Here is a 57,671-nt window from a genome sequence, read left to right on the forward strand (position 1 = left end):
TACTCGTATCTCTTGGCATCAGCGCGGCTTATGGTTATTCCATGTTGGCCCTGTTTGGTCTGCTGGGAGAGAACGTGGCAGTTTTTTTTGAAACCAGTGTCATGCTGATCCTTTTTATCCGTTTTGGTAAGTGGCTTGAATCCCGGGCCAAAGGACGGGCCGGCAACGCCCTGAAAAAACTTCTGCAACTGCAGGCCAAATCGGCCATCCTGCTGGTCAACGGCAAGGAAAAAAACATCCCGGTTGAGCATGTCAGGCCGGGAGATCTGCTGCTGGTGCGGCCGGGAGATACTATCCCGGTGGATGGAGAGGTGGTGGAAGGGACGGCTGCGGTCGATGAGTCGATGATCACCGGTGAATCGCTGCCGGTCCACAAGGAACCTGGGGCGAAGGTCGTCGGTGCCACCATGAATCGCAGCGGTCTGTTGCAGATCCGGGCGACCCATGTCGGTGAAGAAGCGGTGCTGGCGCGTATCATCCGCCTGGTTGAGGATGCCCAGGCCGACAAGGCACCGATTCAACGCTTTGCCGACCGGGTTTCAGGCTTTTTTGTCCCGGTAGTTGTCGCCTTGTCGCTGCTGACCTTTGTCGGCTGGTATCTGGTGGTCAGTGCCCCGTTTCTTACCGGCTTTCAGATGGCCATCGCTGTGGTTGTCATTGCCTGCCCTTGTGCTCTGGGGTTGGCCACCCCGACCGCGATCATGGTTGGTAGTGCGGTCGGCCTGGAGCGCGGGATCCTCTATAAAAAGGCATCGGCCCTTGAAACGATTTCCAAACTTGATGTGATGCTTCTAGACAAAACCGGTACCCTTACCAGTGGTGGCTTTGCAGTGGATCAGATTGTCACTTGTGGTGACAAGACAATTGACGAAATTCTTGCTCTGGCAGCAGCACTTGAGCAGGGGAGTAATCATCCCCTCGCCCAGGCAGTGGTTGCCGAGGCACGTAGTCGTCCCTCGATTATTTCAGCAAACCCACAACAGCTTGAAGAAATTGGCGGCCAGGGTGTTCGTGGGCGGGTTGGCAACCAGTTCGTTGTCTGTGGTAATCACGCCTTGATGGAAAGCGCAGGAATATCGATTGAACCGCTACACCAGCAGCTGAAAGATGATGAGCTGTTGAACAAATCCCTCATTTTCGTGGCAGTTGATGATAGACTACAAGGGGTTATCGCCTTATCCGATCAGATCCGTCCGGCTGCTGCCGCTGTGATCAAGCGTCTGCACCAACTTGGCATCCAGACGGTGGTGGTCAGTGGGGATCGTCGTGATGTCGTTGAACAGGTCGCGACCCGGTTGGGGATTAACCAGGCGGTTGCTGAAGTGACCCCTGATCAGAAACTTGTATTGGTTAAGGAATATCAGCTGCAGGGGCATCGGGTTGGTATGGTTGGTGACGGCATTAATGATGCTCCGGCCCTGGCTCAGGCCGATGTCGGGATCGCTATCGGTACCGGAACCGATGTCGCCCGCGAAACCGGCGATCTGGTATTGATCGGTGCTGATCTGTTCGACCTTGTCCGGGCCGTGGAATTGGGGCGACAAACCCTAAAAAAAATCAAACAGAACCTGTTCTGGGCCTTTTTCTACAACCTGTCTTTTATTCCATTAGCGGCCGGTCTTTTTTATTCCTCCTACGGACTCTACCTGAAACCCGAGTACGCCGGGCTCGCCATGGCGTTGTCCAGCGTCTGCGTTGTCTTGAACAGCTTGACCCTTAAAGGCTTCGCCCGCCGTTTGCAGGAGATCGGTTAATGGCAGTGCAGCGCCTGATAATTGGCGTAATTGGTGCGGGAGATGCCAGTCCCAGTGGTCTTGAAAAGGCCTATCAGGTTGGTCGCCTGATCGCCCTAAGGGGCGCAGTTCTCGTCTGCGGAGGGCTGGGTGGCATCATGGAAGCGGCTTCGCGCGGCTGTTTTGAAGCTGGTGGCGAGGTCATCGGGATTCTGCCTGGTGACAAGGCCGCCAGTGCGAACCCCTTTATCACCCATCCGATTGTTACCGCTATGGGGCACGCCCGTAATGTTATTCTGGTGCAAACGGCTGCGGCCTTGATTGCAATCGAGGGTGGTTATGGTACTCTCTCGGAAATTGCCATCGCCCGCAAGCTTGACAAACCCCTCGTTCTACTTGACAGTTGGCCGGACATTGATAATACATTGACCACCGACGCTCCACAGCAGGCGGTAATTACCATTTTTTCTCTTCTTGGCAGGAATCTTCAACCATGACTTCCAACGAAAAAACAGGGCAGGCTGATCGGATTGATTGTCCGCTTCAACTTCCTGGTGTTGATTTGGTCGATCAAGTGATCGAATGGGTTCGAGGACGCGGCAAGGTTGTCATCGTAACCCATGACAATCCTGATCCTGATTCTATCGCTGCCGCCGTTGCCCTGCGCCATTTGCTGATTGTGAAAACCGGTCAGAACGCTGTGCTCACTTATGGCGGGGTCATTGGTCGTAGTGAAAATCGCAACATGGTTGAACAACTTGAGATTCCGATGATCCCCATCAGCGAGCTGGAACTAAAACAGTTTCAGGTCGTTTGCATGGTCGACACGCAACCCAACACCGGCAACAATTCATGGCCTGCCGCTCTTCCTGTCCATTTTATTATTGATCATCATCGGCCAAAATCTGACCTGTCCAAGGTGTGCTGGGTTGATATTCGCGAAAGCTACGGTGCGTCGGCAACGATTCTATATGAGTATCTGGTTGCCCAGGGGGTTGCCATCAATACCCGTCTTGCCACCTGCCTGTATTATGCGATTAAATCCGAAACCCAGGATCTTGGCCGCGAATGGTCCAAGGCTGACCGTGATGCGTATTTAAAGCTGTTGCCTCTTGCCAATAATCGAATTTTATTCAAGATCATTCATCCACAGGTGTCTTCCGCCTATTTTTGTGCTTTTCGTCAGGCGATCGATAGTGCCCGTATCTATGACAGCGCCCTGGTTTTTAATCTTTGCCGAATTGACAATCCCGACCTGGTAGCAGAACTGGCAGATTTTTTGTTGCGCCATAAGGGGATTAATTACGTTTTAGGGATGGGATGGTTTGATGACACTCAGATTTTGTCCATGCGTTCCCTTGACCCCGATGCCAAACTGGGACTGGTCATTCAGGAGATGGTCGCAGGTTTGGGAACCGCAGGTGGTCATGGCATGGTGGCCGGGGGGCAGATCAGGACGATGAATAATCAAGCAAAAGCGCAACAAGAACTCGAGGAAATCTTGACCCGGCGCATGTTGAAAGCCCTGAATATGCCCGAGCAACCAGGCAAACCACTGGTACCTTCTTGTGATTGACAGTGGTCAGCAGTTAAGCTATAACCGAGCGCTTTGACGGAGTTGCTATGCGTTTAATCCTGCTTTGTTGCTGTTTTCTACTCATCAGCTCGCCAGTCGGTGCGGCAGTTGAAATTGCTCTGCGTGGTCAACCTGCAATAATTATTGAGGATGTGTATCGTCAGCAGGGCGTCTCCTACGTTGCCATCGAAGATCTGCTTGATCTTGCCGGTTTAGCCGGGCACTGGGATTCTGTCGCCCATACCTATCGTATCCGTACCAGCCGTGGTTGGGTCGTTCTGACCCCTGCCAGTGGCTATATGCAGGTTGGAGATAACTTTTATCCTTTACAGGAAAAACCGGTTTTTATCGATGGGCGCTTGCGGGTCTCTGAAAATTTTATCCAAGCGCAGTTAGCCCAACTTGCCGGCCGGGCGGTATTTTTCCGCCATCTTAATCCCCAGGTGCCGGTTGTTGAGGAAGCAGAACGTGACGGAATAGACGAACTCTTCAGTCGTTTTTTCCGGCGGGCCGAGCGCAGTAGCAGCAGTGGGCCAACCATCCGGGCGATTGCCATTGATCCTGCTCATGGCGGCCTGGATACCGGGGTCATTGCGCCTGACGGATACAATGAGAAACTGGTGACCTTTGAGGTTGCTGACCGGCTTGCCAGGCTGCTGCGCATGCGTCTGGGGGTACCGGTCTATGTCAGTCGTTCGGGTGATTACGACGTGACCCTCGATCAGCGTCTGGAAGCGGCCTTACGTGACGATGTCGACCTCTGGATTCTGGTCCATGCCCAGGCCTCTTTCTCATCTGATGTGCGGGGAATTGACCTGTTGGTGCGTGCTCAGGAGGAATCATCAGGCTCATCCCATGGTAGCCTGGTGCTGGCTCAGCAGCTGTCACAATCGATGCTTGCCTCAGATCTTGCAGTGCGGGGGATTTTCCCTTCCTCGCGCTTGTCGTTGGGTCGCGGCAATCTGCCGACGGTTCAGCTTGAAATTGGTTATCTTAGTAACCCTGATGAGTTACGCTTGCTGCGGCAAGCAGACTATCAGACTCGTCTGGTACAGTCTGTTTTCGAAGGTATCCAGAACTACATCTCTTTGTCCGGGGAAACACGCTAATGCTACATACAATTCAGGATCGACCTGATCGCCGCCAACCTGACCAATTAAGGCCCATCAGTTTCCAGCGCAGCTTTACCCGTTACGCTGAAGGGTCGGTGTTGGTGAGTTTCGGTGAAACCAGGGTGCTGTGCAATGCGTCGGTTGAACAACGTGTGCCTCCTTTTATGCGGGGCCAAGGGCGTGGCTGGGTCACTGCTGAATACAGCATGCTGCCACGTGCTACCCATACCCGTTCCATGCGCGAAGCGAGCAGTGGTAAAGTTTCCGGCCGCACCCAGGAAATTCAGCGTTTGATAGGCCGCTCCTTGCGTGCGGTTACCGACCTTGGATCCATGGGGGAGATCACCGTACAGCTTGATTGCGATGTGTTACAGGCTGATGGTGGAACTCGCACCGCGTCCATTTCCGGCGCATATGTCGCCCTCCATGACGCTTTGTCGGGTCTGGTCAAAAAAGGGCAGCTGAAAAAAATGCCGCTACTCGATAGTGTCTCAGCGATCAGCGTCGGCATCGTCAAAGGATATCCGGTTCTTGATCTTAACTACGAAGAAGATTCCATCGCCGAGGTTGACATGAATTTTGTCATTACCGGTTCCGGGCGGTTTGTCGAGGTACAGGGTACCGCTGAAGAAATTCCCTTCAGCGCCGCTGAGCTCGATGTCATGCGCGATTTGGCTCTGGTTGGCTGTGCAAATTTAAAGCAATTGCAACAAGTTGCGTTGGCCGATTAAATGATGAAACTACTGGTGGCGACAGGTAATGAGGGCAAGTTGCGTGAATTGGTACAACTGTTGGCCCCCCTCGACCTTGATGTGATGGGTCTTGATCAGCTCGACAACCCGCCGGTAGTAGCAGAAGACGGGGCGACTTTTGCTGACAATGCCAGGAAGAAAGCCCTGACTCTGGCCCGCTTTTCTGGTTGCCTGACCCTGGCTGACGATAGTGGTTTGTGTGTGGATGTCATGGATGGAGCGCCTGGAGTCTTTTCTGCCCGTTATGCCGGGGAACAGGGCGACGACAAGGCTAACAACGCCAGACTGGTACGAGAATTGGGGGATATACCACTGAATCAGCGCAAGGCCCATTTTCATTGTTGTATCGCCCTGGCCTGGCCTGATGGTCGCTGTGAAACCGTAGAAGGGCGGGTTGATGGGTTGATTATCGACCAGCAGCGTGGTAGCCACGGTTTTGGCTATGATCCGCTGTTTCTGGTGCCGGAGTATGGCAAAACCATGGCGGAGCTGCCGGCCGACATCAAAAACCGGATCAGTCACCGAGGGCGGGCTTTGCAAAAAATAGTGCCTTTGCTGAAAACAATTGTTCAAGATTGATTACCTGTATTTGTTCAGCACCGGGCCTTTGAACCCTGTGTCAAGGGACGCTTTTCGTCATCCATGACCGCTTTTTTGTTGCCGTCCATGGCGACAAAAACCCTTGCCACAGGATCCAAAGGCCCTGCGCGAAGGACTGCAGCGCAATATTTACGAATACCTTAACCGGTACTGCGAAAACGCATGCCACTATCCAGGAGGAACGAAGAATGGAAAGAACATTTGCCATTATTAAACCCGATGCTTTTGCCGCCGGTCATGCCGGGCAGATTCTCTCTCGTATTTATTCCGAGGGGTTCAAGATTGTTGGTCTGAAAAAACTCTATCTGAGTAAGGTTGAGGCAGAAGGCTTTTACGCTGTTCATAGTGCCCGTCCTTTCTTCGGTGAATTGACCGATTTTATGAGCAGTGGTCCCTGTGTCGTCATGGCGTTGGAAGCAGAGAATGCTATCTCCAAGTGGCGCGATCTGATGGGCGCAACCAATCCGGCTGATGCAGCTGAAGGGACATTGCGCAAGGAATTTGGTACTTCTATCGGTGAGAATGCTACCCATGGCTCTGATGCCCCCGAAACCGCCGCTTTTGAGCTGGGATATTTCTTTAACGGCCTTGAGCTGCTTTAATCGGTCCCTGACATAACTGCTTGTGTATCTTCAAGCCCTTCGGTAAACTGCCGAAGGGCTTGAATTTTATGAATTCCGTTTCTCTTAAATGTACAGCTGAGACTGATTGCTCCGGTGTCAGGTTTTTATTTGCAGGTAAAGTGTGGACGACAAAATTGATCTGAAAAATATGACTCACGCAGATCTGGTAGCTTATCTCGATAGCCTGGGTCAGCCCGCTTTTCGGGCGCGCCAGCTGTTTAAATGGATTTATCAGCAGCGCGTAAGCGATTTTGCTGCCATGACCAATGTCAGCAAGGCCCTGCGCGAGGACCTGTCAGCTCGCTGTCGGATATCCACACTGACCCCCCTGACTGTCCAGGATAGTCAGGATGGTACGCGCAAATATTTATTTAGTCTTGAAGACGGCGCGACCATCGAGGCCGTAAGAATTCCGATGGAAACCGACAAGGCGACGCTGTGTATCTCAACCCAGGCCGGTTGTGCCATGGGCTGTGCCTTTTGTATGACAGCAACTTCCGGTCTGTCCCGCAATTTACGTGCGGGTGAAATTGTTAATCAGGTTTGTGCCGCCCTGGAAGACGGTCCGCTGGGAAATATTGTCATGATGGGGATGGGAGAGCCATTACATAACCTTGACAATGTTATTGATGCCCTGAATATTCTTTATCTCGATGACGGCCTGGGCTTTGGCGCGCGGCGGGTCACCCTGTCAACCTGTGGCCTGGTACCTGAAATGCTGGAACTGAAAAAACGCATCAAGGTCAATCTGGCCGTTTCTCTTAATGCCGCCGATGATGAACTCCGCTCTCGCCTGATGCCGATCAATCACCGCTATCCTCTGGCTGAACTGATCGCGGCCTGTGAGAAATACAGCCGTGAGACCAAACAACGGGTGACCTTTGAGTATATCCTGATCAAAGGGGTCAACGACTCGTTGGTGATGGCAAAAAAACTGGTAAAGCTGTTGCATCCGGTGCGCTGCAAGATCAACCTGATCTGTTTTAACCAACATCCGGGCAGCGACTTCAAATCACCAGATGAGAACACTATCAGAGCATTTCAGAAATATCTGCTTGACCATGGTATGGTAGCAACTTTGCGAGCAGGTAAGGGGCGTGATATTGACGCAGCCTGTGGGCAATTAAAGGGACGAATGGATTCAAAAACTCATTGCACAGCTACAAGATGATGATGCTGGGAGAATAACAAATGAATACACCGGTGGTCGGAGTAATTGGAGGTAGTGGACTGTACGAGATTGAAGGGCTCACGGAGGTTAAAGAGGTTGTCCTTGAAACCCCCTTTGGTGCCCCTTCTGATGTCTTTATAACCGGCACCCTGTACGGGATAACAATGGTTTTTCTGCCACGTCACGGCCGCGGACATCGCTTTCTCCCTTCCGAAGTCAATTATCGCGCCAATATTTACGGCATGAAAAAACTGGGAGTGACCCGGATTATTTCGGTCTCGGCGGTTGGCAGTATGAAGGAGCACATTGTTCCGGGACATATTGTCATCCCTGACCAGTTCTTTGATCGTACCCAGGGACGACGTGCATCGACCTTTTTTGGGGAGGGGATCGTCGGACATGTCCAGTTTGCCGACCCGGTCTGTGCTGATCTGGCCTCAATCCTCGAAAAATCGGCTCGTGAGGTGGGCGCTACGGTACATGCCGGTGGAACCTATATCTGCATTGAGGGCCCCAACTTTTCTACCCGCGCCGAATCACAGATTTATCGCAGCTGGGGAGTCGATATTATCGGTATGACCAATATCCCTGAGGCACGACTGGCGCGAGAAGCAGAAATCTGCTACGCCACGGTCGCCCTGGCAACCGATTATGACTGCTGGCACGAGGGTCATGATGATGTCTCGGTAGAGGCGGTTCTGAATATCATCCGTCAGAATGTAGCAACCGCTCGTGCCATCATCAAAAACGCTGTTGGCCAAATGGGGCAACAGCAGCTGACCTGTCGCTGTGATAAAGCCCTCGAGTTTGCGATTATGACCGATAAGACTCTGATTCCGTCGCAGACACAACAGGCATTGGCGCCTATTATCGGCAAATATCTTGATCAGAATGGATGATTTCCTGTGATTATTCCACCTTCTCGATCCCGGCGCCGCGATTATTACCTCACGTTCCGGCCATGACGCCGTACGCACATTTTAACGAGTTATAAAGGACTTATTACATGAGCATTCTGGTTGTCGGCAGTGTAGCCCTTGATTCTATCGCCACCCCCTTTGGTACGGTTGAAGATGTTCTTGGCGGTTCGGCCTCATATTTTTCCACCTCAGCCAGTTTTTTTACTGATGTTAATTTGCTGGCTGTTATCGGTGAAGACTTTCCCCAGGAGCATGTCGATTTTTTACGCTCGCGCAATATCAATCTTGATGGTTTGATGCGGGCACCTGGCAAAACCTTTCGCTGGCGCGGTCGTTATGAATATGATCTCAATGAAGCCCATACCCTGGATACCCAGCTCAATGTCTTTGAAACCTTCAAACCGCAATTACCGGAACATTACCGCCAGGCGGAGTATGTTTTTCTGGCCAATATCGATCCCGATATTCAACGTGAGGCCTTAAGTCAAGTTGCTGCCCCTGAACTGGTGGCCTGTGATACGATGAATTTCTGGATCGATGGAAAAAAAGAGGCGCTGTTGCGTACCCTGGAGTTGGTTGATATCCTCATTATCAATGAGGCCGAAGTGAGGCAACTGGCACAGGAGCCAAACCTGGTCAAGGCCGCAGCCATTGTTCGCAGTTACGGCCCCAGGACTCTGGTCGTCAAGCGTGGAGAATATGGTGTATTGATGTTTGGCGAAGGATCTATTTTCTCCGCGCCGGCCTATCCGTTAGAGGAGGTGTTTGATCCCACCGGAGCAGGGGACACCTTTGCCGGAGGCTTTTTTGGTTATCTGGCCGCTACACGTAATCTTAGTGAAACAAACCTGCGCAAGGCGATTATCTTTGGTACCATAATGGCGTCATTTACGGTAGAAAAGTTCAGTCTGGAGCGCCTTAAGCAGATAAGTCATGAGGATATTTCTGATCGTTTCAAAAGAATCAAATTATTGACCGACTTTGCCGATCTGGATTAGTTCCTGTGTCTTGAGGTCTGCCATTTTTTCTGGTGATATTGATCGCCACCTCGCCTGGGGCGCTTATGTTTATACAGCATAAACAGTTGACCTTTCTTTCCGCTCCTGCCACCAAGGTCATCTCTCTGCAATCGTCGCCGTCTGCGATCCAGCTGGCCTTCAGTGGTTTTTCGCCTCAGCCCTGTCGTGCCTATCTGTTGCAATTAGCTGGTGGCGGTAAAGCTCTGGTCATCGTTGCATTTTATTTACTGGAGTCGCGCAGAACCATCTTTTTTGTACCGGAAAAAGGCGAGGTTCCCCAGACCCAGGTCAGTAAGATTTACGAAGATGGTAACGAGTTTATTGAGTCAATGGGATTCATTCTGATGGAATCTGATTTTCATCTGCTGCCCCCTGTAGATAAACAGAAATACTGGGAAAAATTGCCCATTACGCAGCCACCCGAGGCGTCAGTCAGCAAGCCTCGGAGCGTTCTGCCCAATAAAAATGAAGAGGACCTGCAGCTGCTGCGAGAAAAAAGTCTGGCCAGCCTTGGCCGTTATCTGGCCTCATTGTAAGTTATCTGGAGTATCTATTTATGGCTAAATTTCTGACCGGTTTTTTCTTTCTTGGCCTGATTATATTGGGCGGATGTGCCGGTACAACCGCTAACATTGACAAAGATCGTCACCAGGCTGATGTTCATCACAAACTGGCAGAAGCTCATTTGCAGGGGAACAACCCAAGTGCCGCATTGCGCGAACTGCTTAAGGCGGTAGAACTTGATTCTGATAATGCCGCTATTCGCGCATCACTGGCCCAGGCCTATCAGGAACGCCGCGCTTATAAAGAGGCTGAACACCATTATTTAGAAGCGATCAGGCTTTCAAAAGGTGACCCACGATATGAAAACAATCTGGCGAATCTTTACCTGGTAACGGAAGAGTGGAACAAGGCCATCAATTATTTTGATCGTGCGGCAAAAAATCTTCTGTTTGACAGTACTCACATTGCCATGACCGGCAAGGGGTATGCTTTTTTACAACAAGGTGATTATGCCTCGGCCCTGCAGGCGTTTCGCGAGGCGGTTCTGATGATGGCCAACTTTGCGCCCGCCCATTATTATCAGGCAGAAGTTTACCGATTGACAGAAGAGGTCCTGTTGGAAAAAGCTGCCTTGCGCCGCACGATTGAATTGGCACCGGAACTGGTGCAAGCACGCTATCGTCTGGCTGTGTTACTGCTTCGGGATGGTAACTATTCCGGGGCACGGCAGCAACTGGAAATTATCATTAACTTTGTTCCTGATTCAGAAGAAGGAACAATGGCGGCAGAACTCATCAAAACCCTGCCAAAGGAGTAACAAGACGTTCCGGATAGTTTTATTCCTTTGGATGATTTTAAAAAAACGAATATATCTGTTCAGCACCGGGTCGGGAAGCCTATGTCAAGGGTCGCCTTTCGTCATCCATGACCTCTTGTTGTCGCTGTCCATGGCGACACAACCCTTGTCACAGGATCCAAAGACCCTGCGCGAAGGGCAGCAGCTGAATAATTACAAATGAATATGTGCCGCAAATGGTAATTTATGAAAATTCAATGTCCCAAATGTGAAGCAAAATATCTCACGCAGTTGGCAATCGATTCCTCATCATCCGTGGTTGTAACCTGTCCTAAATGTCGTCATCGATTTACGGTTGACCCCCTAAAGGACGGAAAACCATCCCCGAAAATACTGATTGTTGATGATGCCCGGTTTTTTCGTGAATTAATCATGGACCTGCTGGTGGATCAAAATGTTGAGCTGACAACGGCTCATTGTGGAGAGGAAGCCTGGAAATTGCTGCAATCGGTCTCCTTTGATCTGCTGATTGCAGATATTAACCTGCCTGATATCAGTGGCTCTGACCTGATCAAGAGAGTACGCAATGACCCGCATTGTGCCTCTTTGCCGATACTTTGTATCAGCGGGGTTTACCGTCAGGATGATGATGCCCGCCAGGCCTTCATCGCCGGGGCCAATGATTTTATGACCAAGTCGTTCCATCCCGAAGATTTTACTGCGCGCATTGATAAACTGTTGGCACGATGATTGTTTTTGATGACATCAGTATTGCGGTGAACCAACTGCGAAGTGCGTTGGGTTCCTTTCACCCTTGATCTAGCAGTTGTTCTTGGTTCAGGTTTTGCCGGCGTCCCTGCCGGAATGGTCGTTGAACTTACCGTGTCCCTGGCAACGTTTTCCGGAGTCCGGGGTGTCCGGACACCCGCTGGCGCCTTGGCGCTCATTGCCAACCCTGCTGCCGGGCGTGGTAATAAATCTCTTGATCATCAGGCTGGGTTGGCGGTTGGCTCAAACAGTCTTGTGCGCTTTCATCGTATTCTGGCCGAAATTCTCAAGCTATGGTGTTGAAACCCAACAAACTCGTGTGATTTCAGCAGATTTCTCAATCAAAGCAGCTTGTCCTTTCTTGACAGGCAGGCTATTGATGCTACACTCTCACTATTAGAGAACTTGCCTAATCTTTATGTGAGGAGGTTATCATGAAAGATTTTACCACCATCCTGGTCGCCATTGATTTCTCAGAAAGTTCCAACAATGCTTTTGCACTGGCTTTGAATATGTCCAAGAAATATTCAGCTCGGTTGGTGTTAGTGCACGTTATTAATGAGCCGGTTGATCTGAGAGGTTTTTATGTGCCTCATATCTCATTTGAAAAGCTGGAGGAAGAGATTGAGCAGGGTGCCGGCAAGCTGATGGAAAGCTTTTGTCGTCAACACCTGGAAGGTTATGAAAATTACGAAACCTTCATTGTGCCGGGGCTACCATACGAAAAGATTATCCAACAGGCCCAGGAGCTTTCAGCTGACCTGATTGTATTGGGAACCCACGGTCGTACCGGTCTCGATCATGTGTTGTTTGGCAGTACGGCCGAAAAGGTCGTACGCAAGTCTCCATTGCCGGTTCTGACTGTGCGCTTGCAGAATGATTGATGGCGTTGCAAAAACGCACCAACTGCTGCGCCGGGACAAGAACAGTCGCCATTGTTTCACTGCTTCGACGAACGTAGGTACGCCTCATTGATCAACCATGACGCGCCTTACATCCGCCGCTTTTTGCTTATCCATCTAACGTGATACTTTTGCCAAAGCATCATGATTGACAGATCAGCTTTCCCCCTCTATAAATAACGTTCGACCGAGCAGCCGCAAGGCTGCTCTTTTTTTGAATGAACAGATCGATATCCAGGACAACCATGGCTTTGCGGATTCGGGATCTATCCCTCAAGCTCGATGAAGAAGAGGCGCAGCTTGGCGACAAGATTGCTGCTGTTCTCGGCTGTCAATCTGATCAAATACAGCACTGGAAAATCCTTCGAAAAGGCATTGATGCTCGAAAAAAGAACAATATATTAAGAGTTTATACTGTTAAGTTTAATGTTGAAGATGAGGTAAAATTTTTAGCTCAATTTGGTTCTCACTCAACGCTTGATCGGGCGCCAGAAGATATCGGACTGATCATTGATAAGGTGTCGCAACCGCTGCATGTGGTCGTGACTGGGATGGGTCCCGCCGGTCTTTTTTGTGCACTGACTCTGGCGGAAAGCGGTTGTCAGGTCACCCTGCTGGAGCGCGGCAAACCGGTTGAACAACGTTTACCTGATGTGCGTCATTTCTGGGACCAGGGCGTTCTGGATGAAAACAGCAACGTACAATTTGGTGAGGGCGGGGCCGGCACATTTTCTGATGGTAAACTGACCACCAGACTGAATCATCCCGGTATCGGCTACATCCTCTCCAGGCTCGTCGCCATGGGAGCCCCGAGAGAAATTCAATATCAGGCAAAACCGCATATTGGTAGTGATCGCTTACGGCAAGTGCTTATCCGTTTTCGGCGGCACCTGATGGAGTTGGGCGTTAATATCCGCTTTTCAAGCATGTTCAGTGGCTTTGCGATGAAGTCCGGCCAGGTTGCGGCAGTAACCATCAATCATCAAGAACACCTTCCGTGTGACCGGCTGGTCATCGCACCGGGACACAGCGCGCGCGATACCTATCAGTTGTTGGCACAGGCCGGGGTCAAACTTGAAGCCAAAGCCTTTGCCATGGGTGTACGGGTGGAACATCCGCGAGAATTGATTAACCAGATCCAGTATGGTTTACCTGATCATCCGCAGTTGCCGGCAGCAGACTATCGTTTGACCTGGAACGACCCTGACAGCGGTCGGGGTATCTATTCGTTTTGCATGTGCCCCGGTGGCGAGGTTATTAACGCTGCCTCTGAAGCTGGTGGTATAGTGGTTAATGGTATGAGTGATTTTCGCCGCGCTGCTGCGCTATCGAACAGTGCGCTGGTGGTTACCGTTTCTCCGGCCGATTTTGCCCACCGCGGTGCGCTGGCCGGGGTGGAATTTCAGCGCAGATGGGAACGTGCCGCCTGGCGGGCTGGAGAACCGGGCTGGCGGGCTCCGGCCCAACCGTTGCTTGAATTTCTTCATGGACGGGGAGGGCGATTACATTCAAGCTGTCGTCCCGATGTTGTTCATGCCTGTCTTGATGATTGTTTGCCTGACTACGTTGCCAATGGCTTACGTCGTGCGCTACCATACTTTAATCGTAAGATGCGTGGTTTTGTCAGTGAAGAGGCGACCCTGATCGGCGTGGAGACACGCACCTCTGCTCCCTTACGGATCCTGCGTAACAGTGCCGGTGAATCGGTCAGTCATCGAGGGCTTTTCCCGGCCGGGGAAGGTGCCGGCTATGCGGGTGGCATCATGAGCGCTGCCCTTGATGGCCTGAACACGGCAATTCATATCCTACGCACAACCCAGATACAATTGAGGTCGAAGTGAAAGAAATTTACGTTAATCAAATAAAGGAACGCGATCGGGTCAGCAGCATTTTTCTAGTGCGCGACAAAATCACTGCCATGGCAAAAAATGGCAAGCCCTATATGACTCTCAAGCTGATGGACAGTACCGGGGAGGTGGAAGCGAAGGTCTGGGATCGCATTGATGAACTGTCAAGCCATTTTGATGCTGACGATTTTATCCGGATTGAAGCTAAAGCTAGCGTTTATATGGGAAAGATGCAGCTGATTGTTCAGCAGTTGGATAAAGTTGCCGATGACGCGGTTGATATTGGTGACTTTCTGCCGGTCAGTAGTCGCTCTGCCGAGGAGATGCGAAACGAGCTGGACCAATTGCTTGATTCGCTGGAAAATCCCTATATCCGTGATTTGTTGCGATCTTTTTTCGATGACCCTCGATTTTATCGTCTTTATTCACGGGCCCCGGCGGCAAAGTCAATGCATCACACCTACATTGGTGGTCTGCTGGAACATTCCCTGGCAGTGGCGGCTCTCGCCCTTGATGTTGCCAAGCGCTACCCTCAGGTTGATCGGGATCTGCTGATCAGTGGTGCGATGCTTCATGATGTAGGAAAAGTGCAGGAGTTATCTTTTGATCGCTCCTTTGGCTATACCGATGAGGGGAAGCTGTTGGGACACATTGTTATGGGTGTGCAGATGATTGAAGACCATGTACGGGCTATCCCCGGGTTTCCAGTGGAACTTTCAATGATGATCAAGCATCTGCTCCTATCTCACCACGGACAGTATGATTTTGGTTCACCCAAAAGACCAAAATTTTTAGAAGCGGTTATCCTGAATTTTATCGATGATCTCGATTCCAAGATCAACGCGGTACAATTGCATGTTGAAAAAGAACAGCAGGATCACGGATGGACATCTTATCATCGGCTCTTCGATCGTTATTTCTACATGGGGCAACAAAATAAGCCGGAGCGGCAACAGCCCCCTGGCGATCCGAAGGTTGTTCCCCCCGCTGCAACGCCAGCATCCCGGCAACCCTCCGACCGTCAGCGTGACAGCCGGTATGAACGCCCCTTGGGTGCAACCTTGGGCGAGCAGCTGAAAAGTCGGAACCTCGATCTCTTTACCCAGATCAATGACAAAGGAGAGCCATCATGATCATGACCAGCTTGCCGACTGGCCCTTTAGAAGTGAATTGTTATCTCGTGGGCTGTGAAGATACCCGCAAAGCTGCAGTGATTGATCCCGGTGGCAATGTCAGCACTATTCTCGAGCTTTTGCGGCAGCATGATTTGACCCTTGCCATGGTGATCAATACCCACGGCCATTTTGATCATATCGGTGCCAATCGGTCATTGCTTGAAAAAACCGGTTGCGACCTGTTGGTCCATCAGGATGATGCCCCTTTGTTACAGCGTGCTGCCGAGCATGCGGCCTTGTTTGGGTTGTCCACCAGCCGTTCGCCGGAACCGACCCGTTTGCTAAAGGATGGGGATGTCATCGAGCTTGGAAATTTGTCATTCAAGGTTATTCATACTCCCGGGCATTCACCGGGAGGTATTTGCCTGCAAGTTGAAGACTGTCTGTTTGTTGGCGACACCCTGTTCAGTGGATCAATTGGCCGAACTGATCTTCCTGGTGGCAATCATCAACAACTGATCAACAATATTAAGAACAAGCTGTTGTGCCTGGCCGCTGAAACCAGAGTCTATCCCGGCCATGGCCCGGCGACAACTATTGGTCTGGAAAAACACAACAACCCTTTTCTGGCAGGCTGATGAGGTTGGCAGATGCTTAAAGGTAAAACCATTATCCTCGGCGTCAGTGGCGGCATTGCGGTCTACAAAGCGGTCGAACTGTTACGCTTGCTGACCAAAGCCGGGGTCAAGGTTCATGTGGTGATGACTCGATCGGCCTGTGAATTTGTTACACCCTTAACATTTCAGACCCTTTCCGGGCAGCCGGTGCATACCGAACTGTTCAACCTTTATCAGGAACAGGAAATTGGTCATATTTCTCTGGCCGACCGGGCTGATTTGTTCATCCTTGCGCCGGCAACAGCCAACCTTATCGGCAGGATCGCTCAAGGACTGGCCGATGATCTGTTGACAACTACGGTGCTGGCTACCAAGGCCCCAGTGTTGATTGTGCCGGCAATGAACACCAATATGTATGAAAATCCACTCTATCAACGCAACGAACAACGGTTGCGTGAGGTTGGTTATCACCTGCTTGAACCGGTGTATGGAGAGCTGGCCTGTGGTTGGACAGGCCAGGGAAAAATGCCTGATCCGCAGGATATCGTTGATGCTGCCGAGGACGTCCTGACCGGCAAAGATCTGGCCGGTTGCCGTATCTTGGTCAGTGCGGGTCCGACCCGCGAAGAAATCGATCCGGTGCGCTATCTGTCCAACCGCTCCTCCGGTCGCATGGGGTTTGCCATCGCCGCTGCAGCTCGTCGCCGTGGTGCCATAGTGACTCTGGTCGCCGGCCCGGTTCAGCTGATGCCACCGGCAGGGGTGGAGGTTGTTTCTGTTGTTTCTGCCCGGCAGATGCATGAGGTCATGCTTGGCCGTTTTGCTGCTGCTGATGTTGTGATCAAAGCGGCCGCAGTCGCCGATTATCGTCCAATGATCCGTCAGCAGCAAAAAATGAAGAAAAAGTCGGAAGAGTTCATTCTTGATCTGGAAAAAACCCCGGATATTCTAGCTGAATTGGGGCAACGTAAAGCGCATCAGATCCTCGTCGGTTTTGCCGCTGAAACAGAGGATTTATTAGAGCATGCCAGGAAAAAACTGGTTAGTAAGAATCTTGACATGATCGTTGCCAACGATGTGTCGATCCCGGGCGCAGGCTTCGATGTAGATACTAATATTGTTCGTTTTATTTATCGTAATGGTGAAATGGAAAACCTGGAGTTAATGAGCAAAACTGACGTGGCCAACCACTTGCTTGATCGTATTTGCCCGCTTTGGAAGAAAACCTGTTAGTTTCTGTAGGGCGGGCAAGCAGTTCACTCCCACATTAAAATACAGGTGTGTTCGGTCCGGAAACCTCAAACGACAGTAAAAAGGGGCAATATCTCATCCGGATTGGTGATTCCGAGGCGGAACCGCTTGCGCAGCTCTTGCAGAATCAGATCAGCGTCTTCCTGCTCCAGTTTGCCGTCAAGCCATAGCAGTTTCATGTTTTTACGAATCAGGTTGGAAGCGGTCAAGGCCCGGTCGCCGGTTGGATCGGCGTTCCAGTAGGGGCTTTGCTCATCACTGAGAATGCTGAAGACCGCTTCCAGGCCAAGAGCCATATATTCATCGTGTTCTGCGCGATCAAAGGGCCAACGGGAATGAGTGGCAATCGTTTTAACCATTTTCTGCCAACGATTTAAGCGGCTGATCAGCATCATCGAATTAAAGATCTGCTTATTGGTACCAAAAGAAAAAATGGTATCAGAGATGGATCCGCTAAGGACCTTGTCGAGCTGACGATTATTGCGTTTGGCCAGTTGCTGGGCAATCTGCCAGGTTTCCTTTTTAACGCCGATATCGGCCCGAATTTCCCAATAGGCGTGGTTGTGAAAGGTGGTGTTGAAGGTCATGGCCAGCTTATAGGGGACAAAATAGTTATGTGCGACCGTATCAGCGGCCAGGTGGGATAAGTAGCCGTAAGCGCAAGCTTCAGCCTCTGGTCCGGCTTTTTTGCCGCGCTCAAGGATTTTACGACCGATCCGCCAGTTATGGCAATGTTCAAGGTGATGAGTGTGTTTTTTCCCCAGGGTGATGTCGGCAGCTATGCAGCCGTAGAGGTAGTCGAGGGGGTAGGCCGCAAGCAGCGCCTGCAGTGCTTGGGGCAAGACCGTCGGCGCCGCCAGAACGCGCAGACAGGTTCCCAGATGGACACCGGCACCCCATGCATAAACAGGCTCCGGCAGTAAAACAAACAACAGCGTCAAGATCAGAAAAGGGAACATATCCAGCCCTTTGTGGTCATTTTTATTACAATAGAAGAGATCTGAGCCATAAGTTCATGACAGATAAATTATACCACGAATGCTACACTCTTGTCTGTCAAGCCCGCCGTCTTCTAGAGGAATTAGAGGAATTAGGTTTTAACCCTCCAGCACCTCTAGACACCAGGCAAAACAGGCTGATTGACACGGTCGCTCCCGCTGTTATGCCACCGTCAGTAGTGGGAGAAACGTTGTCGGATCTGCGCTCGGAGGTTGAGCTGTGTTGTGCCTGTCCTCTGCATGAAACACGCAAAACTGTCGTTTTTGGACGGGGCAATCCGGCGGCCAATCTGGTGTTTGTCGGTGAAGCCCCCGGTCATGAGGAAGATCAACAGGGCGAGCCCTTCGTCGGCGAGGCGGGGCGGTTGCTTGAGCGCATTCTGTTTGCCATGGGATTGTCAGCAGACGACGTCTATATCTGTAATCTGATCAAGTGTCGTCCACCGGCAAACCGGGATCCCCACGCCAACGAGGTAGTGGCGTGTGAACCCTATCTTAAGCGCCAACTGGCGCTGCTTAAACCTACAATCATCGTAACTTTGGGCCGTTTTGCCGCACAAACCCTGCTGGGAGTTCAGACTCCGGTCAGTCGCCTGCGCGGACAATGGCACAGCTATGAGGGTGTTGCTCTCATGCCGACCTTTCATCCAGCCTATCTGCTGCGTTCACCGCAGGAAAAAAAACAGGTATGGGAGGATATGACTAAGGTAAAACAACGGCTGGGACTCGTAAGCGTTACGCCAACAGATTAACAAAACTGCCTGGCGAGGGCAGGTCGTTGAGGTTCTGTCCATAGCGTTCGATGAGTTGCTGGTTGCGTTCGCTAATACCGTATTTTGCGGTATATGAGTGGACCGGGGTATCTTCTTCGAGGATCATATTGCGCCACTGGTTCTGTTGTGCAGGGGGACGCCGAATGGGGTTGTAAAGATCAACATATTCAGCGTCGATGATCGGTTGGGAGGTAGACCGGTAGCGATCCGTAGCAGACGCAACTGTTGCCTGGCGGTTTTTCGGGGTGACCGGGGGAGCGGCATGGCCCTGCTGGGTTGTTATTGCCCGCGCCGCCAGTCCCGCAGTCATGTCAGATCCACTAATATTCACAGCCCGGCTCTTGCTCTGCTGGAGTTAAGGTCGTCGCAAATGGTGTTCTTCTACTACCTTCTGGGATCCTCTGGCAGGATGCGAACCAGCCGCCATCCCTTAGCTTCCATGCAGACGCGGTAGAGTCTGCTAAGTTCTTCCTGATAACGCATTTGGGCAAAATGATCGCGCCAGATCCAGTCATCAACATAGTACCTGTCATGATAATAGAAGGGGCGGTAGAAAGGGAAGAGGGAATCACCATAGGGATAGTAAGGGTAGCGCGCCTCGCGCTGAGCTATTTGGCGACATTCTTTTTGTGCCTGTTGTAATTCCAAATCGCCAAGCCCCTCATTGTGCTCCCATACCAATGCTGGGCGACCGGCACATCCGGTTAAAAGTATGAGCAGGAACAGCATGATTATTTTCATGGGTGCCTCCGACTTGTAGAATTTTCTCTTTATTATACCTTGAGAAGTAACTATTCACCACTGTCCGTGCGCAGGGTCGGGGTTTCTGTGGCAAATTTGGTTCTTGATTCTTTCACCGCTGGGGTTATAATCAGGTTTCAGACGTTGCTTTAATGAAAGGAGAAACAAATGCCGGTTGTTACTGTACGTACAGTTGAGGGAATCAGCGCAGAAAAAAAAGAAGAGCTCATGGAGCGGATTACCACTGCACTAAAAGAGGTTCTTGGCAAAAACCCCGAAGCTACTCATGTCGTTATTGAAGAGATTCCGCCCGAGAACTGGGGAATTCGTGGTAAAACCGTAGCGGCAATCCGTTCCGGAAAATAGAACATTTTGTAGTTTTCATAAAAAACGGTTGTCCTGTCGGACAACCGTTTTTGTTTCAGGGAGTGGTGCTGGTTATTTTGTCGCGGTTACATGTTGTAGCAGGGCAGTAACAATCCGGATCGCTTCCGGTGATGTGACCTGGTAATAAACCTCGACCCCTTCGCGTCGACCGATGATAATGTTTTTATTTTTCAGTAAAGCCAGATGCTGGGATACGGTCGCCTGAGGCAGACCCAGGCATTCCCAGATTTTTTTGACATTGCAGGCCTGGGAAATCAACCCGACAACAATCTTCAGCCGTATCGGGTGACCGAGAACTTTTAGTATTTCAGACTCACGATCATAATCAATTCCACTTTCAAAAGGCGTATCCGATCCTGTTTGCGCCATATTTATTCTCCTGTTGTAACTATTCAGCTCTATCCTCGCGCAGGGTCTTTGGATCCTGTGGCCAGTTTTTTTGTCGCAATGGACGGCGACAAAAGCGGTCATGGATGACGAAAAGCGACCCTTGACATAGGATTTTCGACCCGGTGCAGAACAGATACCTCCTGTTTGGCTTTCGTCCGGAAGCGAATCATTGATACCATCGTGGCATCAATCTGTCGCCTTGCTTGTACGGTTTACATGTATACTCTAGAGGATTAAGGTCTTGATTTTTTCGACCCGAATCCAGCATTCGATTGCCGAAGTGATCGCTGTATGGTATTCATCCTGAGTTTACGGATGGACACTATTTATTTTTGAATATATATTCATATATTAGTTTACAGTTTTACTGCAGGTCAACAGCTGAATGCGATATACGTATGAGTTATTCTTTGTCTACTTCCCTGGTTTTTTCGTTATGCTAATTTCTATCAAGAGAGCTTTCACTGATGCCGAATAACTCCGTTATTTATGTCGTCGGTCACCGCAATCCCGACACTGACTCTATCTGCAGCGCTCTGGCATATGCCCAACTACGACGTAATCAAGGGCTCTCAGACGTACAGGCGGCGCGCGCCGGTAACATTAACCAGCAGACCCAGTTCGTCCTCGATGAACTGGGTGTTGAGGTGCCGGTTCTATTGTCCGATGTACATCCCCGCATCAAGGACGTGGTAACGGAAAAAGCCATTAGTATCCATCAGGACGAGCCGATGGCTCGGGCGATAGAGCTGTATCATCAACATCATATCCGGATGTTGCCGGTAGTTGATGATGCCGGCAGGGCACAAGGGTTGCTGCTTCTCAAACGGGCTACAGAATTTTTTCTGGTGCCGACCGATCCGGACAAGATGCGACGGATTAAGGCCTCCTTGTGCTCTATTCAGATGTGTCTGAATGCCAATGCCGTGAATCTGGTTGCTGCTGACAAGGTTGAAGATCTCAACCTTTATGTAGGTGCCAGGCGCGAGGCCAGTTTTGATAGCTGGATTAAGAAGATGGATCTGTCGCGAGCAGTATTGATCACCGGTGATCGTCCGGGTATTCAACGTCGCGCTGTTGAGGCCGGGGTGCGCTTACTGATTATCAGTGGTGGAGGTGCCGTTGATGATAAATTGCTGGATCTGGCTAGAAAGAATCAGGTATCGATTCTGGTAAGCGACTACGACACGGCAAATTCAGTCTGGTTAACCCGTATGGCTACGCCGGTAAGGGAATTGGCCGATACCGATTTTATTACGGTAAGGCCCAATGATCTGCTTGACGATTTACGTATTAAGCTGATGCATAGTAAGCAGTCCGGTGCCATTGTCTGTACCGGTGAAAAAGAGGTTGTCGGGGTCGCCACCAAGAGTAACCTGATCAAAAGCTCAGCCGTCAAATTAATTCTGGTCGACCATAATGAATTAGCACAAGCGGTTCCCGGCGCGGACAAGGTAGAAATTCTCGAAGTGATTGATCACCATCGTCTCGGTAATTTCCATACAGATCAGCCGATCCGTTTTATCAATCAACCTCTTGGCAGTACCTGTTCCCTGGTAGCAACTCTCTATCAGCAGGCCGGTATCAAGCCCGATGCATCAGTATCAGGGCTGCTACTGGCTGGTCTATTATCTGATACTCTGGTATTGAAATCACCGACGACTACTGAAGTTGATCGTCAACTCGTGCCCTGGCTCGAAGAGTTGTCCGGACTGGAACATGCAGAGTTTGGCGCCAGATTATTTGCCGCCGGCAGCTTGATGGCCAGTGGTGCACCGGCCCGTAAACTCATTTTTACCGATTTCAAGGAATACACTGCAGGGACCTATCAGCTTGGTCTGGGACAGGTAGAGGTTGTTAATTTCCATACATTTTATGCCCGCCAGCAGGAACTAGCTAGTGAGCTGACAGCTATTCGTGCTGAGAAAGGCTATGATCTGGTAGCATTGCTTATCACTGATATTGTTATGGAAACCAGCTATCTGCTGACCGCCGGTCCCAGTGAGTTGCCGTACGTCATTGGCTATCCACAAGAGGCTGATAACCTTTATCGTCTCAAGGGAGTCATGTCACGGAAAAAACAATTGGTGCCGCATTTGATGAAGGTATTTAAGGGCTTGTAGTAGGCAAAAAAATGCCCCGCGCCAGGAGGGAGAACGCGAGGCTAAGCTGTATAAGTTGTTGTCTAACATTACAATGGGCAAATAATTAAAGTCAACCAAAAAATAAAGTTAATTTAATAAATTTTTTTTCAATCTGTACTTCACCGTCAGATTGTCAATCAAAGGGATTCAGTGGTTGGTCGCGCTGGTGAGATTCTGTTACACTCCGCCAACCTCGTCGGAAATGCGGATATTAAGTCATGATGTCATTGGATCAATCATCAGTTGCAGTTGACGGTACAGCTTTACGGCGGATCCGTGAAGAAAAGCGTTTGACCCAATTGTACGTTTCAAAGGTGGTCGGCGTGACCACCGACACCGTTTCACGCTGGGAAAACAATCGCTATCCAACCATCAGGCGTGAAAACGCGATAAGACTTGCTGAAGCCCTTGAGGTTGAACTGGCGGATATCATCAAAAAAGATATCCAGATTCAACCGGTGGAGAAAAAACAGGAATCCAGGTATTTTGACAAACGATTCTGGCTGGTTATCGCCGTCTGTCTTATGGTTGTGTTTCTCGCCTGGTTTTTTATTTCGCAACGCAGGGTCCCGTTTGATGCTCAATTGCAGGCCCGGCGGTTGCTGCCACTTCATGTGGCCCCTGGACATGAACTGCTGGTACAACTTGTCATTTCAACAGAAATCCCTCTAAAGGGGATGATTCTTAAAGAGGAGTTTCCACCGGGATGGCAATTCATTTCTTCTGACCCTGAAGCAGCCAGTGTTGATGTGGCAACCGGGGTCGCCAGATGGATTTTTCGTAACCCGCAAACCCTTTTTACTGTCTATTATCGCCTTGCTGTACCCGATGATGTTCCCATGGACAACGTCATTGCCGTCAGTGGTGAATTGATTGCCAATCCCGAGGGACAACAATTTGTCTTGCCTGTCTCTGCCGATCAACGGGTCAGTATCAGGCCGTTTCACTGGGCCGATACCAATGCCAATTATGTTATTGATGATATGGAAATTCTTGTTTTCTCCGAGTTGACAGAAAACACCTCAGAGCTTGATGATGAATGGTACCTGGTAGAACAAATCTGGCATTCAGGTTCTTATCGTTGGGATGATGATAGCTATCGTTTTGTTCCAACCTCCGAAGAAGCTCCAGCACTGATAGGACCAGATATCAATTGAATTTGACATTGGGTGGGGCCCTTTTTAGAATGCCGCATGTGGTGCAATCACTTATTTGTACCTTTTGTCATGACTTGCAGTCGGGAAAGAAAAAAACATGGATGCAGTTGTTGCCCTGATAAAAGATGAGATGCAGGCGGTTGAAGAGCAGATCAAAAACCATCTGTCATCTGAAGTGGAATTGATCGGCCAGGTCGGGCAGTACGTTCTGTCCAGTGGTGGCAAACGCTTACGCCCGATGCTGCTGATTCTAAGTTCTCGTTTGTGCGGCTATCAGGGTGATAAACACATCGACCTGGCTGGTGTCGTTGAGTTCATCCACACCGCCACCTTGCTTCACGATGACGTCGTTGATAGCGCGAGTTTACGGCGTGGCAACCGTTCAGCAAATTCCGTATGGGGAAACCAGGCCTCCGTCCTGGTCGGAGATTTTCTGTTTGCCAAGTCTTTTTCTGTCATGGTTGGTTCGAACAGCTTGCGCATTCTTAAGCTGCTGGCAGATACGACAACTCAGCTGGCTGAAGGGGAAATCCTGCAATTACTTAATACGTGCGACCTGGAAGTTGATGAGAGCCGCTATCTTCAGGTTGTACGGGACAAAACCGCTATCCTGATTGCCGCCGCCTGTCAGGTAGGGGCTGTTCTGGCTGGCGCCGAGGCTGAACAAGAAGTCGCCCTGCGTGAATTTGGCCTGGAAATAGGAACAGCTTTTCAGTTGATGGACGATGCGTTGGATTATGTTGCCAATCAGAAAGAATTTGGCAAAGAACGAGGCCATGATCTATTTGAAGGTAAGATGACCCTGCCATTAATCCATACATACCACAGCGCATCAGCACGGGAGTGTGCGGAAATCTCCCGAATCGTCGAAGCGGAAGACCTGGTTGCTGAAGATCTTGATTATGTCTGTCGCCTGATCGAAGAAAAGGGGGGTATTACCTACACCCGCGATAAGGCGCTGGAGAGGATTGCACGAGCAAAAAGGGTGTTGGACGTATTTCCTGATTCACCGACCCGCCAGGCATTGTTCCAGCTGGCCGATTACGTCGTTTCTCGCAATAAATAATCATGCTCACATCACCAAACTTAACCACCCAGCAGCCATTCGGGTAAAGGTTATCTGTTTCTTATGATTTGCGTGAACAATGCCGATTGTGCGGCCCAAGGACTTTGGTTTATGCTCTCACCATGCTGCGGATAAAGCTTCATACCAAGGTTCTCGGGGCCCTGCTGTTGTTGGCCCTGGTCCCGTTGATATTGCTCTTGTTCAGTTCGCATCACAGTTTGCGGCTGGTTGAAGATCTATTACGTCAGCGCACCACCGAAACCCTTGACTTCCAGGCAACCAGAGCGTTGGAAAAAAGAACCCAGATGGTTGCCGATCAGATTTCCGCCTTTCTTCAACAAATTGAAGAAAACCTTCTTGACCTGGCCCTACTGGAACCTCATCAGGAAAATTATCAGAAATTCGGCGATAATCACCAGCGTCAGATCTGGTATCGACGTGGCAGCAACCTTAATCCAACGGAAATTCGTGAAGCCGTTCCGCTTTACAGCGAGTTGGCATTTATCGATACGACAGGTATCGAACAGGTCAGGATTGTCAATGGCCAACCCTGTGAACAATTAAGGGATATTACCAACCCCTATCTAACAACGTACCCGGCGGAAGATTATTTTAAGCAGGCAGCGCGACTGTCTCCAGGGGATATCTGGGTCACTCGTCTTACCGGTTGGCACATCTCTCGTGATGAACAATTGCAAGGTGCTGCTACTCCCCTCGAGGCGATTGAAGGGAAAAAATACTCCGGGGTCATCCGTTTTGCCACTCCAGTCTACCATCAGGGTAAATGGCAAGGGGTTGCAGTCCTGTCCCTGGATCATCGACACCTGATGACCTTTACTCAGCACATATCACCGATTGACGATCAGGATACGGTTTTCCCCTCCTATGAAAGTGGTAACTATGCCTTCATGTTTGACGATGAAGGATGGATGATTACCCATCCTAAATTCTGGAATATCAGGGGCTTTGATGCCGACGGAGAGTTGGTTCCAGCCTATACCGTTGATACGCCCCAGGAGGTTGTCGATGCCGGAAGAATCCCTTTTAATTTATTAACCGCAGGTTTTGTCCATCCTAACTATCCACAGGTTGCCAATCTGGTCCGACGCGGCGTGTCGGGTGCTCTGTCAACAGTCAACGTTGGTGGTTCAAACAAGATTATGGCCTATGCGCCAATCCCCTACCACAAGGGTATTTATCAACAATCCGGAGTGTTTGGCGGAGTTACCATCGGCGCTGAAATTGATCTGTTTCATTTGCCTGCTACATCAACGGCACTACTGATTCAAAATGAAATCAATAACTACCTGATGCAATCCTGGCTGGTCATTTCCATCACCGTACTGCTTGTTGCCTTTGTCGCCTATCTGCTGTCGAACAGCATTGTGCGGCCGATTCATATGCTGACCGAGGGGACCCGCAAGATGACCAGCGGTCATCAATTGCGGGTCAAGGTTGACGTAACGTCTAACGATGAGGTCGGGGTCCTGGCAGGAGCCTTCAATCAGATGGTAGAGGAGCTGACTCGACGGCGCGAACGTTTGCTTCGCACCATGTTGGCCTTACGACAGTCTCGCAAGGAGATTATCTCTGAACGAAACTTCAAAAACACCCTGTTTGAAAATATTGAAACCGGCTTGATTACCTTCGACTCCCAGGGGCGTGTCACCTCTGCCAATGGGCCGGCTTGTCGTATCCTTCAGATGTCGCGTCCTACTGATAACCCCGCTTGGCAACAACTGTTAAACGATTGGCCGGAATTAAAAATAACCCTCGACAACTGGTTCAATACTAGTAATTGTGAGCGGAAGAACTCACATCCTGTCTATGTTCCGATTGAACGCAAGGGCCGCAAATTAACCTACCGTACAGCGTTGTTTCCTTTGAGCTTTCGACAACAGGATGGTTGGCTGTTAACCATCGAGGATTTAACTGAACGGGTCAATATGCGCCAGCAGATGGCGCGCATGGATCGGCTGGCGTCTTTAGGCCGGATGTCGGCGGGAATTGCCCATGAAGTACGGAATCCATTGACTGGTGTCAGCCTGCTGTTGGACGAACTCCATGACCGCCTGCTTGGTCAACAGACTGACCAATTACTGATCCGCAGAGCCCTGGAAGAAATTGAACGTCTGGAAACACTGGTCACCCAGATGTTGCGCTTTTCTGCCGCTAAAGCGCCCAGGTTGAATGATGGACGAATCGGCGAGGTACTGAGTGATTCCATTTTTTTGCTGCGCAATCAATGTCAGCGGCAGCAGGTTAGACTGATTGAACAGATCGCTAGCGATCTGCCGGTCCTGTTGCTGGATGCTGACCGGATCAAGCAGGTTGTTCTCAACCTGCTTAACAACGCCCTTGATGCCATGCCGAAGGGTGGTGATCTAACGATCCGTGCTGAGCAGGTAGACAATAACATCCTGATCACCATTGCTGATACCGGTGAAGGAATCAATCCTGATCAACTGCCTTTGGTATTTGAACCGTTTTTTACCACCAAAGGGCAGGGGACCGGATTGGGGCTGTCTATTTGTCACAATATTATTACCGACCATGGTGGTGATATCCAGATTGATAGCACGTTGCAGCAGGGCACGCGGGTTCAAATTATCCTTCCTTTAACAGTGGACCAGCCCGTTTCAGTCAATGAGTCTTTCTGACTCGTTCTTTCCTTTAGCTGGCGAAAATTCACCATTTTGTTTTGGACAGACGTATAAAATAGCGATACTCTGGCGCCACAATACGTTGTGGAGGAACTGTATGGAAAAAATTCTGATAGTGGATGATGAAGCATTCATCCGTGAAAATCTTGAACGGATTTTGACTGAAGACGGCTATCGCACCTGTTCGACCGGTAGCGCAGACGAGGCTATTAATATTGTCACCGATGATGAAATCGGACTGGTTCTGCTCGATTTAAATCTGGGTAGCAGTAGTGGCCTTGATGTGTTGCGTTCCATGCGCGAGATTGATCCCGAACTGCTGGTTATTATTATTACCGGCTACGGCACGGTTGAGAGCGCAGTTGAAGCTCTCAAAGTTGGAGCCTATGACTATATCAAAAAGCCATTCAAAGCGGATGCCATCCATTTGATTGTCAGGCTCGCGCTGGAAACACAGAGTCTGCGGCGCAAGGTCAAACGTTTGTCACCACGCGACGCTGATGGCATCAACATGGTCGGCAACAGCCCGCAGTTGATGCAGATTTTCAGGCAGATCAGGGAAGTGGCCAAGCATGAAACATCAACGGTGCTGTTAACCGGCGATAGTGGTACCGGCAAAGAGCTGGTAGCTCAGGCGATTCATCAGCTGTCACCACGTTGTGCCCAACCCTTTATCGAAATAAATTGTGGATCTCTGCCGTTCAATCTGTTGGAAACGGAACTCTTTGGCCATGAGCGAGGCGCTTTTACCGATGCCAAAAGCCGTAAGATTGGACTCTTTGAAGAATCTGACGGAGGATCTATCTTTCTTGATGAAATTGGCGAGATGGATCTTGGTCTGCAGGTTAAACTGCTGCGGGTTCTTGAGGACAGAAAGATCAGACGGTTAGGCGGTAATCGCAATATTGATATCAATGTCCGTATTATTGCTGCGACCAATGCTGATCTCAAAGGAGCCATTGAACGGCGGGAATTTCGTGAAGACCTTTATTATCGGTTGAATGTTTTTCCGATTCATATCCCGCCCCTGCGCGAACGGCGCGTGGATATTCCGGTGTTACTGGAGCACTTCCTTCAGCACTTCAGCCTCGAATTCAAGAAACGGATGCGATCTTTCAGTCGTGAAGCGCTGGAGCTGATGCTACGCTATCACTGGCCGGGAAACGTACGTGAACTGCGTAACGTGGTGGAACGAATCTGCATAATGAATGATGTCGAGATCATCCAACCGGCTCATTTGCCGCGAGAAATCTGGGGCGAAGCGCCACAAAGTACCTTGCCGGTTCATTGCGATATCCCTCCGGAAGGGATATTTCTCGAAGATGTGATCGACCGCTTTGAGCGTGAGTTGGTGGAAAAAGCATTCAATATCTCAGGCGGGAATGTAGCCAAGACCGCGCGCATCCTCAATGTGCCGCGAGGAACTTTACGTTACAAGCTGGAAAAATATCAGCTCGGTGGCGGCCAGTAGGGGCACGGCGCGCCGTGCCCCTACTTCACAGCAATGTTCACTTGTCACTTGTCATAATAAACAGTGGCTGATGCATAAATGACTCGTACTTTGGTCGCAGCCGCTCGGTGTTGTAGTATTTCTGAACATCGATAATTTTTTTCTGACCAGTGACGGTGGTAATGGGTACCGTATCATAACGTCCGTTGTGAATACTCACCAGTCGCCCGGACGTTCCTGCCAGGACCAGATCCAGCGCCAGATTACCGAAGGCCATGGGCACCATTGAATCGAGGGCATCCGGTTCACCACAACGAACCAGGTAGCCAAGACGCTGATTTAATACATTGATGGTACGGCCATCGTTGTATTTCGGTGAGAGCTCTTTCAAGTGTGCAGCGACCCGGTCGCCTATGCCACCAAGCTTGCGGTGTCCGTACTGATCAGCTTCACTGCTTTCAAAAGACATTTCCTTGTCATTTTTCAACACCGCACCTTCAGACACCAGCAACACCGAATACTTGCTCGGATTGCGGTTGCGATCCTTGGTGGCCAATTCTGCCAGCAGTTCCATTTCAATTGGATGCTCAGGGATCAGGCAGCGATCGGCAGCGCCGGCCATGGTGGGGAGCAGGGCGGTAAAACCGGCATAGCGACCGAATACTTCAATCACCAGATAACGTTCATGGCTACCGGCCGATGTCCGCAAGCGATGGGTCAGTTCGATGGTCCGGGTTACACAGGTTGAAAAACCGATACAGTAATCAGTGCCCGGCACATCATTGTCCATGGTTTTGGGAATCGCAACGACCTTGACCCCTTCTTCATGAAGGCGCTGGGCATAGCTCAAGGTATCATCACCGCCAATCGGAATAAGAAAGTCCAGACCTAGAAAATCGATATTTTTTAATACCTCCGGCGTTACATCATTAATGTTAGCGGTGTAACTGTCCCGCAGATGTTCGGGCAGATTGGCCTTTGGCAGGTGGCTCGGCCGGGTGCGCGAGGTATGCAGAAAAGTACCGCCGGTACGCCCGGCGCGATTGACAATATCCGTTGTCAGCTCAATAAAATTTCCGCTGTTGTCAACGTTTTCGTCACGAAGAATTTCGACCAATCCGGCCCAGCCACGACGAATACCAATAACCCGGTATCCTTCTCGCTTGGCGCGAATTGTCACCGCACGAATGGCTGGATTAAGTCCGGGGACATCACCGCCGCCGGTGAGGATGCCGATGGTTCCTTTGTAGGCCATTAGGTTCTCCTGCTTTGTTAGAGTTGTGTACAAGCATAGCAGCAGCTAGCCCGCTTGTTAATCAATCAAGAGAATCGACGATGCGATCTGCCATGCCGATGTAGGTGGCAGGGGTCATGGTCAGCAATCGCTGCTTGTCTTCTTCGGCCAGATCAAGCTGCTCAATAAAGGTACGAATGGTGGTGGCATCAATGATCTGACCGCGCGTCAACTCTTTGAGCTTTTCGTAGGGTTTCTCAATGCCGGCCTTGCGCATGATGGTCTGGATCGGTTCTGCCAACACCTCCCAGGCCTGATCCAGATCGGTAGCTAGTTTGTCCTGATTGAGTTTGAGTTTACCGATTCCTTTGATGGTGGATTGGCAGGCGATCATGGTATAGCCAAAACCGACGCCCATGTTGCGCAGGACGGTTGAGTCGGTCAGGTCACGTTGCAGACGTGATATCGGTAATTTGCTCGACAGGTGCTGGAAGATTGCATTGGCCAGGCCGCAATTACCTTCCGAATTTTCAAAATCGATTGGGTTCACCTTGTGCGGCATGGTTGATGATCCGACCTCGCCGGCAATGGTTTTTTGACCGAAATAGGCCATGGAAATATAGGTCCAGATATCGCGATTAAAATCGATCAGGATGGTATTCCAGCGCGCCATGGCATCGAAAAGCTCGGCCATATAATCGTGGGGCTCAATCTGGGTGGTAAAGAGGTTTTGTTTCAGACCAAGTTCTTTATTGATCATCTCACCGCTGAGTCGCACCCAGTCGACATCGGGATATGCTGAAAGATGAGCATTAAAGTTACCAACGGCGCCATTTATCTTGCCGAGTAACTCGACCTGAGAGATCTGCTGGATCTGTCGCTGAAGGCGTGCGGCAAAAACCGCCAGCTCTTTGCCGATGGTTGTCGGCGATGCGGTTTGGCCATGGGTACGCGCCAACATGGGTACGCTGCTGTATTCCTTAGCCAGTGAGCTGATCAACTCGACAATCTTTTGCTGCATTGGTAGCAGAATCCGGAGGCCATCCTTGAGCATCAGCGCATGGGATAGATTGTTGATATCTTCCGAGGTACAGGCAAAATGGATAAATTCGCTCAAGTCTTTCAAACTGGTGTCGTTGATCTGTTCCTTTAAATAGTACTCTATCGCCTTGACATCGTGATTGGTGACCGCTTCAATCTTTTTCACTTTTTCCGCTTCAGCGGGAGTAAAATCAGCAATCACCTGGCGCCATCTGCTTTGTTCTGCTGGACTGATCTGCCTGCATTCGGGGATCCCCGGCTCCATACTTAAGGCCAACAGCCACAGGACTTCGACCTTGATGCGATTGCGCATGAGCGCATACTCAGAAAATGCATCGATCAGTGGTGCTACCTTGGCAGCATAGCGACCATCAATTGGAGATATTGCAGTAATCATCTCTTGCTCCTCAGCGTATCCATTAAATTCCGGAAATCGGCACTATAGCGGTGGATGCAGACCGCTGCAACTTCTTTATCTTTTCATCAGGAGTTTTGTGTCCGTCTCTTGTCAAAAGACATTCAGACAGTTTACCCTTGCAGAAAGTACACACATTGCCTTTTTCGAGTGGTGAGGGTCCCGTGGCAACAATAAAAAAGAAAACCGTCTCATTGGTATTGGGCAGTGGCGGTGCCCGGGGTCTGGCCCATATCGGGGTGATACAGGTCCTGGAACAACAGGGCTATGAGATTCGCTCTATTTCAGGTTCTTCCATGGGGGCACTGATCGGTGGAATTTATGCTGCCGGGCAGCTATCGACATATACCCAATGGGTTACGGCCCTCGATCGTTTCGATGTGCTTAAATTGCTTGATCTGTCGTTCAGTGGATCGGCTTTTTTTAAAGGGGAACGTATCATCTCAACGTTGCGTGAGCTGATAGGAGACCGTAATATTGAAGATTTGCCAATTTCCTTCACGGCGGTTGCAACCGATCTAGATGAAAGCAAGGAGGTCTGGTTATCAAGTGGACCTCTGTTTGATGCTATCCGTGCATCGATCGCTTTTCCTACGGTTTTTTCGGCAATGACTTACAAAGGCAGAACCCTGGTCGATGGCGGCCTGCTGAACCCGGTGCCGATTGCGCCAACCTTACATGATCATACCGACCTGACGATAGCCGTTAGTTTGAGTGGCAAGTCCCGACATGTTGCACCCGTGACGTCAAAATCGGTCAATATAAATGGTCGCGGCAGTAGTTATCACCAGAAAATTATCGACTTTATTGAATCCCTGCAACGTAAAGGGAATCATCAGAATGAGCGTCATGACGAGAACTTTTTCGATGTTATTTCTAAAAGTCTTGACGCTATGCAGTCCACCATCGCGCGCCTCAAACTGGCAGCGTACACCCCTGACATGGTGATTGAAATACCAAAAAATGTATGTACTATTTATGAATTTGAGCGGGCGCGTGAATTGATTGACATCGGTCGCCAGGAGACAATTGACGTGTTGCGTCATGTTGTTGAAAATTAAATCCTGAATCAGTCGTCCACCGGCGCTGGAGGTAAATACATGTTACACCGCCACTTTCTCAACATGTTGATGTTAATTCTGGTTTTTTTACCTGTTGGGGCCATCGCCGACAGCCTCAGTGAGAGGGTGCAGGAACATCAGCTTGAAAATGGTTTGACAGTGCTGCTGGTCGAGCGACACACCTCACCTACGGTTGCTGCCTACATCAGCTTCAGGGTCGGTGCTGTTAATGAAAACAGCGAACAACGTGGCATTGCTCATATGCTTGAACATATGTTGTTCAAGGGCACCGAAACCCTTGGTACCCGTGATTTTGAAGCAGAACAACCATTGCTGCAAGAGATCGAAGCAACCGGTGCTCAACTTGACGGCCTTAAAAGACAAGCGGATGCTGATCCTGATGAGTTGGAAAGGTTGCGTACCCGTTTGGATCAACTCCAACTGGAGCACCGCGAATGGGTCGTTAAGGACGAATTTTCGCGGATCTACGCTGAACAGGGGGGCGTTGGCTTCAATGCCTTTACCAGCAAGGATCAAACCAGCTATCTGATCAATCTGCCTGCCAATAAACTGGAGTTATGGGCGGCAATCGAGTCGGATCGACTACGCAATGCTGTTTTTCGTGAGTTTTTTACCGAACGGGATGTGGTTCAGGAAGAACGGCGCCGCGCTGTCGATATCCAGCCCGGCGGAAAACTTTATGAAAACATGCTCGCAACAGCGTTTCAGGTCCATCCCTATCGTCACCCTATTATTGGCTGGGATTCCGATATTCAGGGATTCAGCTTGCCGAAGATTCGTCAGTTTTTTACTGATTACTATGCCCCGGTCAATATGATTATTACCCTGGTTGGTGCTTTTGATCATGATGCAACCTTAGCAATAATTAAAGAATATTTTGGTGATTTGCCGGCCGGGATAAAGGTGCCGGCGGTTACCGATAGCGAACCGCCACAGCGCGGCGAGCGTCGTATTCATGTTGATTTTGATGCCCAGCCACGGATGATGATTGCCTACCATAAGCCGACCCTGCCGCACCCTGATAACGACAGCTTTGACCTGCTGGCCGGCATCTTGTCGCAAGGGCGAACCTCACGGCTCTATCAGTCATTGGTCGTTGACCAGCAGCTGGTCACTGATGTTGGGGTGTTTACTGCTCCGGGATCACGTTACGATAACCTGCTGGTATTCAGTTTGCTGCCGCGTAACGGGGTCTCTTTAATTGAAGTCGAAAAGGCGCTGGAGGCCGAGTTACAACGACTGTTAAGCGAACCCTTCAGTGCTGCCGAGATGGACAAGGCCCGCCGGCAAATTACAACCTCATTATTGCGTGGGATCAGGACCAATAGCGGCCTGGCAAGAATATTGTCGATTTATCAAGTGATTAGTGATTGGAATTATCTGGTCACTTACGAAGATCGGCTTAATTCCGTCCAGTCGGAAGATTTGCAACGAGTCGTCACAACCTATCTGCATCGAGCAAATCGTACAGTGGCAACCCTGGGTCGGGGAGGGGAGTAATGAAATGGCTACGCACAGGTTTTTATGTTTTTTTCCTGTTACTCATGGTTACGGTTCAGGACACTGCGGCCCAGCGTCCGGATCAGTTGACATTTCCTCCGCTTGAGCTGGTTTTCCCGTCCGTCGCTCAGCAGCGTACCGCTAACGGCATGATTGTTTATCTTAAAGAAGACGATGAACTGCCGCTGGTTGATCTAACCATTATGGTGCGTGGAGGCAGTATCCATGACCCTTTGGATAAAACCGGTTTGTCTGCCTGGTTTGCCCAGTCGCTGGAAACCGGCGGCACGGCATTGTTGACCCCGGCCCAACTGGAAGAAGAACTCGATCGCATGGCCGCTCGGTTCAGTGTAACCAGCAGCAGCTATCATTTTCAGATCGATTTGTCCGTTCACCAACGTGATGTGACCCGGGCCGTAGAATTGCTTGCTGATCTGTTGCGGCGACCAGGCTTTGACCGGGAACGGGTGGAACTGGCCAGACAGCAGTTGATCGAAGGGGTCCATCGGCAAAACGATCGTCCAGCCGCTATCGCCGGTCGCTACCTGGCTCGGGCGATCAACCCGGGACACCCTTTCGGCGTTGAGCCAACCCTCGACTCTCTGGATAATCTAAAGCTCACCGATCTGGTTGCCCTTCATCAACGCTTTTTTCAGCCCCAACAGACCTGGTGGGGGGTCTCCGGTGCTATTAACCAAGATGAAATACTCAACCTTCTCGCTATGTATGTCGGTGACTGGGAAAGCAGAGAAACAGACAATCGTTTATTACCGAATCTGCCGGAATCGTTGCCCCCGCAGATTACCCTGGTCGATCGCCAACTCAGTCAAACGACCCTGCTCATGGGGCACCGGGGAATCAGCAAAGACAACCCGGATCTGCATGCGGTCCGTCTGGCTAATTATCTGCTGGGGGGCGGAGGATTTAATTCACGTTTGATGCGTGAAATTCGTTCGAACCGTGGATTGGCCTATTCGATCTACTCCCTTTTTCAGCCCGGACGTTACCTGCCTGAACTGTTTGTTGTCAGCGGAGAAACCCGCAATGATGGTGCCGCCGAGGTTGTTCAGCTGGTTCGTGAAATGATAAAGCAATTGATCGTGTCCGGAGTGTCACATGACGAGCTTGAATCAGCTAAAAACAGCATGATTAATTCTTTCATTTTTGCTTTTGAGGATAGCCATGCAGTGGTAACCCAGAAAATGCGCCTGCACTTTTATGCCTATCCCGATGATTACCTCGAAACCTATCAGGAGCGGATAAGGGCCTTAAGCCCGGCAGACATTCAACGCGTGGCCCACCAGTACTTTCACCCCGACCAGATGCACATTGTGCTGGTGGGAGACAGTGGTATACTGCTTGCTGATCTGCAGGATAAATCTATGGCGATAGAGCAGGTTGAAGTCGACTAAGGCAGGACGATGACAGAAACAGCACCACAGCAATATGGTCTGAAAAAGAAGCTCAAACGACTCATCTGGGAGCAGAACCTGCAAGAGATGTCCTGGATCAGGCGGGCTCTGTTGCGCCAGCTGCAGATGGTGGTTCTGGTGATCCGTGACTTTTACAGTAACCGTAGTTTGTTGCGGGCGGCAGCCCTGACCTATTATACCATCCTCTCGCTGGTCCCCTTGCTGGCGTTGACTTTTGCATTGCTTAAAGCTTTTGGGGTGCAGAATCAGCTGCAACCACTGATCCTGGATAAACTGAATGTTGGTGATGGACAAACAGCAGAAGTCATTGTCGGCTACATCAATAATACCCAGGTTGCCCAGATGGGGGCGATTGGTCTGGTATTTCTGTTGATCGCGGTGATTTCCCTGTTAACCAATATCGAAGCAGCCTTCAATGATATTTGGGGAGTTCATGCCCTTAGACCATTGCTTCGCCGTTTTTCTGATTATCTGTCGGTTATTCTGGTTGGTCCGGTTCTGTTGATCAGTGCCATCTCCATGACCTCATCCTTGATCAGCCACAGCTTGACCCAACGTCTGCTGGAGATGCAGATGATTGGCTCGTTGATTGTTTTCGTGCTTAAAACGACCCCCTTTCTCTTTATGTGGCTCGCCTTTACTCTGCTTTACGTCTTCATGTCCAATATCAAGGTCCAATGGCGTGCGGCCCTGATCGGTGGCGTTGTTGGGGGCACCTTGTGGCAGTTCGCCCAACTCGGTTATGTCCATTTTCAAGTTGGTGTCGCTCGCTATAATGCCATCTACGGGACGATGGCAGCACTGCCGATATTTATGGTATGGGTCTATTTGTCCTGGGTGATTGTTTTGTTTGGCCTCGGCGTCTGCTACGCCAAGCAGAATTTGCGTACCGGCGCGCGCGACCTGCGCCAAGAGGAGGTTAACCGACGCAGCTTTGAACAGGTGGCGCTGGCACTTCTGGTGACTCTGGCTGACCGATTCCATCGTGGAGATCCTGCGATCAATCATGACCAGCTGGCGAAATTACTGTATGTGCCCCCACGGCTGTGCCGGGCCATTCTCACCCAACTTGAACAGCTTGGCCTGGTTACTGAAATCAGCGGCCATACCGGCTGGCCCAGTTTTCAGCTCGGACGTGATGCCGCCAATCTGAGTGTGGCCGAGATCTACGGCATGTTGCGCAATGCTGGGGAGGAGGTCATGTATCTGCATCCACATCCGCAAACAACGGTTGCGCTGGAAACCTGTCGCAGCCTTGTCGATCTGGTTGACAACGAATTTGGCAGTGTCACGTTAAAGGATCTGGTCATGCGCAGCCGGGAGAAAAACAGTGACCCTGTCGATCGACGGGATGATGAGGCCTTGACTCAGCCGGGATAGGATAATAGACGGATCTGGCCGTCGGTTAGTTGGGCGTAGCTACGGCGGGTTTGCCAATCACCCAGGGCAACAACCTCACGTTCATGCTGCTGAAAACGCACCGGGACATGAAAATGTCCGCAGATGATCAGGTCACATGAGTCATTTAACGCATTTGTGTTAAATTGCTGGAGCCATGGGGTGGGGTCGTAGGGTTGACGATGAGAACGTTTTTGTTGCGACTTATCGCTCAACCATATACCGAATTTCCAGACCAGATCCGGGTGAACCAGACGTGACAAAAACCGGACAAAAGAGCTGCGCCACAGTTTGCGCAGACGCAGATAGGCTGGAGCCGGATGAATCAGGTCGCCATGGCAAATCAGCAGGTTGCGATTGTCCCACTGAACCAGGGCCTGCTCGGTAATAACTGTACAGCCCAAGGTGTCGCGAAAGTAGGGACCCATAGAAAAATCATGGTTGCCTTCAACAAAATACAGTCGGGTCCCCTGCTGGGTCAGACGGTGCAGTTGATCCAATACCGGCACATAGGCAGCAAACACCAGGTGGTCATAGCCCAGCCAGAACTCAAAGATATCACCGAGGAGAAAGAGGGCGTCAAGATCATCCTGCTGTTTCAACAGACTCAACAGATCCTGATAATTTTCGTCTGCAAAAGAGCGCAGATGGGCGTCGGAGAGAAAAATTGCTTTCATCACAGCGACTATAATGAGCCGCTGTACCCTTGTCAATGAATGATCATTTGCTGATCAAAGGAGGAATATATGCACTATCCAATGATTCACATATGCTACCGGGTCATGGACCTTGAAGCGTCAGAAAAATTTTATCAGGAAGCCTTTGGATTCACAATTTCACGTAAAAAAGACTACCCGGAAGGGGGGTTTACCCTTTCCTATCTGCAATGCCCCGGATTGCCTTTTGAGCTGGAGTTGACCTACAACTATGATCCGGAAAAACCTTACGTCATTGGTGATGGCTATTCCCATCTCGCCGTTGCCACCGACGACCTGGAAGGATCACACCAGCGCCACAGCGATATGGGACTGACAGTGACCCCTCTTAAGGGACTGACGGCAGGCCAGCCGCGCTTTTACTTTGTTACCGATCCCGATGGTTTTCGGGTTGAAGTTGTACGTAGTACACCCTCCTGACCGAAGAGAGTAATTCATGACTGACGAACGTTTATTTGATGAAGGCGCCCAGGCCCTTGAACAAGGTGACTACCGAAAAGCCATTGATTGTTTTGAGGAGTTGTTAAAAGAAAACCCCACCACTGAGACCATCCTCGCGCTGGTTGAGGCTTACCTGGAAACCGGAGCTCATAAGAAGGGGTATCAGTGGCTAAAAAAAGGCTTGGAACAATTTCCTCAGGATATTGATCTGCTTTTTGCCCTGGCTGACTACTATTTTGAGGATGGTCGTCATGACGAAGCCCTTATAACTTATCAGCAGATCATCGAGCTTGACCCCGAGGAAGCTGAAGCCTATGTCTGTAAGGCAATGGTTCTGCTCAGTCTTGACAAAGCGGAGGAAGCCGTTGTCTTGTGTCAGGCTGCTTTAAAGATCCAACCGGATCAGAGCTTCGCACTTAATGCATTGGGTGATATCTACAGTCAACAAGGGAAATTTGACGCTGCCGTCGATCTCTATCGGCAAGCGGCAGAACTTGATCCAGAAGATTCACAGCCGCTACTCAACCTGGCAGATGCTCTGTACGAAGAAGGCAAGCTCGACGAAGCTGAGAAGTGTTGTATCAAAGGCCTGGAGCTTGATCCTGGTGTTGCTATGGGATATTTCATCCTCGGTTCTATCTGCCTTGATCAGGAACGTACAGGTGAAGCGATAGAACATTTTGAACAATTTTTGCGGCTGGAAAAAAGCCCTTCGGCCAAGGATTTGCGCGCTGAAGTTGTTGCTGTTCTGGATGGTTTGAAATAAGCAGGGCGGATAATAAAATAAAAGGCACAGGCTGAAAAACCTTCCAACCTGTGCCTTTTATAACAGTAACGTTGCTGAAAAAAAATTACTTTTTCTTGCCGGCTGCTGCCCGTTTTGCGGCTTTAAGCGGATTGACACGAACATCTGCAGACTTGATGTCAATCTTTTTATGGGTAGCAAAGTTGCACAGGCCTGCCGCCCATTTGGCTGCGGGATCTGGATAGGATGTGCAGACTTCGCCAATGCTGCCGGTGACGACTCTGTTACATCCCTGACATTGTTCGACAACAACCTTGCAACTTCCGCCCTCTGCGGTGCAACCGGCTTTTTTCCAGAAACTGCACTCTGTGCCGGGAAGAACTGTTTGACACTGCATCTTGTGTTTCCTCCTAAAGATATCTTTGGTACGTTCTCAAGAACGCTAACTATTATCGAATTTGTCTTTTTGAGTCAATGGTTTTTATCGTTTAATTACCAGCAACGGCACAATAGGTGTTTTATGGTTCATTTATTTGCCGGCGTTGCCAATAAACCGTGGCTGCAGCCATAGTGATCAACACGCCGAGGCTGATTAGGGGCAGGTTAAAGCTGCCGGTTTTATCAAAATAGTAACCGGCCACCAGTGGGGCAACCGCACCGGGTATATTGGCTGAAAAAAGCCATCCATAGATCGAGGCAACCCTTTGTGCACCCCATATTTTAGCCACGGACCCTGCATAAATGACCAGAACTCCACCATAATTGAAGCCTGTCAGAATGGCAAACAGCTGCAAACCGGCACCGGTTTTCAGAATAACCGGAGTAAGAAACAAGATGCCGGCCTGAGCCATCAGGTTAATGATAATCGCCTGGACGGTACCGAGGCGATCAAACAGCCCGCCCCAGATGACCCGGCCCGCAGCATTGGCCAGGGCGAAAAAGGAGACGGCACTGACCCCGGTTACCAGGGTCGCAGACTGGTAAAGCTCTTTAATATTGGCATTAACGGCGAATCCTGCGGCCAGACCGGTAAACATACAAAAATAGAGAATTAAAAATCGTCGGTCACGAAATATCGAGCCGGCCTTATGAGTAATACCTGAGGCGATATATCTGATTTGGGGTGGATTCACCATAAAAATGGCGGCAAAGAGGATCAACAGGGTGAATATGATGCCGAAATAACCAAACAAATTAAACGGGGTAAAGCCCTGGTCGAGAAGAAATCCCGCACCTGAACTGACCAGCGCGGCACCACCTCCGAAACCAGCGACGGCAATACCGGTAACCAGCCCCTTGTTGTTGGGAAACCATTTCATGCAGGTAGAGATAGGAACGATATAAGCAATACCGGCACCAATGCCCGCAACAAATCCATTACCGATAATCGTATAGAGGAAGTTATCTCCACCCAATGAGGAAATAAGCCAGCCGCTACCAAACAGAAAGCCGCCACAGATCGTCAAATAGCGCGGCCCGAAGCGTTCAAGCAGGGAACCGGAAAAGATCATTGTTGCCGGAAAGATAAAATAGAACAAGGTAAAGGGGATCTGGGCGTGGAGTTGGCTGATACTGACAAGATCCCGCAGGTGCATTACATAAACGGCCCAGGAATAGGTGGCCCCAAGGCAAAGTTGCATTAACAGTGCTGAAATGACAACCATAAGAGGCATGAAATTGCTCCTGCTGTAAAAAATATTATATCTGCTCAGCACCGGGCCTTTGGATCCTGTGGCAAGGACAGTGCTGAATAGTTACAAAATATTAAGAGACAGCTGCTTGTCTTCTGTTGCCGGATGACAGTAAGCTAAACGACAACCTTTTTTGTCAATCGACTACCATGAAAGGCAATGTCGGATTTGAACTTTTCTGCCCAAGAATGGGAATCTCTTTGCGAACGTTGCGGCCGCTGCTGTTATGAAAAATACGAATATCGCGGGCAATTTTTTTACACCAAAACTTCTTGTGAATTTCTGGATCAACAAAGCCGGCAATGCCGCATTTATCATGAGCGCCTGGAAAAACAGCCTGATTGCACATGCCTCACTCCGGAACTGGTTCGATCCGGGGTGCTGCCGGCGGATTGTCCTTATGTTACCATGTTGAAGAACGATCAGCGCGACTGAGCTATCTTCTACGCCACCAATACCAGATTGCTACCTGAGCCGAGTATGTTTTGATACAGACCGGCAATTTTTTCAAGGAGATATAATAAAAATGACGCAGATTAAATTTGGAACTTCCGGCTGGCGGGCAATTTTATGTGACGATTTTACCTTCAATAATGTCAGAGCGGTCAGTCGTGCCATAGCTGACTACCTGAATCACGCAGGGATTTCTGACCAGGGTGTCGTCATCGGCTATGATGCTCGCTTTATGGGGAAAGATTTTGCCCGGGAGACAGTTGGCGTTCTGGCTGCCGCTGGAATCCCTTCCTTTCTATGTGAGCGCGACACCCCGACCCCGGTCATCGCTCATGAATTGCTGCGGCGTAAAGCCGCAGGCGCCATCAATTTTACCGCCAGTCATAACCCCCACACCTACAACGGCATCAAGTTTTCGCCTGCCTGGGGAGGGCCGGCATTGCCGGAGACAACCAACGATATTGAAGCGCGCGCCAATGCCCTGCAGGACAAGGATATCCCGGTGATGGATCTTGATAAGGCCAAAGCTGAGACCTTTTATACCGAAATCGACCCACTACCAGCCTATTTTGACACGTTAAAGCAGCTGATCGATTTTAATGCCATTGCCGGATCAGGTCTGCGCATTGCGGTTAATCCTCTCTATGGTACCGGGCGTGGTTATCTCGATACCCTGCTTGAGCAAGCTGGCGTACCGGTTGTCACCATCAATGCCCACCTTGACCCTTATTTCGGCGGAGAGCCACCGGAACCTGCTGAAGCCCATATTGCTGATTTTATCAAACTGATAAAGGATGACAACCAAATCGGCCTGGGCCTTGCCACGGATGGTGATGCTGATCGCTTTGGTATTGTCGATAGCGATGGAACCTACATTGAACCAAACTATATTCTGGCATTACTCTTTGACTACATGATCCGCCGTAAGGGGTTGACGGGCGACGCTGCCCGCAGCGTCGCAACCTCCCACCTGATCGATGCGGTCGCAGCTTATCATCAGGTCAAGGTGCTTGAAACACCGGTCGGGTTTAAATTTATCGGTGAATATATCAGTGCCGGAAAGATTCTGATTGGTGGTGAGGAAAGCGCCGGTCTGACGGTTCGCGGCCATGTGCCGGAAAAAGACGGTATTCTTGCCTGCTTGCTGGTGGCAGAGATGGTAGCCGTTGAGCGAAAATCTCTCAAAGAGCTGCTTGCTGACTTGTACGGACGGGTAGGGGCCTTTTACACGCGCCGGGTTAACATCCATCTGTCGGCTGAGTTGGAAGCTAACCTGCCGGCTAAATTGGAAAATCCCCCTGCAGACATTGATGGGCGCAGCATAACCGAGGTGGTCCGCATCGATGGTAATAAATTTTTGTTTGCTGATGGCTCGTGGATGCTGTTTCGTAAGTCGGGAACTGAACCGTTGGTCAGGCTATATGCTGAAGCCTCGAGTGAAGAGATCCTGCAGCAACTGATTGTCGCCGGCAAGAATTTTATTCTCAGTTAGGCCAAACGCATACGCTGCCTGAGGTTATTGATCGGCAAAGGGTTAAGGTAATCGGCACTAGCCACCTTAACCCTTTTTAACTAATCAGCTCTGTCCTTGCCACAGGTTTCTCGACCCGGAGCTGAACAGATACAACCCTTTTTATGTAAGTACCAGTACCTTTAATGGTGACTACGTACCCAATCATCCAGTTTTTCGCTAATCTCTTCAGGAAGATCGATAAATTTTATACCCATCCCGGCTTCAAAAGGAAGGTGGCTGCCAAAGGGGCGTTTCCAGATAACCTCGCACTGACAGCGTGCCGTGCCTTTAAGGGGAGCAGGAAGCTGAAATTCCAATTCAAGTTGCTGGCCCGGCTCAATCGGGTTAGTGGTAGCTATATACATGCCACTGCGGCTGATGTTTTTGCTGTAACCAAAAATCGTTGGCCGGCCTCCATGAACATGGACTTTCTGAATGATCAATGGGGCGCGCAAGTTTCGTCGTAGATCTGCAACTGGTCGTTCAATATCGTTCATTGTTGATAACTCTCTACAGGTTGTTGGTGCTTTTCATTTGATTGAGCGCACTATGCCATAATTATTTTTTGTTGTCTTGGCTCTTTTGTTGACCTGTAGCTGATTTCAGGTAAACTCGACTCAGTTCGAGATTTATCCCGGAGTTTATCATGGGCGGCATAAGAGAACAAAAAAAACAGCAAACCAGGCGGGCTATTGAAACGGCTGCCATTGACCTGTTCAGCCGTAAGGGTTTTGATGCCACCAGTATGGACGATATTGCTTCTGCAGCAGGAGTCGGCAAGGCAACGATCTACGGTTATTTTCCAGCTAAAGACGATATCTTTCTGCATTACTGCGACGATCGTCTGGTAACAGCATTCAATCAGTTTAAAGAACAGCAATCAGCGGATATCTCCTTTGTCGAATATCTGATTGCTTTTTTTATGATCAAGTTTGCTTCTATTACTGAAAATCGTGAATTTGGTCGATTGTTACTACGTGAGATGCTGTTTCCCAGAGAAGCCACTGACAAGGTTCGCGACCATAATCAACGCTACTTTGACATTCTTGAAGGGGTATTTTCTGTCGCTGAAAAGCGCGGTGAAATTTTACCTGATCTCGACCATTTCATGTTATCAGGTCATTTTTTCTCCCTCTATGTGGGCCTGCTGGCCGGTTGGTACGGCTGTTATTTTAATCAACTGGAAGAGGTAGAACAAAATATGCGAACCCTCTTTGAGCAGGTTTGTCATGGGATCAAGCCGTGAAAACGTCATCGGCCGTTTTATTTGCCCTGTTTGGTCTTTTCTGTCCGCTTCTTTCCTGGTCAGCACCATCTTCCCTCAATGAACTGATTGTCCTGGGGTTGCGAACCAATACCGAATTACAGATCAACCAGCTAGAGATTAACAAGGCGCACCAGGCCATTGTGATTGAACAGGCGATGTTCGATCCTGAAGCCTTTACCCTGATCGAATACGAACAAGGCCGGGTTCCTTTTGTTAATGATCCGTTCTATGGACGAATGATGACCCGCCAATACCAGGGTGCCATCGGACTACGGCAGCGTTTCACCACCGGCATGACCGCCTCGGCCCGCCTGCTAACCGAGCGGTTCAGTGGATTTGATGCCTCAAGTACCCTTGATCCCCGTTATCGCAGCTCCCTGGTGCTTGAATTCAATCAGCCGTTGCTGCGCAACGTTGGTCGGGTTGCCAACCGGACGGCAATAGATCGCGCCGGCTATCAGCTGCAACAGACAGAATTGGGATTTCTCCTCCATGCCCAGCAATTGGCACTGCAGCTTGAATACGCCCTGCGCCGGCTGGCCTTGCATCGTCATATTACTGGTTTGAGAAATGAAGCCCTGATATTGGCAGAACGTCTGGTGGAGTTTAATCGCCGCCGCTTTGATGAGGGATTGGTCGCTATCACAGAAATTCAGGGTGCCGAGGCCACCCTGGCGCAACGCCATTTACTGCTGGCCCAGGCACAACAAGAGCACGATCTACTTTACGAACAGCTGAATCGTCAACTGGGAGGACAGCTTCCGGCTGAATTTAATCCACTTCCCCTATTTGCTGATGAGATGACTCCTGGAACCAACGTCAACGCATATCCGGTACTGCTGGAGACTGCCCGCGCCAAGCGACTGGATCGGCAGATTGCCCAATTGTCCCTGGCCAGTCAGCAGCGGCAACTTGACTTTTATCATCAGCAGCTTAAACCCCAGCTTGATCTGCGCCTGCAGGCCGGTCTTAATGGTTTGGCCGGCAGGCAACCAACGGACACTCCTTATCGTGGCGACTGGGGAGATTCATTTACCAGTTTGAGCAGCGCCGATGGATACCAGTGGGGCGTTGCTCTGGAATTTTCCATTCCCTTGGGCAATCGCGCCGCCCAATCACGCCAGCGCCAGGCCCAGGTAACTGTTCAGCAGCAGCACTACCGAATCAGCGATCTTGATCTGAATATCCGTACACAGATTCGAGAAGGGTTGCTGGAATTGAAGCATGCTCTGGAACAGCAGAGAATTAGCGCTGAATTTGAACGTCTGGCGTCCATCGCCCTGAGGCAGGAACAGCGCCGACTGGATGAAGGCCTTTCCGATACCTTCAGGTTGGTATCTTTTCAAGACAAGATGATAGATGCCCGGATTGCGCGACTGCAAGCCGATACCGCCTGCCATCTGGCCCACGCCAATTTGACATTCGTGATTGGCGAAATTTTTGATCGGTATCAGCTTTATCTGGATGCTAACGGGGAGGTTTTTTAAGCCGTGACTATGAGGAAATTATCTATCTGCGTCCCGCTGGTGCTGTCGTTGGTTCTGTTATTGATCAGTGGTTGTGATTCCCCTCCACCGGTTACCGGCGAGACCGACAACCAGCGGCGGGTCAATGTGGTGACCCAATCCCTGGTTCCTGTTGATCTGACCGAAACCTTTACGTTACCCGCGCGGGTACAGGCGCGCGACGATCTGACCCTCTCAGCTGAAGTTGCCGGCACCGTAGTAAACACACCTGTCCGCGAAGGGATGAGGGTGGTTCAAGGACAAGTACTTATTGAAATTGATTCCAGCGTCATTCGTGCCCAATTGGAACGTGAAACCGAGAATGTTGCGGTACTGATGGCGCGGCGTGATCGCATGCAACGCCTGGCAACGGAGGGGTTGGTCAGTCAGCAGGAGCTTGAAGATGTCAATAACGGCTTGACCGCAGCACACACTGGATTAGAACAGGCACGAATTCAGTTAAACAAAACGACCCTGCGCTCACCGATTGACGGCATGGTGGATCGCCGACTGGTTGATGTCGGTGAATATGTCGATCCCGGCAAGCCGCTGCTGCGGCTGATTTCGATTGAGCAATTAGAGGTAATTGCCGATGTCCCGGAAAAAGATGTGGGTTTTTTAAAGCCGGGGCAACTGGTAACCATCACTCCGGCGATTATTCATGGCGATCAGGCTGAGCCCCTCAAGGCAATTATTGAATATATTGCCTTTGTTGCCGATGAGGTTTCCCGTACTTATCACACCCGAATGATAATCGAACAACCCGGCGGCATTTTACGGCCGGGGATGATTGCCCGCGCCACCTTTATCCGTCAGGAGCATCGGCAGGCATTGGTTGTGCCGTTGTTCTCAGTGCTTGACCGGCGTAACACCAAGATCGCCTACATTGTTGAAGATGGTTATGCTCGTGAGGTTGAGGTTGTCACCGGCAGCTCGGTTGGCCGACAACTGGTGGTGCGCAGTGGCCTTGAAGCAGGCCAGCAACTGGTGATCAAGGGGCAGCAGTTGCTGATTGATGGGGTAGCCGTTAACCAAGGAGAAGCACGGTAATGTTGATTACTGATGCCTCGGTTAACCGGCGCAGCACCATCTTTTCATTGATGCTGATCATTGTCATTGCCGGCATTTACAGTTATCTCGCCCTGCCGCGCGAATCGACCCCCGATGTCACGGTACCCTATGTGTTAGTGGTGACTCCCTATGAAGGGGTGGCCCCGGTTGATATTGAAAGTCTGATTACCCATCCGATTGAGCGTAAACTGAAAGGCTTGAAAGACGTCGACAATATCCGTTCGGTCAGTGCCGAGGGCTCATCGATGATCATTATCGAATTTATGCCCGATGTGGATATTGATCTGGCCTTGCAGTGGGTACGAGACAAGGTCGATCAAGCAAAAGGGGATCTGCCAAGAAATCTGGAAAACGACCCGATTGTGCAGGAGATTAACCTGTCCGAGTTTCCTATTCTGATGGTGTCGGTTGCCGGCATAGCCGATGAAACAGTACTGAAGAAAGTCGGTGAGGAGCTGCAGGACTGGATTCAGACCATTCCCGGGGTTTTGGATGTGGTATTAAGTGGCGGGCGCGAGCGTGAAATTCGCGTTGAGTTTGATCCCGACCGCATGTTTGGCTATGAAATTTCCCTGGCTGAAGTGATTCGTGCCGTTGCGCGTGAGAATGTCAATATACCGGGTGGCAGTATTGATATCGGCGAAGCCAAATACCTGCTGCGCATCCCCGGCGAATTCACTGATCCCAATGAAATTGATAATCTGGTGCTGACCAGGCGTGGCGGGCGCATCATCTATTTCAAAGATGTGGCAGATGTGGTTGACGCTTTTGAAGATCGCAGCAGCTATTCGCGTCTCAATGGTGATCAGAGTGTCACTCTAGCTATTAAAAAGCGTACCGGGGCCAATATTATTGACGTCGCTGACCGGGTCTTTGCCTTGCTGGCCGAGGCCGAACCGATGCTGCCACCTGGTGTGGAACTGGCGGTTACCTTTAATCAGTCGGACGATATTCGCAACATGGTGCGCGACCTTGAGAATAATATTATCACCGGCCTGATACTGGTAGTCAGTGTTTTGTTCCTGTTTCTGGGCTTCCGCAATTCTTTTTTTGTCGGTTTGGCAATCCCATTTACCATGTTGATTGCTTTTGCCGTTCTTTATCTGCTCGACATTACCCTGAATATGGTTGTTCTGTTCAGCCTGATTCTCGCCCTCGGGATGCTGGTGGATAATGCTATCGTCATCGTCGAAAATATTTATCGCCACATGCAAAGCGGGACCAGTGGTGAGCAGGCGTCAAAAATTGCAGTGTCTGAGGTTGGCTGGCCGGTGATCAGTTCAACCGTAACAACCCTCTGTGCTTTTTTTCCGCTGCTGTTCTGGCCCGGGATTATGGGTGAGTTTATGGCGTTCTTGCCCAAGACCCTGATTATCACCTTACTGGCTTCGTTGTTTGTGGCATTGGTTATTAACCCGACGATCTGTGCCCATATCATGAAAATTTCCCCGGACCGCCGCCTTAAGGATAAAAAGCTGCCGTTGATTCTTAAAGCTTATGCCTGGTCTTTGGAGTTTGCCCTGCGTCATCGTTTGCTGGTTGTTCTGGCATCATTACTCATGCTGGTTGGCATCACCACCCTCTATATCATGTTTGATCACGGGATAGAATTATTCCCTGATACGGAACCCAATCGCGCCTTTGTCGAAATTGAAGCGCCGGTTGGCACCAACCTCGACACCTCTGATCTGCTGGCACGAACAGTGGAAGCAATCGCATTGGCTGAGCCTGACATCAATTTTGTGATCACCGATGTCGGCACCACCAACAGCGATGATGGTGGCGGTGGTAGTGTGCTCTCCAATTTGAGCAAGATCTCTTTGGAGTTTGTTGATCGTCATGAACGCAAGGCTCTGGCGATTGACGTGCTGGAGCGGATCCGCCAGGCAGTTGCGTCGATTCCAGGCGCGCATTTTGTTGTAGAACAACAGCAACAGGGTCCCCCCACCGGCCCTCCGGTCAACATTGAGGTCAGCGGCGAAGACATCGATGTCATTGAGGGCTTGGTCAAAGAGATCCGTCAACGAATCGTGTCGGTTCCGGGATTAGTCGATCTGCAGGACGACCTGGCGCGGGCGCAGCCGGAAATACGGATAGTTGTTGATCGTGAAAAAGCCAGTCTGCTGCAGCTGTCAACCTCCGACATATCGGAAATGGCCAAGGCCGCCATCAGCGGCACCAAGCTCGGGGTTTTTCGGGAAGGGGAAGATGAGTACGATATTGTCGCGCGCTTCCCGCCGGCACGGCGTCAATATCTTGCGGATATTGAAAACCTGCTGATCCCAGCCGAAACCGGGATACCTGTTCCCCTGTCGACCGTTGCCCACGTGGAAACCGGGGTAGGTTTCGGTTCGATCCGCCATCTTGATTTGAAACGTGTTGCCACCCTGTCAGCTGAAACCTACGGGCGCAACAGCAACGAAGTGCTGATGGAGATTCAGGGACGTCTTGCCGACTTACGCCTGCCCAATGGTTATCTTATCGCCTATTCAGGTGAACAGGAGGAACAAAACAAGGCGACATCCTTTTTATCCAAAGCCTTTATTGGCGCCGTATTGCTGATCATGCTGGTGCTGGTGACCCAGTTCAATTCCCTGTTGCAGGCGTTAATTGTCATGACTACGGTTGTTCTTTCGCTGACCGGGGTCTTTCTCGGTCTGCTGATTACCGCCAAGCCCTTTGGCATTATCATGACCGGGATCGGCGCCATTTCTCTGGCTGGAGTTGTTGTTAACAACGCCATCGTCCTCATCGACTATACCAATCAGCTGATGCGTAGCGGCATGGATACCTTTGCCGCCATTATGCGTGCCGGCATGGTGCGCTTTCGCCCGGTATTGCTCACTGCAGCAACGACAATTCTGGGGCTGCTACCCATGGCTCTCGGGGTCAGTTTCGATTTTCACACCTTCGGTTGGGAAATTGGTGGAGAATCTTCGGAATGGTGGGGCCCTATGGCTGTTGCGGTTATTTTCGGACTCGCCTTTGCCACCCTGTTGACCCTGATTGTGGTACCGGTGCTTTATTCACTGGCCGATTCCCTGCGTAATCGTTTCTGGTCAACGAAGAATGTTTAAATCCACTAAAAACCTTCTAGCCATCAAGACTCCAAAGGCACCAAGAGAGACAAAAAAACGGATAGAGGTTAAAACAATAAAAGCGTTTACCTGATCTTCTTGGAGTTCTTGGTGTCTTGGTGGCTGATTGATTTTGCCGTTTAAAGGTTTTTCCTTGACGCTGTAAATGATCTTTGCTAGAAAATCGTTCTTCCTTCATTGGGGCGTCGCCAAGCGGTAAGGCACCGGATTTTGATTCCGGCATTCCCAGGTTCGAATCCTGGCGCCCCAGCCATTTTCTCAATTCAAAAACAATGTCATCCGCCAGGATTCGAAGCGCAGCGAGCGCTGACTTAATGTCAGAAGAGCGGCCATGGATGGCCGCGTCAGTGAGCATAGGGGAGCCGACGCAGGAATCGCCATGACGGCGATGACGTAGTGGGCGAATCCTGGCGCCCCAGCCAACTTTCTATAATATGGTCCTGCTCGTAAATAAAATTCCCTTCGGTTGATTAATCTTTGGTTTTGAAGTAGATTTCACGGCTGACAAGTGAGGTATTTGCTGATGACTGAAACGCCACCAAAATCACCTTCTGACGACTTTGTGTTCTGGACCCCACCAGCCGACACGACCTTGTCCATCGGCGCGGAGGAGCATCTTAATCTACCCCTGATTCCGTTACCACTATGTGCTGCTGACGCCCCGGATGATCTGTCTGTTGCTCCCTCCGAGCGCCTGATCGGGGAGGGGATTTACGCGTATCTCTGTATCAATCCGGAAACGGAACATGCTTCAGCCTACGCCAATATCCTGCGTCAGGCTTACCCGTTTTTGATTTCCGATATCGGTTCACAGTTGCTGCTGCTTGATCTGCGCCCTCACGACGCAATTGCCTTGCAGAAAAAAATTCCCCTGCTAAAGATACTACTGCAGCTGGACGAAAATAATTTTGGTTTACTCCATAAAATGGGCGTTGCTTTTTATCATCTGGCTATTCACCCTGAACAGATGATTGTGGCTGGAGAGCAACTCAAATATGCCCGCCAGTGGCTTGAAAAGGCCCGCCGCATTTCTCCCCAAGACATCAGTAACCTCAATTATCTCGGCCAGGTCTGTTATCTGTCTGGCAATTATCATCAGGCCAAATTATATTGGCAGACTGTCGTCAACCAGTTGGGCAACCAAAAGGAACAAACGCAATTGCAACAGCGCCTCGACCTCATTTCGCAAGGTGGGGCGCCGCTCCAAGCGTTACAACATCAGCTTGAACACATGGGGCAGGCGAAGAAACTATTCGATGCCGGAGATGTGACTCAGGCCTATGATCTTATTGAAAAACTGGTGCATCAGGGTGGGCTGTTGCAAGAAGTACCGAGTGCTGATTTTTATCATCTTATCGGTATTTGCCGTGAGGCCGCCAATGATCTGGCCGGTGCTTACGAAGCCTTAACCATGGCAACCCATCTTGATGACAAACATGAGTCAGCGCGCACGGCGCTAAAGCGTGTTTCACCCGCCACCTAGAACAACAAAGAGGAACCTATGGCTTCATTCAGATTCGCTGATATTCTGTTGACTTTGGTTGTCCTGCTGATAACATTCGCAATCCTATATCTTGTTGATCGTGGGCGCAAACAAGTTCGCAAGAAGAGGGAAGACGCTTCACTTTCCGTAGAAAAAAAACATTCAGATAATTAACAAGGTGGCCTGTTGCCACATATTCCTGACGGAGGATCATGATGAACCCACTTGCAGTGGAACTGAACGAACTGATTCAAAAAAACAATCCCCGTACCCTCGAAATGCTGTCGGATCTGGGTAAAAACCTTTTTTTCCCCAAAGGCATTCTGAGCCAGTCCGCTGAAGCCAAGGAAAAAGCCCATAAATATAATGCCACCATCGGAACCGCTACCGAAAAGGGTGGCCCCATGTTCCTCCAGTGTATTCAGGATAAACTAAAGGATTTCGATCCTAAGGATATTTATCCCTATGCCCCACCGGCAGGCAAACCGGAATTACGCAAACTCTGGCGTGAAAAGATGCTGCGTGAAAACCCCAGTCAGCAGGATAAGGTCTTTGGCATGCCGGTTGTCACCAATGCCTTGACCCATGGTCTGTCTATTGTTGCTGACCTGTTCATGGATGCCGGCGATCAGGTGGTGATGCCCGATATGATGTGGGGCAACTACAACCTGACTTTTGCTACCCGCCGTGGTGCGGTGGTAAAAAAGTTCACCACATTCACTTCCGCTGGTGGTTTTAATGTTGATGCCTTTAAAGCTTGCCTTAAGCAGACGGCTGCGGAAAAGGGCAAGGCGATTGTCCTGCTTAACTTCCCTAATAACCCTAGTGGGTATACCCCGACCGTGGCAGAAGGGGATGCTTTGGTGGCAACCCTTAAAGAGGTAGCTGAAGAAGGCTGTAATCTGGTCGTTGTCACAGACGATGCTTATTTTGGACTCTTCTACGAAGATTCTTTAAAAGAGTCCTTGTTCGGCAAGTTGGCAAATCAGCACCCGCGCTTGCTCAGTGTCAAGCTCGATGGTGCCACCAAGGAAGAGTTCGTCTGGGGCTTCCGTGTCGGCTTTATCACCTTTGCTGATGGGATGACCGGTGACAGCAAGGAAGTGCTGACGGCACTGGAGAAAAAGACCCTGGGAATAATCCGTGCCACCATTTCCAACTGTCCTCATCCGTCACAAACCTTTGTTATTGACGCCTTGCGCTCACCTGACTTTGACCAACAGAAGCAGGAAAAGTTCGAGGTAATGCAGGGGCGAGCCCTGAAGGTGAAGGACGTCCTTGCCGATGCCAAGTATGCTGATTCCTGGAACTACTATCCTTTTAACTCCGGCTATTTCATGTGTCTGGAACTGAAAAGAGTCGATGCCGAAAAGCTGCGCGTTCACCTGCTTGATAAATATGGTGTCGGCACCATCTCCATCAACAGCAAGGATCTGCGCATCGCTTTCTCCTGTATCGAGGAGGAGGACATTCAGGAGTTGTTTGACTTGATCCATCAGGCGGAGCAGGATCTGGCTTAGCCTGTTTCCCAATCAGAAACCTGTATTTCTGGGACAATTCACCCAAAACAAAAGGGCTGCAACTGATCGCAGCCCTTTTGTTTTATTTGGTTATCCACTTGGCTCAAGCTATAACGGTTAGAAGATCGGGACCGATGCGACCTGCTAATAATCTGGATCCTGCGACTTCGCGCAGGATGACAAAGAAGCACGTTTATGGAAAAGAACCGGGCGTCATTCTGCGCGTAGCGAAGCAAAGTCGCAGAATCCAGATCCTGTTTTCTGCTTTACTGGAGTCAAATAGACAACCAGATTGTTTTATTTATTCCTATTGGTATCAGTAGAATGATTTTCAATGGATAACAGTCAGCTTGTAGCGAAATTGAGTCAACAGATTCCGGCTTTTTCCGAGTTCTTTGACGCTCTGCGGGCCAGCGGTATGACCACCTGGCTGGTTGGTGGCTGCGTACGCGATCTGTTGCTGGGTGAAGAATGTGCTGATATCGATGTGGTCAGCAGCACGGACCCAAGCGATTGGGCACGCAGTTGGGCACAGGGGAGGGGATATTGGTTCTGGCTCGACCAGCAACGTCGGCAGAGCCGGATTCTGCTGGCTGACGGCATTTCTTTCGACTTCGCCCCGTTGCGCGCGAGAACCATCACTTCTGATCTGCAAGCGCGCGATTATACCATCAACGCCATCGCTATCCCCATCAACAACCCTGCTTATCTATTTGACCCTTTAAATGGTATTGCCGACCTCAAAAACCGGCACCTGAAAATGTGTTCAACAGGTAGCTTCAGCGATGATCCGCTGCGGATACTTAAAGGGGTCCGTCATGCTGCTGTTCTGAATTTCACCATTGAGGATCAAACCATTGCTGCCATGACGCAGCAGGCGCAGCAACTGAAACAGGTGGCGGCAGAGCGAATACGGGAAGAACTGCTGAAGATTGTTGCTGTCAGAAATATCTCATACGCACTACAGATGTTATCCCGGACAACGGTGCTCCCGATGCTTTTTGGTGCGTCGAAGACAAGCTGGAGTGATAAGGATTATAGTGCAAATCATCAATCTCTTTTTGATCGCTTAGACGATTTTTGTGGTCAATATCAGCTTGCCGTCAGCAAGGAACTACTCCAACAGCGACCGCTGTATCAGCTGGCGACTCTGTTGATGGCGTATACTGACGCACAACCCTTTTATCCTGACCTGCGCCTGAGCAGGGCCCAGCAGCGTCTATTAATTGCTCTAGGTCATGACCTGCCGGCAGCTTGGCTTCAGCAGTTGCGCCAGGTTGTGTCAGAACGTCAGCGCGCTCTGGCAGTTGAACAGCTGGGACCTTATGGCATGGAGCGGGTTTTTTATCATGGCTGGTGCCGGGGGAAACTTCAGCAAGAAACTGTGATCGCCTTGCTGATGGGCTATGAGCAACACCGGATTAACGGTCGCATTCCGGATCTGATTGACGGTCATGTGATCGCCCAATATGTCGGGACTGAAAACAAAATTATAGGAGAATTGCTGCAGCAGATTAAAACCCTGGAACGAGCCGGACGGATTCGTTCCATAGAGGATGCTCACAGATGGTTACAAGCGCATTTTGGATTTGACAAAAACTGAATGCTATCTCTATACTGCGCACCACCACGCGGGAATAACTCAGTTGGTAGAGTATCAGCTTCCCAAGCTGAGAGTCGCGGGTTCGAATCCCGTTTCCCGCTCCAATAAAATCAAGGGCTTTAGCTGGCAGCAGCTTTGGCCCTTTTTTTTCATCGAAAGGGTTACTTATGGCCACAACAATAACCAACGCGGAGGCTATGGCTGTCGATTTGCGCGGAGAATCTGACTGGACTGCCTTTGATGCACCGGCGCTGGTGGGTAGTTCATTACGATTTGTTTCCGGTGATCCTCAAGGGGATCGTTTCCGCGTCCGCTATTATCGTGATGCCGCTCAGCAACTAAAAGCGCGGGTGTGGTTTGGTCCGGAAACTGAGGGACCACCCGGTCATGCTCACGGTGGTTCCATTGCGGCAGTGCTTGATGAAGTGCTGGGTTTGTCCGGTTGGGCTGCCGGTCACGCGGTAGTTGTTGCCAACCTCAATGTCAGTTTTCGTAACCTGCTGCCGCTGCAAACTGTGGTAACGGTGGAGAGTGAAGTTGTTTCCATTAATGGGCGCAAAGTGCTGGTAAAGGGGAGGGTATGCAGCGGTTCAGCTATCTACGCTGAGGCGGAATGCCTGTGTATTGCTATCGGTCAACCAAAAACCTCAGTTGCGGGGTAAAAATTGACTGATTGATGAATCTTTAGGCCTGTAATCAGGTGTTTTTTTCAACCTTTGAAGGTGCTGTGCAACCTTGTTTTTACTGGCGTTACGTGCTATCCAATGAAGCAGTTAAGTCCTTGAATCATTATTTCTATCGATAATTTTTCCTGCGTTGAACAGTGATAAAGCTGACATAGTGCAAGGAGACCCCATGCAGACCAAGATCATCCTTCCTGAAGCCAGGATTCCACGCCAATGGTACAATATTATTCCCGACATGCCAGGTCCTCTGGCACCGGTAATCCATCCCGGCACCATGCAGCCGGTCTCTCCTGATGATTTGCTCCCCCTGTTTCCCATGCCCTTGATTGAGCAGGAAGTGTCTACCCAGCGCTGGATCGATATCCCACAGGAAGTCCTCGAGATTTACCAGCTGTGGCGTCCGGCGCCCATGTACCGTGCCCATCGGTTGGAAAAGGCTCTCGCTACCCCGGCAAAAATCTATTACAAATATGAAGGTGTTTCACCGGCCGGTTCCCATAAACCCAACAGCGCCATCCCACAGGCTTACTATAATAAAATTTTCGGTACCAAGCGCATCGCTACCGAAACCGGTGCCGGCCAATGGGGATCATCTATTTCCCTGGCCTGTCAGATGTTCGGGTTGGAGTGTACCGTTTACATGGTGAAGGTGTCTTACAACCAGAAGCCCTACCGCAAGAGCATGATGCAGCTCTGGGGTGCCGAGGTTATCCCATCCCCATCGAACCGTACCAATGCCGGTCGTTCAATTCTCGCCCAGCATCCCGACAGTAACGGCTCCCTCGGTATCGCTATCAGTGAGGCGGTGGAAGATGCAGCCACCCGCGACGATACCCGCTATGCTTTAGGTAGCGTGCTCAATCACGTTTGTCTGCATCAGACGATTATTGGTCTTGAGGCCAAGGCGCAGATGGAGATGATCGGCGATTACCCGGATGTGGTGATTGGCTGTCATGGTGGCGGTTCCAACTTTGCCGGTATTGCCTTTCCCTTTATTGCCGACAAAGCCCATGGCAAACAGGTACGGGTCGTTGCTCTGGAACCGGCCAGCTGTCCGACCCTGACCCGTGGTGTCTATGCCTTTGACTACGGTGATACGGCGAAAATGGCTCCGGTGTCAAAGATGTACACCCTTGGCCATGACTTTATGCCGCCGGGAATTCATGCCGGTGGCTTGCGTTATCATGGTGCTTCACCGCTGGTGTCCCAGTTGGTTCATGCCGGTATTGTTGAAGCCAGATCAGTGCAACAGCTGGCGTGCTTTGAAGCGGCGGTGCAGTTTGCCCGCTGTGAGGGGATTATCCCGGCCCCTGAATCAAGCCATGCGATTCGCGGGGCTATCGATGAAGCATTGCAGGCCAAAGAAGAAGGGAAAGAAAAGACCATTCTCTTTAATCTCTCCGGTCATGGTCATGTTGACATGACCGCCTACGACGATTATCTCGCCGGCAAGCTCAATGATTATGAATATCCGGCAGAAGAAATCAAGGAGTCATTGTCACATCTACCTAAAGTTGACTAGAATAGAGGATGATGACTAAAAAGGTTGTTTTAATGGAGAAGATCATCAAATTAAGCTGTCCTTATTGCCGAACCGAAACCCAGTGGCAGAACAACCCCTCGCGCCCTTTTTGCTCGGAACGCTGTCGCATGATTGATCTTGGGCGCTGGGACAATGAGGAATACGCGGTGGCCGGTGAAAAAGTACGGGAACCGGCGGACGATCCGGACGAAACGTCATTCCCATAAACCCAGGAGAATTCCATGTTTCACCTTTCTATCATAACCAGCTTTGCCGCCGCCCATAATCTGTTGCATTATCAGGGTGATTGCGAAAACCTGCATGGGCACAACTGGAAGGTTGAAGTGACAGTCAGTGCTGAAGGTTTGGATAAATCAGGGCTGGGTATCGACTTCAAAATTCTGAAAAAACATACGCGCGAGGTCATGAACTACCTGGATCACAAATATCTCAATGATCTCGATGCCTTCACAGATATTAGCCCATCTTCTGAACAGATCGCCCGGTTTATTTTTGAGCAAATTGAAAAGTCACTGCAGGAATATGAGGTGATCGTGCAGAAGGTAACAGTATGGGAATCGGATAACGCATATGCTGCATATACCCGCAGCTGATCTGATAGAAGTTTTTTCTTCGCTGCAAGGGGAGGGTGAACTGCTCGGGCGGCGCCAGGTTTTTATCCGTTTTGCCGGCTGCAATCTCGACTGCGACTACTGTGATACCAGTTTTTTAAGTAAAAGTATGTGCCTGGTGGAAGAGGATTCCGGATCCGGCGCCCTGGTCGAATATGAGAACCCGGTTCCCCTCGAGCGGATGATCACTCTGCTCAAACAGTGGCTTAAAACAACCCCCGGGGCCCATCACTCCATCAGCATCACCGGCGGTGAACCCTTGCTGCACGCTGAATTGCTTGAACTCTGGCTGCCCCATCTGCGACGACTCCTGCCGGTTTCACTGGAAACCAATGGTACCTTGCCGGCGGCCCTGCGGTTACTGATTCAACACCTCGATTATGTTGCCATGGATATCAAATTACCGTCGGTGACCGGTCAGGTGACCGATTGGCAGGCTCATGCCGATTTTCTTGCTGTTGCCGTTCAAACGCGCTGTTCAGTAAAAATTATTGTCGGTGACCGGACAACCGACAATGAACTGATGCGCGCGACACAACTGGTTCAT

The 57,671-nt window shown here is 50.3% G+C and carries 56 protein-coding genes and 2 tRNA genes (2 of these 58 only partly in view); 47 read left to right on the forward strand and 11 right to left on the reverse strand.

Going from position 1 to position 57,671, the window contains the following annotated elements:
* The 19 genes from ICT70_RS00720 to coaBC all read left to right on the forward strand — a co-directional run.
* Positions 1-1,754, forward strand: the 3' portion of a protein-coding gene (locus ICT70_RS00720; RefSeq protein ID WP_191153464.1) for a heavy metal translocating P-type ATPase. It extends 469 nt beyond the left edge of the window; only the last 1,754 of its 2,223 coding nucleotides appear in the window; its start codon lies off the left edge, out of view; the stop codon is at positions 1,752-1,754.
* A complete protein-coding gene (locus ICT70_RS00725; protein WP_224746719.1) occupies positions 1,754-2,230 on the forward strand; it encodes a TIGR00725 family protein in 477 nt (158 codons plus the stop codon). The genes ICT70_RS00720 and ICT70_RS00725 overlap by 1 nt, the downstream gene beginning before the upstream one ends.
* Complete coding sequence (locus ICT70_RS00730; RefSeq protein WP_191153465.1) at positions 2,227-3,309, forward strand: DHH family phosphoesterase; 1,083 nt, start codon at positions 2,227-2,229, stop codon at positions 3,307-3,309. Before ICT70_RS00725 ends, ICT70_RS00730 begins: the two co-directional genes overlap by 4 nt.
* Positions 3,310-3,356: 47 nt before the next feature.
* A complete protein-coding gene (locus ICT70_RS00735) occupies positions 3,357-4,418 on the forward strand; it encodes an N-acetylmuramoyl-L-alanine amidase family protein (RefSeq protein ID WP_191153466.1) in 1,062 nt (353 codons plus the stop codon).
* The gene (rph, locus tag ICT70_RS00740) at positions 4,418-5,152 is read left to right on the forward strand and encodes a ribonuclease PH (protein WP_191153467.1); all 735 of its coding nucleotides are present in this window, start codon (positions 4,418-4,420) and stop codon (positions 5,150-5,152) included. Before ICT70_RS00735 ends, rph begins: the two co-directional genes overlap by 1 nt.
* Entirely contained in the window at positions 5,153-5,752 is a 600-nt protein-coding gene (locus ICT70_RS00745) for an XTP/dITP diphosphatase (RefSeq protein ID WP_224746720.1), read from the forward strand.
* Between the two features lie 209 nt (positions 5,753-5,961).
* On the forward strand, positions 5,962-6,375 hold the full coding sequence (ndk, locus tag ICT70_RS00750) for a nucleoside-diphosphate kinase (RefSeq protein ID WP_191153468.1): 414 nt from the start codon (positions 5,962-5,964) through the stop codon (positions 6,373-6,375).
* Between the two features lie 142 nt (positions 6,376-6,517).
* Positions 6,518-7,567 carry a dual-specificity RNA methyltransferase RlmN gene (rlmN, locus tag ICT70_RS00755; protein WP_191153469.1) on the forward strand — a complete coding sequence of 350 codons (1,050 nt, stop codon included), beginning with the start codon at positions 6,518-6,520 and terminating at the stop codon, positions 7,565-7,567.
* Between the two features lie 20 nt (positions 7,568-7,587).
* On the forward strand, positions 7,588-8,466 hold the full coding sequence (gene mtnP / locus ICT70_RS00760; RefSeq protein WP_191153470.1) for an S-methyl-5'-thioadenosine phosphorylase: 879 nt from the start codon (positions 7,588-7,590) through the stop codon (positions 8,464-8,466).
* A gap of 107 nt (positions 8,467-8,573) precedes the next feature.
* On the forward strand, positions 8,574-9,485 hold the full coding sequence (locus tag ICT70_RS00765; RefSeq protein WP_191153471.1) for a PfkB family carbohydrate kinase: 912 nt from the start codon (positions 8,574-8,576) through the stop codon (positions 9,483-9,485).
* Positions 9,486-9,550: 65 nt separating this feature from the next.
* Positions 9,551-10,042: a hypothetical protein gene (locus tag ICT70_RS00770; RefSeq protein WP_191153472.1), complete on the forward strand. Its 492-nt coding sequence runs from the start codon at positions 9,551-9,553 to the stop codon at positions 10,040-10,042.
* A 20-nt stretch (positions 10,043-10,062) separates the two neighbouring features.
* On the forward strand, positions 10,063-10,827 hold the full coding sequence (locus ICT70_RS00775) for a tetratricopeptide repeat protein (protein ID WP_191153473.1): 765 nt from the start codon (positions 10,063-10,065) through the stop codon (positions 10,825-10,827).
* A gap of 225 nt (positions 10,828-11,052) precedes the next feature.
* A complete protein-coding gene (locus ICT70_RS00780; RefSeq protein WP_191153474.1) occupies positions 11,053-11,556 on the forward strand; it encodes a response regulator in 504 nt (167 codons plus the stop codon).
* Positions 11,557-11,598: 42 nt separating this feature from the next.
* Entirely contained in the window at positions 11,599-11,877 is a 279-nt protein-coding gene (locus ICT70_RS00785) for a hypothetical protein (RefSeq protein WP_191153475.1), read from the forward strand.
* A 131-nt stretch (positions 11,878-12,008) separates the two neighbouring features.
* On the forward strand, positions 12,009-12,458 hold the full coding sequence (locus ICT70_RS00790; protein ID WP_191153476.1) for a universal stress protein: 450 nt from the start codon (positions 12,009-12,011) through the stop codon (positions 12,456-12,458).
* A gap of 263 nt (positions 12,459-12,721) precedes the next feature.
* Positions 12,722-14,317, forward strand: coding sequence for an NAD(P)/FAD-dependent oxidoreductase (locus ICT70_RS00795; RefSeq protein WP_191153477.1), 1,596 nt, complete (start codon positions 12,722-12,724; stop codon positions 14,315-14,317).
* Positions 14,314-15,456, forward strand: a complete 1,143-nt coding sequence (locus tag ICT70_RS00800; RefSeq protein WP_191153478.1) for an HD domain-containing protein — start codon at positions 14,314-14,316, stop codon at positions 15,454-15,456. Before ICT70_RS00795 ends, ICT70_RS00800 begins: the two co-directional genes overlap by 4 nt.
* The gene (locus ICT70_RS00805) at positions 15,453-16,076 is read left to right on the forward strand and encodes an MBL fold metallo-hydrolase (protein WP_191153479.1); all 624 of its coding nucleotides are present in this window, start codon (positions 15,453-15,455) and stop codon (positions 16,074-16,076) included. Before ICT70_RS00800 ends, ICT70_RS00805 begins: the two co-directional genes overlap by 4 nt.
* Before the next feature lie 12 nt (positions 16,077-16,088).
* Entirely contained in the window at positions 16,089-17,288 is a 1,200-nt protein-coding gene (gene coaBC, locus ICT70_RS00810) for a bifunctional phosphopantothenoylcysteine decarboxylase/phosphopantothenate--cysteine ligase CoaBC (protein WP_191153480.1), read from the forward strand.
* A gap of 65 nt (positions 17,289-17,353) precedes the next feature.
* On the opposite strand, the gene ICT70_RS00815 is transcribed toward coaBC, so the two are convergent.
* Positions 17,354-18,265, reverse strand: coding sequence for a zinc dependent phospholipase C family protein (locus ICT70_RS00815; protein WP_191153481.1), 912 nt, complete (start codon positions 18,263-18,265; stop codon positions 17,354-17,356).
* A 230-nt stretch (positions 18,266-18,495) separates the two neighbouring features.
* Between ICT70_RS00815 and ICT70_RS00820 the strand changes: the two genes are divergently transcribed.
* On the forward strand, positions 18,496-19,056 hold the full coding sequence (locus ICT70_RS00820; RefSeq protein WP_224746721.1) for a uracil-DNA glycosylase: 561 nt from the start codon (positions 18,496-18,498) through the stop codon (positions 19,054-19,056).
* On the opposite strand, the gene ICT70_RS00825 is transcribed toward ICT70_RS00820, so the two are convergent.
* Positions 19,040-19,387 (reverse strand): hypothetical protein, encoded by a 348-nt coding sequence (locus tag ICT70_RS00825; protein WP_191153483.1) that lies wholly within the window; start codon positions 19,385-19,387, stop codon positions 19,040-19,042. The genes ICT70_RS00820 and ICT70_RS00825 overlap by 17 nt on opposite strands.
* Before the next feature lie 74 nt (positions 19,388-19,461).
* The gene (locus ICT70_RS00830; RefSeq protein WP_191153484.1) at positions 19,462-19,818 is read right to left on the reverse strand and encodes a hypothetical protein; all 357 of its coding nucleotides are present in this window, start codon (positions 19,816-19,818) and stop codon (positions 19,462-19,464) included.
* A gap of 168 nt (positions 19,819-19,986) precedes the next feature.
* Between ICT70_RS00830 and ICT70_RS00835 the strand changes: the two genes are divergently transcribed.
* Positions 19,987-20,184: a tautomerase family protein gene (locus tag ICT70_RS00835; protein WP_191153485.1), complete on the forward strand. Its 198-nt coding sequence runs from the start codon at positions 19,987-19,989 to the stop codon at positions 20,182-20,184.
* A gap of 72 nt (positions 20,185-20,256) precedes the next feature.
* Here the strand turns inward: ICT70_RS00835 and ICT70_RS00840 are convergent, their stop codons facing one another.
* Positions 20,257-20,574, reverse strand: a complete 318-nt coding sequence (locus tag ICT70_RS00840; protein WP_191153486.1) for an ArsR/SmtB family transcription factor — start codon at positions 20,572-20,574, stop codon at positions 20,257-20,259.
* Positions 20,575-21,062: 488 nt separating this feature from the next.
* Here ICT70_RS00840 and ICT70_RS00845 point away from each other — a divergent pair, with 488 nt between their 5' ends.
* From ICT70_RS00845 to ICT70_RS00865, 5 genes are all read left to right on the forward strand, one after another.
* Positions 21,063-22,718, forward strand: coding sequence for a putative manganese-dependent inorganic diphosphatase (locus tag ICT70_RS00845; RefSeq protein ID WP_191153487.1), 1,656 nt, complete (start codon positions 21,063-21,065; stop codon positions 22,716-22,718).
* 239 nt (positions 22,719-22,957) lie between these two features.
* Positions 22,958-23,896 (forward strand): helix-turn-helix transcriptional regulator, encoded by a 939-nt coding sequence (locus ICT70_RS00850; RefSeq protein ID WP_191153488.1) that lies wholly within the window; start codon positions 22,958-22,960, stop codon positions 23,894-23,896.
* A 97-nt stretch (positions 23,897-23,993) separates the two neighbouring features.
* Complete coding sequence (locus ICT70_RS00855; RefSeq protein WP_191153489.1) at positions 23,994-24,962, forward strand: polyprenyl synthetase family protein; 969 nt, start codon at positions 23,994-23,996, stop codon at positions 24,960-24,962.
* Between the two features lie 122 nt (positions 24,963-25,084).
* Positions 25,085-27,622 carry a PAS domain-containing sensor histidine kinase gene (locus ICT70_RS00860; RefSeq protein ID WP_191153490.1) on the forward strand — a complete coding sequence of 846 codons (2,538 nt, stop codon included), beginning with the start codon at positions 25,085-25,087 and terminating at the stop codon, positions 27,620-27,622.
* Between the two features lie 100 nt (positions 27,623-27,722).
* Positions 27,723-29,096, forward strand: coding sequence for a sigma-54-dependent transcriptional regulator (locus ICT70_RS00865; protein ID WP_191153491.1), 1,374 nt, complete (start codon positions 27,723-27,725; stop codon positions 29,094-29,096).
* Between the two features lie 37 nt (positions 29,097-29,133).
* Here ICT70_RS00865 and ICT70_RS00870 read toward each other — a convergent pair whose 3' ends face one another.
* A complete protein-coding gene (locus tag ICT70_RS00870) occupies positions 29,134-30,330 on the reverse strand; it encodes a 6-phosphofructokinase (RefSeq protein ID WP_191153492.1) in 1,197 nt (398 codons plus the stop codon).
* 61 nt (positions 30,331-30,391) lie between these two features.
* Entirely contained in the window at positions 30,392-31,747 is a 1,356-nt protein-coding gene (gene purB / locus ICT70_RS00875; protein ID WP_191153493.1) for an adenylosuccinate lyase, read from the reverse strand.
* 182 nt (positions 31,748-31,929) lie between these two features.
* Between purB and ICT70_RS00880 the strand changes: the two genes are divergently transcribed.
* Genes ICT70_RS00880 through ICT70_RS00895 form a run of 4 tightly spaced genes read left to right on the forward strand, consistent with a single transcriptional unit; the run spans position 31,930 to position 37,160 of the window.
* Complete coding sequence (locus tag ICT70_RS00880; protein WP_191153494.1) at positions 31,930-32,826, forward strand: patatin-like phospholipase family protein; 897 nt, start codon at positions 31,930-31,932, stop codon at positions 32,824-32,826.
* A 39-nt stretch (positions 32,827-32,865) separates the two neighbouring features.
* Entirely contained in the window at positions 32,866-34,347 is a 1,482-nt protein-coding gene (locus tag ICT70_RS00885; RefSeq protein WP_191153495.1) for a M16 family metallopeptidase, read from the forward strand.
* Positions 34,347-35,759, forward strand: a complete 1,413-nt coding sequence (locus tag ICT70_RS00890) for a M16 family metallopeptidase (RefSeq protein WP_191153496.1) — start codon at positions 34,347-34,349, stop codon at positions 35,757-35,759. Before ICT70_RS00885 ends, ICT70_RS00890 begins: the two co-directional genes overlap by 1 nt.
* Before the next feature lie 9 nt (positions 35,760-35,768).
* The gene (locus ICT70_RS00895) at positions 35,769-37,160 is read left to right on the forward strand and encodes a YhjD/YihY/BrkB family envelope integrity protein (protein ID WP_191153497.1); all 1,392 of its coding nucleotides are present in this window, start codon (positions 35,769-35,771) and stop codon (positions 37,158-37,160) included.
* On the opposite strand, the gene ICT70_RS00900 is transcribed toward ICT70_RS00895, so the two are convergent.
* The gene (locus ICT70_RS00900) at positions 37,148-37,855 is read right to left on the reverse strand and encodes a UDP-2,3-diacylglucosamine diphosphatase (protein ID WP_191153498.1); all 708 of its coding nucleotides are present in this window, start codon (positions 37,853-37,855) and stop codon (positions 37,148-37,150) included. The genes ICT70_RS00895 and ICT70_RS00900 overlap by 13 nt on opposite strands.
* A gap of 69 nt (positions 37,856-37,924) precedes the next feature.
* Between ICT70_RS00900 and gloA the strand changes: the two genes are divergently transcribed.
* Positions 37,925-38,314, forward strand: a complete 390-nt coding sequence (gene gloA, locus ICT70_RS00905; RefSeq protein ID WP_191153499.1) for a lactoylglutathione lyase — start codon at positions 37,925-37,927, stop codon at positions 38,312-38,314.
* Between the two features lie 16 nt (positions 38,315-38,330).
* The gene (locus tag ICT70_RS00910; protein ID WP_191153500.1) at positions 38,331-39,101 is read left to right on the forward strand and encodes a tetratricopeptide repeat protein; all 771 of its coding nucleotides are present in this window, start codon (positions 38,331-38,333) and stop codon (positions 39,099-39,101) included.
* Between the two features lie 85 nt (positions 39,102-39,186).
* Here the strand turns inward: ICT70_RS00910 and ICT70_RS00915 are convergent, their stop codons facing one another.
* From ICT70_RS00915 to ICT70_RS00925, 3 genes are all read right to left on the reverse strand, one after another.
* Positions 39,187-39,477 carry a PxxKW family cysteine-rich protein gene (locus tag ICT70_RS00915; protein ID WP_191153501.1) on the reverse strand — a complete coding sequence of 97 codons (291 nt, stop codon included), beginning with the start codon at positions 39,475-39,477 and terminating at the stop codon, positions 39,187-39,189.
* 121 nt (positions 39,478-39,598) lie between these two features.
* Positions 39,599-40,753: an MFS transporter gene (locus ICT70_RS00920; RefSeq protein ID WP_191153502.1), complete on the reverse strand. Its 1,155-nt coding sequence runs from the start codon at positions 40,751-40,753 to the stop codon at positions 39,599-39,601.
* A 154-nt stretch (positions 40,754-40,907) separates the two neighbouring features.
* Positions 40,908-41,120 carry a hypothetical protein gene (locus tag ICT70_RS00925; protein WP_191153503.1) on the reverse strand — a complete coding sequence of 71 codons (213 nt, stop codon included), beginning with the start codon at positions 41,118-41,120 and terminating at the stop codon, positions 40,908-40,910.
* 177 nt (positions 41,121-41,297) lie between these two features.
* Here ICT70_RS00925 and ICT70_RS00930 point away from each other — a divergent pair, with 177 nt between their 5' ends.
* Entirely contained in the window at positions 41,298-42,716 is a 1,419-nt protein-coding gene (locus ICT70_RS00930) for a phosphoglucomutase/phosphomannomutase family protein (protein WP_191153504.1), read from the forward strand.
* Between the two features lie 161 nt (positions 42,717-42,877).
* On the opposite strand, the gene ICT70_RS00935 is transcribed toward ICT70_RS00930, so the two are convergent.
* Complete coding sequence (locus ICT70_RS00935) at positions 42,878-43,234, reverse strand: PilZ domain-containing protein (RefSeq protein WP_191153505.1); 357 nt, start codon at positions 43,232-43,234, stop codon at positions 42,878-42,880.
* Between the two features lie 149 nt (positions 43,235-43,383).
* On the opposite strand from ICT70_RS00935, the gene ICT70_RS00940 reads away from it, so the two are divergent.
* From ICT70_RS00940 to ICT70_RS01005, 14 genes are all read left to right on the forward strand, one after another.
* Positions 43,384-43,983, forward strand: a complete 600-nt coding sequence (locus ICT70_RS00940) for a TetR/AcrR family transcriptional regulator (protein ID WP_191153506.1) — start codon at positions 43,384-43,386, stop codon at positions 43,981-43,983.
* Positions 43,980-45,491: a TolC family protein gene (locus ICT70_RS00945; RefSeq protein WP_191153507.1), complete on the forward strand. Its 1,512-nt coding sequence runs from the start codon at positions 43,980-43,982 to the stop codon at positions 45,489-45,491. The genes ICT70_RS00940 and ICT70_RS00945 overlap by 4 nt, the downstream gene beginning before the upstream one ends.
* 9 nt (positions 45,492-45,500) lie before the next feature.
* Entirely contained in the window at positions 45,501-46,559 is a 1,059-nt protein-coding gene (locus tag ICT70_RS00950) for an efflux RND transporter periplasmic adaptor subunit (RefSeq protein WP_191153508.1), read from the forward strand.
* Positions 46,559-49,657 carry an efflux RND transporter permease subunit gene (locus ICT70_RS00955; RefSeq protein ID WP_191153509.1) on the forward strand — a complete coding sequence of 1,033 codons (3,099 nt, stop codon included), beginning with the start codon at positions 46,559-46,561 and terminating at the stop codon, positions 49,655-49,657. Before ICT70_RS00950 ends, ICT70_RS00955 begins: the two co-directional genes overlap by 1 nt.
* A gap of 199 nt (positions 49,658-49,856) precedes the next feature.
* Positions 49,857-49,931, forward strand: a tRNA-Gln gene (locus tag ICT70_RS00960).
* 270 nt (positions 49,932-50,201) lie between these two features.
* Entirely contained in the window at positions 50,202-51,161 is a 960-nt protein-coding gene (locus ICT70_RS00965) for a tetratricopeptide repeat protein (RefSeq protein WP_191153510.1), read from the forward strand.
* A 212-nt stretch (positions 51,162-51,373) separates the two neighbouring features.
* On the forward strand, positions 51,374-52,681 hold the full coding sequence (locus ICT70_RS00970) for an aminotransferase class I/II-fold pyridoxal phosphate-dependent enzyme (protein WP_337906486.1): 1,308 nt from the start codon (positions 51,374-51,376) through the stop codon (positions 52,679-52,681).
* A gap of 334 nt (positions 52,682-53,015) precedes the next feature.
* Entirely contained in the window at positions 53,016-54,284 is a 1,269-nt protein-coding gene (locus ICT70_RS00975) for a CCA tRNA nucleotidyltransferase (protein WP_191153511.1), read from the forward strand.
* 28 nt (positions 54,285-54,312) lie between these two features.
* Positions 54,313-54,388, forward strand: a tRNA-Gly gene (locus ICT70_RS00980).
* Positions 54,389-54,451: 63 nt separating this feature from the next.
* Complete coding sequence (locus tag ICT70_RS00985) at positions 54,452-54,946, forward strand: PaaI family thioesterase (RefSeq protein WP_191153512.1); 495 nt, start codon at positions 54,452-54,454, stop codon at positions 54,944-54,946.
* A gap of 193 nt (positions 54,947-55,139) precedes the next feature.
* The gene (locus tag ICT70_RS00990; protein WP_191153513.1) at positions 55,140-56,492 is read left to right on the forward strand and encodes a TrpB-like pyridoxal phosphate-dependent enzyme; all 1,353 of its coding nucleotides are present in this window, start codon (positions 55,140-55,142) and stop codon (positions 56,490-56,492) included.
* Between the two features lie 32 nt (positions 56,493-56,524).
* Complete coding sequence (locus tag ICT70_RS00995; RefSeq protein WP_191153514.1) at positions 56,525-56,719, forward strand: DNA gyrase inhibitor YacG; 195 nt, start codon at positions 56,525-56,527, stop codon at positions 56,717-56,719.
* Between the two features lie 15 nt (positions 56,720-56,734).
* Complete coding sequence (gene queD, locus ICT70_RS01000) at positions 56,735-57,106, forward strand: 6-carboxytetrahydropterin synthase QueD (RefSeq protein WP_191153515.1); 372 nt, start codon at positions 56,735-56,737, stop codon at positions 57,104-57,106.
* On the forward strand, positions 57,084-57,671 hold the 5' portion of the coding sequence (locus ICT70_RS01005) for a 7-carboxy-7-deazaguanine synthase QueE (RefSeq protein WP_191153516.1). The gene runs 162 nt beyond the window's last position; only the first 588 of its 750 coding nucleotides appear in the window; it begins with the start codon at positions 57,084-57,086; the stop codon falls past the right edge of the window. The genes queD and ICT70_RS01005 overlap by 23 nt, the downstream gene beginning before the upstream one ends.

This window comes from Pelovirga terrestris (assembly GCF_014773365.1).
Taxonomy (GTDB): Bacteria; Desulfobacterota; Desulfuromonadia; order Desulfuromonadales; family Geopsychrobacteraceae; genus Pelovirga; species Pelovirga terrestris.

Coding starts and splice junctions, on each gene's coding strand:
- ICT70_RS00985 (WP_191153512.1), top strand. CDS start 54,452: ATGGCCACAACAATAACCAACGCGGAGGCTATGGCTGTCGATTTGCGC.
- ICT70_RS00825 (WP_191153483.1), bottom strand. CDS start 19,387: ATGACTGCGGGACTGGCGGCGCGGGCAATAACAACCCAGCAGGGCCAT.
- ICT70_RS00775 (WP_191153473.1), top strand. CDS start 10,063: ATGGCTAAATTTCTGACCGGTTTTTTCTTTCTTGGCCTGATTATATTG.
- ICT70_RS00865 (WP_191153491.1), top strand. CDS start 27,723: ATGGAAAAAATTCTGATAGTGGATGATGAAGCATTCATCCGTGAAAAT.
- ICT70_RS00925 (WP_191153503.1), bottom strand. CDS start 41,120: ATGTGCAATCAGGCTGTTTTTCCAGGCGCTCATGATAAATGCGGCATT.
- ICT70_RS00840 (WP_191153486.1), bottom strand. CDS start 20,574: ATGGCGCAAACAGGATCGGATACGCCTTTTGAAAGTGGAATTGATTAT.
- ICT70_RS00835 (WP_191153485.1), top strand. CDS start 19,987: ATGCCGGTTGTTACTGTACGTACAGTTGAGGGAATCAGCGCAGAAAAA.
- ICT70_RS00940 (WP_191153506.1), top strand. CDS start 43,384: ATGGGCGGCATAAGAGAACAAAAAAAACAGCAAACCAGGCGGGCTATT.
- gloA (WP_191153499.1), top strand. CDS start 37,925: ATGCACTATCCAATGATTCACATATGCTACCGGGTCATGGACCTTGAA.
- ICT70_RS00930 (WP_191153504.1), top strand. CDS start 41,298: ATGACGCAGATTAAATTTGGAACTTCCGGCTGGCGGGCAATTTTATGT.
- ICT70_RS00770 (WP_191153472.1), top strand. CDS start 9,551: ATGTTTATACAGCATAAACAGTTGACCTTTCTTTCCGCTCCTGCCACC.
- ICT70_RS00870 (WP_191153492.1), bottom strand. CDS start 30,330: ATGGCCTACAAAGGAACCATCGGCATCCTCACCGGCGGCGGTGATGTC.
- ICT70_RS00790 (WP_191153476.1), top strand. CDS start 12,009: ATGAAAGATTTTACCACCATCCTGGTCGCCATTGATTTCTCAGAAAGT.
- ICT70_RS00805 (WP_191153479.1), top strand. CDS start 15,453: ATGATCATGACCAGCTTGCCGACTGGCCCTTTAGAAGTGAATTGTTAT.
- coaBC (WP_191153480.1), top strand. CDS start 16,089: ATGCTTAAAGGTAAAACCATTATCCTCGGCGTCAGTGGCGGCATTGCG.
- purB (WP_191153493.1), bottom strand. CDS start 31,747: ATGATTACTGCAATATCTCCAATTGATGGTCGCTATGCTGCCAAGGTA.
- ICT70_RS00990 (WP_191153513.1), top strand. CDS start 55,140: ATGCAGACCAAGATCATCCTTCCTGAAGCCAGGATTCCACGCCAATGG.
- ICT70_RS00795 (WP_191153477.1), top strand. CDS start 12,722: ATGGCTTTGCGGATTCGGGATCTATCCCTCAAGCTCGATGAAGAAGAG.
- ICT70_RS00965 (WP_191153510.1), top strand. CDS start 50,202: ATGACTGAAACGCCACCAAAATCACCTTCTGACGACTTTGTGTTCTGG.
- ICT70_RS00855 (WP_191153489.1), top strand. CDS start 23,994: ATGGATGCAGTTGTTGCCCTGATAAAAGATGAGATGCAGGCGGTTGAA.
- ICT70_RS00845 (WP_191153487.1), top strand. CDS start 21,063: ATGCCGAATAACTCCGTTATTTATGTCGTCGGTCACCGCAATCCCGAC.
- ndk (WP_191153468.1), top strand. CDS start 5,962: ATGGAAAGAACATTTGCCATTATTAAACCCGATGCTTTTGCCGCCGGT.
- ICT70_RS00910 (WP_191153500.1), top strand. CDS start 38,331: ATGACTGACGAACGTTTATTTGATGAAGGCGCCCAGGCCCTTGAACAA.
- ICT70_RS00725 (WP_224746719.1), top strand. CDS start 1,754: ATGGCAGTGCAGCGCCTGATAATTGGCGTAATTGGTGCGGGAGATGCC.
- ICT70_RS00815 (WP_191153481.1), bottom strand. CDS start 18,265: ATGTTCCCTTTTCTGATCTTGACGCTGTTGTTTGTTTTACTGCCGGAG.
- queD (WP_191153515.1), top strand. CDS start 56,735: ATGTTTCACCTTTCTATCATAACCAGCTTTGCCGCCGCCCATAATCTG.
- ICT70_RS00895 (WP_191153497.1), top strand. CDS start 35,769: ATGACAGAAACAGCACCACAGCAATATGGTCTGAAAAAGAAGCTCAAA.
- ICT70_RS00735 (WP_191153466.1), top strand. CDS start 3,357: ATGCGTTTAATCCTGCTTTGTTGCTGTTTTCTACTCATCAGCTCGCCA.
- ICT70_RS00995 (WP_191153514.1), top strand. CDS start 56,525: ATGGAGAAGATCATCAAATTAAGCTGTCCTTATTGCCGAACCGAAACC.
- ICT70_RS00975 (WP_191153511.1), top strand. CDS start 53,016: ATGGATAACAGTCAGCTTGTAGCGAAATTGAGTCAACAGATTCCGGCT.
- rph (WP_191153467.1), top strand. CDS start 4,418: ATGCTACATACAATTCAGGATCGACCTGATCGCCGCCAACCTGACCAA.
- ICT70_RS00850 (WP_191153488.1), top strand. CDS start 22,958: ATGATGTCATTGGATCAATCATCAGTTGCAGTTGACGGTACAGCTTTA.
- ICT70_RS00900 (WP_191153498.1), bottom strand. CDS start 37,855: ATGAAAGCAATTTTTCTCTCCGACGCCCATCTGCGCTCTTTTGCAGAC.
- ICT70_RS00955 (WP_191153509.1), top strand. CDS start 46,559: ATGTTGATTACTGATGCCTCGGTTAACCGGCGCAGCACCATCTTTTCA.
- ICT70_RS00935 (WP_191153505.1), bottom strand. CDS start 43,234: ATGAACGATATTGAACGACCAGTTGCAGATCTACGACGAAACTTGCGC.
- ICT70_RS00830 (WP_191153484.1), bottom strand. CDS start 19,818: ATGAAAATAATCATGCTGTTCCTGCTCATACTTTTAACCGGATGTGCC.
- ICT70_RS00970 (WP_337906486.1), top strand. CDS start 51,374: ATGATGAACCCACTTGCAGTGGAACTGAACGAACTGATTCAAAAAAAC.
- ICT70_RS00890 (WP_191153496.1), top strand. CDS start 34,347: ATGAAATGGCTACGCACAGGTTTTTATGTTTTTTTCCTGTTACTCATG.
- ICT70_RS00745 (WP_224746720.1), top strand. CDS start 5,153: ATGATGAAACTACTGGTGGCGACAGGTAATGAGGGCAAGTTGCGTGAA.
- ICT70_RS00915 (WP_191153501.1), bottom strand. CDS start 39,477: ATGCAGTGTCAAACAGTTCTTCCCGGCACAGAGTGCAGTTTCTGGAAA.
- ICT70_RS00730 (WP_191153465.1), top strand. CDS start 2,227: ATGACTTCCAACGAAAAAACAGGGCAGGCTGATCGGATTGATTGTCCG.
- ICT70_RS00765 (WP_191153471.1), top strand. CDS start 8,574: ATGAGCATTCTGGTTGTCGGCAGTGTAGCCCTTGATTCTATCGCCACC.
- ICT70_RS00950 (WP_191153508.1), top strand. CDS start 45,501: ATGAGGAAATTATCTATCTGCGTCCCGCTGGTGCTGTCGTTGGTTCTG.
- ICT70_RS00885 (WP_191153495.1), top strand. CDS start 32,866: ATGTTACACCGCCACTTTCTCAACATGTTGATGTTAATTCTGGTTTTT.
- ICT70_RS00920 (WP_191153502.1), bottom strand. CDS start 40,753: ATGCCTCTTATGGTTGTCATTTCAGCACTGTTAATGCAACTTTGCCTT.
- ICT70_RS00860 (WP_191153490.1), top strand. CDS start 25,085: ATGCTGCGGATAAAGCTTCATACCAAGGTTCTCGGGGCCCTGCTGTTG.
- mtnP (WP_191153470.1), top strand. CDS start 7,588: ATGAATACACCGGTGGTCGGAGTAATTGGAGGTAGTGGACTGTACGAG.
- ICT70_RS00780 (WP_191153474.1), top strand. CDS start 11,053: ATGAAAATTCAATGTCCCAAATGTGAAGCAAAATATCTCACGCAGTTG.